At 60.2% G+C, this 56,809-nt stretch carries 53 protein-coding genes and 1 tRNA gene (2 of these 54 only partly in view); 22 read left to right on the top strand and 32 right to left on the bottom strand.

Features of this window, described 5'->3' with window-relative positions; genetic code table 11:
* On the top strand, positions 1 to 1,249 hold the 3' portion of the coding sequence (locus IOD40_RS10845; RefSeq protein WP_198476558.1) for a helix-turn-helix domain-containing protein. The gene continues 161 nt to the left of window position 1, outside the view; only the last 1,249 of its 1,410 coding nucleotides appear in the window; its start codon lies off the left edge, out of view; its stop codon occupies positions 1,247 to 1,249.
* Between the two features lie 9 nt (positions 1,250 to 1,258).
* Here IOD40_RS10845 and IOD40_RS10840 read toward each other — a convergent pair whose 3' ends face one another.
* Positions 1,259 to 3,310 carry a putative bifunctional diguanylate cyclase/phosphodiesterase gene (locus IOD40_RS10840; RefSeq protein ID WP_198476557.1) on the bottom strand — a complete coding sequence of 684 codons (2,052 nt, stop codon included), beginning with the start codon at positions 3,308 to 3,310 and terminating at the stop codon, positions 1,259 to 1,261.
* A gap of 249 nt (positions 3,311 to 3,559) precedes the next feature.
* On the opposite strand from IOD40_RS10840, the gene IOD40_RS10835 reads away from it, so the two are divergent.
* The 5 genes from IOD40_RS10835 (at position 3,560) to IOD40_RS10815 (ending at position 8,886) form a co-directional block, all read left to right on the top strand.
* The gene (locus tag IOD40_RS10835) at positions 3,560 to 4,738 is read left to right on the top strand and encodes an acyl-CoA dehydrogenase (RefSeq protein ID WP_198476595.1); all 1,179 of its coding nucleotides are present in this window, start codon (positions 3,560 to 3,562) and stop codon (positions 4,736 to 4,738) included.
* 110 nt (positions 4,739 to 4,848) lie between these two features.
* On the top strand, positions 4,849 to 5,670 hold the full coding sequence (locus tag IOD40_RS10830; RefSeq protein ID WP_198476556.1) for a transporter substrate-binding domain-containing protein: 822 nt from the start codon (positions 4,849 to 4,851) through the stop codon (positions 5,668 to 5,670).
* 1 nt (position 5,671) lies between these two features.
* Positions 5,672 to 6,721 (top strand): amino acid ABC transporter permease, encoded by a 1,050-nt coding sequence (locus tag IOD40_RS10825; protein WP_325099711.1) that lies wholly within the window; start codon positions 5,672 to 5,674, stop codon positions 6,719 to 6,721.
* 62 nt (positions 6,722 to 6,783) lie between these two features.
* Positions 6,784 to 8,574 carry a DNA mismatch repair endonuclease MutL gene (gene mutL / locus IOD40_RS10820; RefSeq protein ID WP_198476555.1) on the top strand — a complete coding sequence of 597 codons (1,791 nt, stop codon included), beginning with the start codon at positions 6,784 to 6,786 and terminating at the stop codon, positions 8,572 to 8,574.
* 75 nt (positions 8,575 to 8,649) lie between these two features.
* A complete protein-coding gene (locus IOD40_RS10815) occupies positions 8,650 to 8,886 on the top strand; it encodes a DUF2093 domain-containing protein (protein WP_198476554.1) in 237 nt (78 codons plus the stop codon).
* Positions 8,887 to 8,890: 4 nt separating this feature from the next.
* Here the strand turns inward: IOD40_RS10815 and lpxK are convergent, their stop codons facing one another.
* From lpxK to IOD40_RS10760, 11 genes are all read right to left on the bottom strand, one after another.
* Positions 8,891 to 9,922, bottom strand: coding sequence for a tetraacyldisaccharide 4'-kinase (gene lpxK, locus IOD40_RS10810; protein ID WP_198476553.1), 1,032 nt, complete (start codon positions 9,920 to 9,922; stop codon positions 8,891 to 8,893).
* Between the two features lie 6 nt (positions 9,923 to 9,928).
* Positions 9,929 to 11,248, bottom strand: coding sequence for a lipid IV(A) 3-deoxy-D-manno-octulosonic acid transferase (waaA, locus tag IOD40_RS10805; RefSeq protein WP_198476552.1), 1,320 nt, complete (start codon positions 11,246 to 11,248; stop codon positions 9,929 to 9,931).
* On the bottom strand, positions 11,245 to 12,036 hold the full coding sequence (locus tag IOD40_RS10800; protein WP_198476551.1) for a lysophospholipid acyltransferase family protein: 792 nt from the start codon (positions 12,034 to 12,036) through the stop codon (positions 11,245 to 11,247). The genes waaA and IOD40_RS10800 overlap by 4 nt, the downstream gene beginning before the upstream one ends.
* Positions 12,037 to 12,051: 15 nt before the next feature.
* Positions 12,052 to 12,288: a DUF4170 domain-containing protein gene (locus tag IOD40_RS10795; protein WP_198476550.1), complete on the bottom strand. Its 237-nt coding sequence runs from the start codon at positions 12,286 to 12,288 to the stop codon at positions 12,052 to 12,054.
* A 99-nt stretch (positions 12,289 to 12,387) separates the two neighbouring features.
* Entirely contained in the window at positions 12,388 to 13,188 is an 801-nt protein-coding gene (locus IOD40_RS10790; protein WP_198476549.1) for a 3'(2'),5'-bisphosphate nucleotidase CysQ, read from the bottom strand.
* Complete coding sequence (locus IOD40_RS10785; protein WP_198476548.1) at positions 13,175 to 14,518, bottom strand: TldD/PmbA family protein; 1,344 nt, start codon at positions 14,516 to 14,518, stop codon at positions 13,175 to 13,177. The genes IOD40_RS10790 and IOD40_RS10785 overlap by 14 nt, the downstream gene beginning before the upstream one ends.
* A 90-nt stretch (positions 14,519 to 14,608) precedes the next feature.
* Entirely contained in the window at positions 14,609 to 15,487 is an 879-nt protein-coding gene (locus IOD40_RS10780; RefSeq protein ID WP_198476547.1) for a patatin-like phospholipase family protein, read from the bottom strand.
* Complete coding sequence (locus IOD40_RS10775; protein ID WP_233713941.1) at positions 15,487 to 16,851, bottom strand: M16 family metallopeptidase; 1,365 nt, start codon at positions 16,849 to 16,851, stop codon at positions 15,487 to 15,489. The genes IOD40_RS10780 and IOD40_RS10775 overlap by 1 nt, the downstream gene beginning before the upstream one ends.
* Positions 16,851 to 18,152 carry a M16 family metallopeptidase gene (locus IOD40_RS10770; RefSeq protein ID WP_233713944.1) on the bottom strand — a complete coding sequence of 434 codons (1,302 nt, stop codon included), beginning with the start codon at positions 18,150 to 18,152 and terminating at the stop codon, positions 16,851 to 16,853. The genes IOD40_RS10775 and IOD40_RS10770 overlap by 1 nt, the downstream gene beginning before the upstream one ends.
* Positions 18,153 to 18,304: 152 nt before the next feature.
* On the bottom strand, positions 18,305 to 18,859 hold the full coding sequence (rsmD, locus tag IOD40_RS10765) for a 16S rRNA (guanine(966)-N(2))-methyltransferase RsmD (RefSeq protein WP_198476545.1): 555 nt from the start codon (positions 18,857 to 18,859) through the stop codon (positions 18,305 to 18,307).
* A 23-nt stretch (positions 18,860 to 18,882) separates the two neighbouring features.
* Positions 18,883 to 20,916 (bottom strand): pseudouridine synthase, encoded by a 2,034-nt coding sequence (locus IOD40_RS10760; protein WP_198476544.1) that lies wholly within the window; start codon positions 20,914 to 20,916, stop codon positions 18,883 to 18,885.
* Positions 20,917 to 20,995: 79 nt separating this feature from the next.
* Here IOD40_RS10760 and IOD40_RS10755 point away from each other — a divergent pair, with 79 nt between their 5' ends.
* Positions 20,996 to 21,442: a nucleoside deaminase gene (locus tag IOD40_RS10755; protein WP_233713940.1), complete on the top strand. Its 447-nt coding sequence runs from the start codon at positions 20,996 to 20,998 to the stop codon at positions 21,440 to 21,442.
* Positions 21,443 to 21,478: 36 nt separating this feature from the next.
* Here the strand turns inward: IOD40_RS10755 and IOD40_RS10750 are convergent, their stop codons facing one another.
* From IOD40_RS10750 to IOD40_RS10725, 6 genes are all read right to left on the bottom strand, one after another.
* Positions 21,479 to 21,979, bottom strand: coding sequence for a hypothetical protein (locus IOD40_RS10750; RefSeq protein WP_233713939.1), 501 nt, complete (start codon positions 21,977 to 21,979; stop codon positions 21,479 to 21,481).
* Between the two features lie 225 nt (positions 21,980 to 22,204).
* Complete coding sequence (gene ileS, locus IOD40_RS10745; RefSeq protein WP_198476542.1) at positions 22,205 to 25,114, bottom strand: isoleucine--tRNA ligase; 2,910 nt, start codon at positions 25,112 to 25,114, stop codon at positions 22,205 to 22,207.
* Positions 25,115 to 25,346: 232 nt separating this feature from the next.
* On the bottom strand, positions 25,347 to 26,144 hold the full coding sequence (locus IOD40_RS10740) for a MipA/OmpV family protein (RefSeq protein WP_198476541.1): 798 nt from the start codon (positions 26,142 to 26,144) through the stop codon (positions 25,347 to 25,349).
* A gap of 78 nt (positions 26,145 to 26,222) precedes the next feature.
* Positions 26,223 to 27,209, bottom strand: a complete 987-nt coding sequence (locus IOD40_RS10735; protein WP_198476540.1) for a bifunctional riboflavin kinase/FAD synthetase — start codon at positions 27,207 to 27,209, stop codon at positions 26,223 to 26,225.
* 3 nt (positions 27,210 to 27,212) lie between these two features.
* Entirely contained in the window at positions 27,213 to 28,064 is an 852-nt protein-coding gene (locus tag IOD40_RS10730) for a TIGR01459 family HAD-type hydrolase (RefSeq protein WP_198476539.1), read from the bottom strand.
* Positions 28,065 to 28,158: 94 nt separating this feature from the next.
* A complete protein-coding gene (locus IOD40_RS10725; protein WP_198476538.1) occupies positions 28,159 to 28,797 on the bottom strand; it encodes a DNA-3-methyladenine glycosylase I in 639 nt (212 codons plus the stop codon).
* A gap of 154 nt (positions 28,798 to 28,951) precedes the next feature.
* Between IOD40_RS10725 and IOD40_RS10720 the strand changes: the two genes are divergently transcribed.
* Positions 28,952 to 29,746, top strand: a complete 795-nt coding sequence (locus IOD40_RS10720) for a L,D-transpeptidase (RefSeq protein ID WP_198476537.1) — start codon at positions 28,952 to 28,954, stop codon at positions 29,744 to 29,746.
* A gap of 134 nt (positions 29,747 to 29,880) precedes the next feature.
* Here IOD40_RS10720 and glcF read toward each other — a convergent pair whose 3' ends face one another.
* The 3 genes from glcF to IOD40_RS10705 are packed head-to-tail and all read right to left on the bottom strand — an operon-like array spanning position 29,881 to position 33,892.
* Complete coding sequence (gene glcF / locus IOD40_RS10715) at positions 29,881 to 31,191, bottom strand: glycolate oxidase subunit GlcF (protein ID WP_198476536.1); 1,311 nt, start codon at positions 31,189 to 31,191, stop codon at positions 29,881 to 29,883.
* Positions 31,191 to 32,396, bottom strand: a complete 1,206-nt coding sequence (gene glcE, locus IOD40_RS10710) for a glycolate oxidase subunit GlcE (protein WP_198476535.1) — start codon at positions 32,394 to 32,396, stop codon at positions 31,191 to 31,193. The genes glcF and glcE overlap by 1 nt, the downstream gene beginning before the upstream one ends.
* Positions 32,396 to 33,892 (bottom strand): FAD-linked oxidase C-terminal domain-containing protein, encoded by a 1,497-nt coding sequence (locus tag IOD40_RS10705; RefSeq protein WP_198476534.1) that lies wholly within the window; start codon positions 33,890 to 33,892, stop codon positions 32,396 to 32,398. Before IOD40_RS10705 ends, glcE begins: the two co-directional genes overlap by 1 nt.
* A gap of 169 nt (positions 33,893 to 34,061) precedes the next feature.
* Here IOD40_RS10705 and IOD40_RS10700 point away from each other — a divergent pair, with 169 nt between their 5' ends.
* Genes IOD40_RS10700 through IOD40_RS10685 form a run of 4 tightly spaced genes read left to right on the top strand, consistent with a single transcriptional unit; the run spans position 34,062 to position 37,528 of the window.
* Positions 34,062 to 34,832 (top strand): FadR/GntR family transcriptional regulator, encoded by a 771-nt coding sequence (locus tag IOD40_RS10700; protein WP_198476533.1) that lies wholly within the window; start codon positions 34,062 to 34,064, stop codon positions 34,830 to 34,832.
* A gap of 33 nt (positions 34,833 to 34,865) precedes the next feature.
* Entirely contained in the window at positions 34,866 to 35,618 is a 753-nt protein-coding gene (locus IOD40_RS10695; protein ID WP_325099710.1) for a (Fe-S)-binding protein, read from the top strand.
* A complete protein-coding gene (locus IOD40_RS10690) occupies positions 35,615 to 36,766 on the top strand; it encodes an alpha-hydroxy acid oxidase (protein WP_198476531.1) in 1,152 nt (383 codons plus the stop codon). The genes IOD40_RS10695 and IOD40_RS10690 overlap by 4 nt, the downstream gene beginning before the upstream one ends.
* 60 nt (positions 36,767 to 36,826) lie before the next feature.
* Positions 36,827 to 37,528 carry a metallophosphoesterase gene (locus tag IOD40_RS10685; RefSeq protein ID WP_198476591.1) on the top strand — a complete coding sequence of 234 codons (702 nt, stop codon included), beginning with the start codon at positions 36,827 to 36,829 and terminating at the stop codon, positions 37,526 to 37,528.
* Positions 37,529 to 37,537: 9 nt separating this feature from the next.
* Here IOD40_RS10685 and IOD40_RS10680 read toward each other — a convergent pair whose 3' ends face one another.
* Positions 37,538 to 37,675, bottom strand: coding sequence for a hypothetical protein (locus IOD40_RS10680; RefSeq protein ID WP_198476530.1), 138 nt, complete (start codon positions 37,673 to 37,675; stop codon positions 37,538 to 37,540).
* A 246-nt stretch (positions 37,676 to 37,921) separates the two neighbouring features.
* Here IOD40_RS10680 and hisS point away from each other — a divergent pair, with 246 nt between their 5' ends.
* From hisS to hisG, 3 genes are read left to right on the top strand one after another with little or no spacing between them, the layout of a single operon-like run.
* Positions 37,922 to 39,379, top strand: a complete 1,458-nt coding sequence (gene hisS / locus IOD40_RS10675) for a histidine--tRNA ligase (RefSeq protein WP_198476529.1) — start codon at positions 37,922 to 37,924, stop codon at positions 39,377 to 39,379.
* The gene (locus IOD40_RS10670; RefSeq protein WP_198476528.1) at positions 39,376 to 40,494 is read left to right on the top strand and encodes an ATP phosphoribosyltransferase regulatory subunit; all 1,119 of its coding nucleotides are present in this window, start codon (positions 39,376 to 39,378) and stop codon (positions 40,492 to 40,494) included. Before hisS ends, IOD40_RS10670 begins: the two co-directional genes overlap by 4 nt.
* Positions 40,491 to 41,183 (top strand): ATP phosphoribosyltransferase, encoded by a 693-nt coding sequence (gene hisG, locus IOD40_RS10665; protein WP_198476527.1) that lies wholly within the window; start codon positions 40,491 to 40,493, stop codon positions 41,181 to 41,183. The genes IOD40_RS10670 and hisG overlap by 4 nt, the downstream gene beginning before the upstream one ends.
* Positions 41,184 to 41,300: 117 nt before the next feature.
* On the opposite strand, the gene IOD40_RS10660 is transcribed toward hisG, so the two are convergent.
* The 7 genes from IOD40_RS10660 to IOD40_RS10630 form a co-directional block, all read right to left on the bottom strand.
* On the bottom strand, positions 41,301 to 41,666 hold the full coding sequence (locus IOD40_RS10660; protein ID WP_198476526.1) for a DoxX family protein: 366 nt from the start codon (positions 41,664 to 41,666) through the stop codon (positions 41,301 to 41,303).
* A gap of 123 nt (positions 41,667 to 41,789) precedes the next feature.
* Positions 41,790 to 43,181, bottom strand: coding sequence for a class II fumarate hydratase (gene fumC, locus IOD40_RS10655; protein WP_198476525.1), 1,392 nt, complete (start codon positions 43,179 to 43,181; stop codon positions 41,790 to 41,792).
* A 73-nt stretch (positions 43,182 to 43,254) separates the two neighbouring features.
* The gene (locus tag IOD40_RS10650) at positions 43,255 to 43,629 is read right to left on the bottom strand and encodes a YqaA family protein (RefSeq protein WP_233713938.1); all 375 of its coding nucleotides are present in this window, start codon (positions 43,627 to 43,629) and stop codon (positions 43,255 to 43,257) included.
* Between the two features lie 587 nt (positions 43,630 to 44,216).
* Positions 44,217 to 44,396, bottom strand: coding sequence for a CsbD family protein (locus IOD40_RS10645; RefSeq protein ID WP_198476524.1), 180 nt, complete (start codon positions 44,394 to 44,396; stop codon positions 44,217 to 44,219).
* 208 nt (positions 44,397 to 44,604) lie between these two features.
* The gene (gene groL, locus IOD40_RS10640) at positions 44,605 to 46,245 is read right to left on the bottom strand and encodes a chaperonin GroEL (protein ID WP_198476523.1); all 1,641 of its coding nucleotides are present in this window, start codon (positions 46,243 to 46,245) and stop codon (positions 44,605 to 44,607) included.
* Positions 46,246 to 46,323: 78 nt separating this feature from the next.
* Positions 46,324 to 46,620 (bottom strand): co-chaperone GroES, encoded by a 297-nt coding sequence (gene groES, locus IOD40_RS10635; protein WP_198476522.1) that lies wholly within the window; start codon positions 46,618 to 46,620, stop codon positions 46,324 to 46,326.
* 147 nt (positions 46,621 to 46,767) lie between these two features.
* Entirely contained in the window at positions 46,768 to 47,484 is a 717-nt protein-coding gene (locus tag IOD40_RS10630) for a type 1 glutamine amidotransferase (RefSeq protein WP_198476521.1), read from the bottom strand.
* 45 nt (positions 47,485 to 47,529) lie between these two features.
* On the opposite strand from IOD40_RS10630, the gene IOD40_RS10625 reads away from it, so the two are divergent.
* The 4 genes from IOD40_RS10625 (at position 47,530) to IOD40_RS10610 (ending at position 51,427) form a co-directional block, all read left to right on the top strand.
* Entirely contained in the window at positions 47,530 to 48,186 is a 657-nt protein-coding gene (locus tag IOD40_RS10625) for a hypothetical protein (protein ID WP_210336861.1), read from the top strand.
* Positions 48,187 to 48,240: 54 nt separating this feature from the next.
* Complete coding sequence (locus IOD40_RS10620; RefSeq protein WP_198476520.1) at positions 48,241 to 48,978, top strand: 16S rRNA (uracil(1498)-N(3))-methyltransferase; 738 nt, start codon at positions 48,241 to 48,243, stop codon at positions 48,976 to 48,978.
* A gap of 116 nt (positions 48,979 to 49,094) precedes the next feature.
* Positions 49,095 to 50,468 (top strand): glutamate--cysteine ligase, encoded by a 1,374-nt coding sequence (locus tag IOD40_RS10615; RefSeq protein WP_198476519.1) that lies wholly within the window; start codon positions 49,095 to 49,097, stop codon positions 50,466 to 50,468.
* A 53-nt stretch (positions 50,469 to 50,521) separates the two neighbouring features.
* Complete coding sequence (locus IOD40_RS10610) at positions 50,522 to 51,427, top strand: DUF937 domain-containing protein (protein ID WP_198476518.1); 906 nt, start codon at positions 50,522 to 50,524, stop codon at positions 51,425 to 51,427.
* A 102-nt stretch (positions 51,428 to 51,529) separates the two neighbouring features.
* Here the strand turns inward: IOD40_RS10610 and IOD40_RS10605 are convergent, their stop codons facing one another.
* Positions 51,530 to 51,820, bottom strand: coding sequence for a DUF1127 domain-containing protein (locus IOD40_RS10605; protein WP_198476517.1), 291 nt, complete (start codon positions 51,818 to 51,820; stop codon positions 51,530 to 51,532).
* Positions 51,821 to 51,985: 165 nt separating this feature from the next.
* On the opposite strand from IOD40_RS10605, the gene IOD40_RS10600 reads away from it, so the two are divergent.
* Together IOD40_RS10600 and xseA are read left to right on the top strand one after the other, a co-directional pair.
* Positions 51,986 to 52,942 (top strand): LysR substrate-binding domain-containing protein, encoded by a 957-nt coding sequence (locus IOD40_RS10600; protein WP_198476516.1) that lies wholly within the window; start codon positions 51,986 to 51,988, stop codon positions 52,940 to 52,942.
* 36 nt (positions 52,943 to 52,978) lie between these two features.
* The gene (gene xseA / locus IOD40_RS10595; RefSeq protein ID WP_198476515.1) at positions 52,979 to 54,550 is read left to right on the top strand and encodes an exodeoxyribonuclease VII large subunit; all 1,572 of its coding nucleotides are present in this window, start codon (positions 52,979 to 52,981) and stop codon (positions 54,548 to 54,550) included.
* A gap of 122 nt (positions 54,551 to 54,672) precedes the next feature.
* On the opposite strand, the gene IOD40_RS10590 is transcribed toward xseA, so the two are convergent.
* Positions 54,673 to 54,749: transfer RNA gene (locus IOD40_RS10590), tRNA-His, on the bottom strand.
* A 214-nt stretch (positions 54,750 to 54,963) separates the two neighbouring features.
* Complete coding sequence (locus IOD40_RS10585) at positions 54,964 to 55,419, bottom strand: phasin (protein WP_198476514.1); 456 nt, start codon at positions 55,417 to 55,419, stop codon at positions 54,964 to 54,966.
* A 249-nt stretch (positions 55,420 to 55,668) separates the two neighbouring features.
* Here IOD40_RS10585 and IOD40_RS10580 point away from each other — a divergent pair, with 249 nt between their 5' ends.
* Positions 55,669 to 56,809: the 5' end (the start) of a histidine kinase dimerization/phospho-acceptor domain-containing protein gene (locus IOD40_RS10580; protein WP_198476513.1), read on the top strand. Its footprint extends 2,141 nt past the window's final position; 1,141 of the gene's 3,282 nt are visible here — the first part of the coding sequence; the start codon lies at positions 55,669 to 55,671; the stop codon falls past the right edge of the window.

Genomic DNA, 56,809 nt, shown 5'->3' with positions numbered 1-56,809 from the left:
GCTCGCGGAAAATTTCCGCGTCGACATTACAGAATTTTCCGCCGGTGAGAGCGAGCGGCTGCTTTCCGTGGTTTCTGAGGCCATCAGCGATCCGTTGTTTGATACGATGCGACCCTCGCTTCAGGAACTGAAACTGGTCGTCCAGAACGCGCCAGGTTTCGCTCACGCCCTGATCGCCGCACACGAAGCCTACCGCCGAAATTCGGAACAGCTTGCCAGTGTCGATGACACGCTGGGAAAGTCCGCTGCCGCTGAACCGACCCCATACGATGAAGTGCGCGACTTTTTCCATTTCGTCGACAACTACATTCACGAACTGGATGTTGCTGCGGAAGATCTGGCCGCCAAACTCGGGATACCCGAGCGCGATCCCTCGGTTGCGTTGCCTGACTATCTGGAGAAACGGCACGGCATACGCACCACACGCGCGAGCACCGACGAGCAGGCGCTGCGGCGCTACGATCCGCACCGGAAGCTGCTCCATCTCGATCCTTACTCCCTGGTCCCGACCCGAAGCTTCCAGACGGCGTTTCAGATCGGAGCTATCGAGCTGGCGCCCACCATTGAGACAATTGCCGATACGGCGGGATTTCGAACGCCCGAGGCGAGAGACATCTGCAAAATGGGGCTTGCGAACTATTTCGCGGGTGCATTGATGATGCCCTACGAGGCGCTGATGGGAGCAGCTAAAGACCTGCGCTACGATCTGGAATTGCTCGCCATGCGGTTCGGCGCCAGCATCGAGCAGATCTCCCATCGCCTCTCGACCTTGCAACGGCCCGGCCGCAAGGGAATTCCGATCTTCTTCGCGCGCATCGACCGGGCCGGCAACATCACCAAGCGCCATAGTGCCGCAAAGCTTCAATTTGCGCGCTTCGGCGCTGCCTGTCCGCTCTGGAACGTCCACCAGGCCTTCGAGCAACCGGGCCGCATTATCCGTCAGCTCGCCGAAACACCTGACGGCGTGCGCTATCTTTGTCTTGCCACTGAATTGAGCAAAGGCGGCGGCGGTTTTCGAGCGCCGCAGCGACGCTATGCGATCGCCGTTGGCTGCGAGGTCACCCATGCGCGGGACTTCGTCTATGCAGATGATCTCGACATCGACAACCGCGCGGCGTTCGATCCGATCGGCATCTCCTGCCGCATCTGCGAGCGCGTCAACTGCCCGCAACGCGCAGTGCCGCCGCTGAAACGCCGACTGGTCGTCGATCCTAACCTTCGTGGGCCTGTGCCGTACCGCCTGGACTGAGCGGGCGCTTTATCCGAGCAGGTGACGCTTCTTTCCGCCCTTGCGTTTCAGGCGCAACTGCAGCCATTCGGTCGCCTCTGCGGCGGGCATGGGGAACGAGATCGCGAAGCCCTGAACTTCATCGCAGCCAAGTGAAAGGAGCGCCGAAAGTTCGGCCTGCGTTTCCGCGCCTTCTGCAACGACCGAAATACCAAGCGAACGTGCAAGGTCTGTCAGCGCGCGGACGATCTTGGCGTGATCTGCGTCGACGTCGATCTTTTGAACAAAGCGCCTGTCGATCTTCAGACAGTCGATTTCCTTTGGATCAACATGCGTCAGTGATGCGTAGCCGGTCCCGAAGTCATCAAGCTCAAGCCTTACGCCCGCCATTCGGATCTCCCGCAGCTTCGCCCCCAGCCCGGTCTTGTCGTCGTCGAGTATCACCGACTCGACGATTTCGAGCGCCACGCGATTGGCAGGCAAGCCCGCGGCCTCAAGGGTCGAAAACAAGAACTTTGTGAAGCCTGCCTGGCGCAGTTCAGCCCCTGAAACGTTGATGGCGATGCGCCCGAATTCAACCCCGTCCCGATGCCAGGCCGCGGCCTGGAATATCGCCTTGCTCATGACTATCCGTCCGAGACTGGGCATCAGGCCGGCTTTTTCAGCAACAGGAATGAATTCTCCCGGCGAGACCCGGCCGCGCTTTGGGTGCTGCCAGCGCACCAGGGCCTCGACCCCGGTCGTGCGTCCCGTCGATAGCGAAACCTGCGGCTGGAAATAGACCTCAAACGCATCTTGCGCGACGGCATCAGCCAGATCGACCTCAAGGGCACGGCGGTGTTCAAGTTCACGACGCAGTTCGTCGGAGAAAAACTCGACCGAAGCCCCGTCATTCTTCTTCGCGGCATATAGCGCCAGATCTGCGTGGACGACGAGATCAGCCGAACTTGCACCGTGCGCCGGACAGATCGCGACACCTGCGCTTGCACGGCAAAGGATGGTCGAGCCATCAAATATGATCGGCTGGTTCACTCCCTCCAGTATCCGGCCAACCTGGCGCTCTATATCTTCCGCGCTCCCCGCGTCCGGCAGGGCAATCAGAAACTCATCGCCTCCCAGTCTGGCACACAGATCTTGTGGACGGCACCTCGCCTTGAGGCGACTGGCGGTCGTTGCAAGGACAAAGTCCCCGGCTGAATGCCCCAGCGTATCGTTGACCTGCTTGAAGCGGTCGAGGTCTATCTGGACGACAGCAAGGGTTCGCCCGCCCTTCAAAGTATCATCTATGAGCGACACCAGCTTTTCGCGCATGAAGCTGCGATTGTGCAGGCCCGTAAGCCCATCATGCACGGCAATATAAGCCATCGCATTCCGCGCTGCGACCAGTTCGGACGTTCGCTTGCGGATGAGCTCCGTCATCGGTTTGAAGATGAAAAGCGCAATCAGGCAGACAACGCCAAGGGTCGCGAGAAACAAGTAGCGATGCATCGCCAGCATCCGATCAAGCCCGGCCTGCGATTGCAGTTCCAGCTCGGACAACAAGGCCTCGAAACCATTCAGGGTGGCGCTGGCACCGGCTTCGTCCAATTGCGCTCTCTCAATGCCGCCATGGTAAATTGATGGCCCGGTCCGCAATCCCATCATCGTTTCGAGTGACGCGATGAACCTCTGGCTGTTCGAGACCAGATTTACCGAGAAGAATTCAAGAAAGTGCGGCCGATTGTAGAATATGTCTTCGATCGCACGAGACTTGTTCGTCTCCAGCCACTTGAGCAGCCAGCCATTGTTGCGATCAAACTGTGTGGTCGCTTCGCGCAGCAGGCCAACTACCGGACCTGCCCTTTGCGGCTCCCTCAACGAAGCCGAATTGGCGAGAAACACAATCCGCTGTGAAAGCGCCTTTTGTGTCCCGACAAGGGCGATGACCTCAGCCTGACGTCGATGGTCTGCCATCATGCCCTGCAGCATGAGATAGGTTGCCATCGCCATGGTCACAATGATGATCAGCGCGAGCCAGTAGGCGGCCTTGATCGACGTGATCAATTGATCGGAGCCGATCCGCTCACGTCTCTTCCCAGCCATTTCCTCGCCCCAGCTTCAACGCCCGCGAGAACAATGCCCGCTACTGGTTAATAGCCTGCACAAGACGAGCCCAACGAGCCGACCGGAATGAACTCTGGTTAATGGTTGGTTGAGACGCCTGGTCCAGCGGGTTCAAGACAGTCTGTGCCAAACAAGCAGGTTGCCAACGGCCTCAACCTCTTTAATCTGGCGGAAGTTATCTTTTCTGCTGGTGAGTATATGAACATGAATGCCGCGTTCCACGACAAGATGGGCTCTTTTGCGTGGGAAGATCCGTTCCTGCTGGACGACCAGCTGAACGAAGACGAGCGCATGATCCGTGATACGGCGGCAGCATTTGCGGCGGACAAGCTCGCCCCACGCGTCGAGGAAGCCTATCTTGAGGAACGGACCGACCCGGAAATCTTCCGCGAGATGGGCGAATCCGGACTGCTCGGCGTCACCATCCCGGAAGAGTATGGCGGCGTTGGCGCGGGATACGTTTCCTATGGCCTCGTTGCCCGTGAGGTCGAGCGTATCGATTCCGGCTATCGCTCAATGATGAGCGTGCAGTCATCGCTCGTGATGCACCCGATCTTCGCTTATGGCACCGAGGAGCAGCGTCAGAAATATCTGCCGAAGCTGGCGTCGGGTGAGTGGATCGGCTGCTTTGGCCTGACCGAACCGGATGCAGGCTCCGATCCTGGCGGGATGAAGACGCGCGCCGAGAAGATCGATGGCGGCTATCGCCTCCACGGATCGAAGATGTGGATCTCAAACGCGCCGATCGCGGATGTTTTCGTCGTCTGGGCAAAATCGGCGGCTCACGACAACCAGATCAAGGGCTTTGTCCTCGACAAGGGCTTGAAGGGACTTTCCGCGCCCAAGATCGGCGGCAAGCTCAGCCTGCGCGCTTCGATCACCGGCGAGATCGTGCTCGACAATGTCGAGGTTGGAGAAGACGCGCTCCTGCCGAACGTTTCCGGCCTCAAAGGTCCGTTCGGCTGCCTCAACCGGGCACGCTACGGCATATCTTGGGGCGTTATGGGCGCAGCCGAGGATTGCTGGTTCCGCGCGCGCCAGTACGGCCTTGACCGCAAGCAGTTCAATCGCCCGCTCGCGCAGACCCAGCTCTTCCAGAAGAAGCTGGCGGACATGCAGACGGAGATTGCACTGGGCCTGCAGGGTTCACTGCGTCTTGGCCGCCTCATGGACGAAGGCAAGTTCGCGCCGGAAATGATCTCCATCATGAAGCGCAACAATTGCGGCAAGGCGCTGGACATCGCCAGGATGGCCCGGGACATGCACGGCGGCAACGGCATCCAGATCGAGTACCAGGTCATGCGCCATGCGCAGAACCTTGAAACCGTGAACACCTACGAAGGCACGCATGACGTCCATGCGCTGATCCTCGGCCGGGCACAAACCGGCCTGCAGGCCTTCTTCTAAAATTTATCGAACAATCGGGCGTCTCTCGGGAGGCGCCCGCCATACATAAGAATCGCAGGGGAATATTAATCAACAAGGGCGGGAAGCCCGGGAAAATGGGAGCTAAACAGATGAAGACCAAACTGGCAGTCCTCGCTGCGGCCGTGGCAATGCTCGCCGCGCCTGCATTCGCGGGAGAGACGCTTGACCGGGTCATGAAGACCGGCAAGCTGACAATGTCCTCGGATCCCGAATATCCGCCACAGTCCTTCCTGAATGACTCCAATGAATTGGATGGTTTCGACGTCGATGTGGGCAAGGAAATCGCCAAACGCCTCGGCGTTGATTTCGGCATTGAGACGCCGGCTTGGGAAGTCATCATCGCCGGCGGCTGGTCTGGTCGCTGGGACATCTCCGTTGGCTCGGTAACCCCGACCAAGGCGCGCGCGCAGGTGCTCAGCTTTCCCGCAATCTACTATTACACCCCGGCCTCGTTTGCGGTTCACACCGATTCCAGCGTCACCTCGCTGGAAGAGTTGAACGGCAAAGTTATCGGCACCTGCGGTGGCTGCACCTACGACGCCTATCTCCTCAAGGATCTGGTGATCGATGCGGAAGGAACTCCTCCCTTCGAATATCAGGTCACGGCGGGCGAATTGAAGACCTATGAAACCGACACCAATGCGTTTGATGATCTGCGCTTGGGTGACGGCGTTCGCGTCGACGCGGTATTCTCGGCACTGCCTACCATTCAGGAAGCGATCAAGAACGGCTACCCGATGAAAGTCATCGGCGAACCGGCTTTCTACGAGCCGCTGGCGGTTGCCACCGACAAGGGTGATCCTGAATTCGACGCCAAGATCGCAGAGATCGTCGGCGAAATGCACAAGGACGGAACGCTGAAGGCGCTGTCTGAAAAGTGGTATGGCGTTGACCTGACCACGGTTCAGTAACGTGACATCTACAGCCGTCGAAGACGGGATGCGCGCGGACATTCCCGCGCGCCCCATTCTGGAGCGCATCAAGCCTTCCAGAACCGAAGTCATGGTCATCGCCTGCCTTGCCGCGTTGCTCATCTGGATGCAGCTTGCGGGTACACGCATTGGCGGACTTATCGCTCCGCTGACCGGAGGTGCGACCGGCCCAGGCACCGAGCCCGGATTTTTCCTTCATGCAGTAACCGGGCTGGCAATTGCAGGTGCGCTCTGGGTCAACCTCATTCTGCTTCGGCTGTTGCCGTTCAAGTTTCAGGTGCCGATCGTCTGGGTCGAATTGCTGGTCGCGTTCATCACCTTCGTCAGCAGCTTTGACCGCGACTTCGGCATATGGTTCGCCACCAGCCAGGATGGCACAACCAACTTCGTCTATCTGATCACAACCGGTGCGGTGACGACGCTTTACGTGTCGTTCATCTCCATCGCCTTTGCCTGCATTCTGGCAATGGCGGCAGCACTTGCCCGTCTTTCCGATAACGGGTTGGCCTATGCCGCATCCACCTTCTACACCTCGTTCTTCCGTGGCACGCCGCTGCTTTTGCAGGTCTATGTGATCTATCTCGGATTACCGCAGCTTGGGCCGCAATTTGCCCTGAACGCGGTGCCATCCGGTATTCTGGCATTGTCCCTGTGCTACGGCGCCTACCTCGCGGAGATCTTCCGTGCCGGGATCCTCGGCGTGCATCCGGGCCAGCATGACGCGGCGGCCGCTCTCGGCCTCAATCGCAAGCTCACCTTTCGCAAGATCATCTTCCCGCAGGCCATGCGCTTCATCGTGCCGCCAACGGGAAACCAGTTCATCGCCATGCTGAAGGACTCATCGCTCGTCTCGGTCATGGGCGTCTGGGAACTCACCCGCACAGCGCAAATCATTGGTCGCCGCGATTTCCGCGTATTCGAAATGCTGATTGCGGCTGCGATCATCTACTGGGCCCTCTCGATATGTTTCGAACTCATACAGGCGCGGATCGAACGGCACTATGGGAAGGGTTACACCAAGCGCGGCTAGGATGCGGTTGATGAGCTTTCGAGACGCCTGACGCGAACGGGCGAATCCCTTAGGATGGACGAATGCAAATTCGTCACCTTTCCGAAACCGTCATCAACCAGATCGCCGCTGGCGAGGTCATCGAGCGCCCCGCCAGCGTGGTCAAGGAACTCATGGAAAACGCACTTGATGCGGGGGCGACCCGTGTCGAGATCGCGACCGCGGGCGGTGGTCTCACCCTGCTGCGGGTCACCGATAATGGCGGCGGCATGGATGAGACCGATCTGGCAATGTCGGTTCAGCGCCACTGCACATCCAAGCTCGGCGACGACATCCACGATATCCGGTCGCTCGGTTTCCGGGGCGAAGCCCTCCCGTCGATCGGTTCGGTTGGCAAGCTGACGATTCGATCCCGCACGGCGGAAGCCGACAGCGGCCATGAAATCGTGATCGAGGGCGGCCGCGTATCGGCGATTCGCCCTGTGGCGGCAAATCGTGGAACCATGGTCGAAGTCAGGGACCTGTTTTACGCGACCCCCGCCCGGCTGAAGTTCATGAAGGGAGAACGGGCAGAAGCCGGTGCGATCACGGAACTCGTACGACGCATCGCTATCGCCTTTCCGCATGTCCGCTTCACGCTTTCGGGCACTGACAGGTCGACACTCGACCTGCCGGCTTGCGATACGATCGAGGATCGTGTCGCGCAAATCCTGGGCCGTGAATTCGTCGAGAACTCTCTGAGGATCGAGGCAATGCGAGAAGGTGCCGAACTAACGGGCCTCGCATCGATCCCCTCCTTCACCCGCGCCAATTCGTTGATGCAGTATCTTTACGTCAACGGACGCCCGGTGCGCGACCGGGCCCTGGCCGGAGCGATCCGCGGAGCCTACGCGGACGTTCTCCCCCGCGATCGCCATGCGGTCACCGCGCTTTTTCTGAATGTCGATCCGGTCTTCGTCGACGTTAACGTTCACCCTGCCAAAGCCGATGTCCGGTTTCGCGATCCGGGCTTAATTCGCGGCCTCTTCGTCGGGTCGATCCGCCAGGCTTTGGCACAGGCCGGCATACGGCCCTCGACCTCGGCAGCGAGCGCGATGGTCGACGCTTTCCGTCCAGGGGGAACAGCGAGCAGCTATGCCTGGAGGCCGCAGCCGTCGCCTGGCTTTGATCCTCAGACGTCGTTTCATCGCCCGATGGAGTTTTCGGAAGCAGCGCAAGCCGTCTTCGATGAGACGATGCGACCGACAGCTGACGCGCGTGCCGGAATGGCCGAGCCTGCAGCTGAGGTGAAGTCCTTGCCGCTGGGAGCAGCGAGGGCTCAGGTTCACGAGAATTACATCGTCGCCCAAACCGAAGATTCGCTCATCATCGTCGACCAGCATGCTGCACATGAGCGTCTCGTCTATGAGGCGCTGAAGGAAGCGCTTGCTTCCCGCCCGATGCCTGCGCAGATGCTCCTGCTCCCTGAGATCGTGGATCTGCCGGAGGAAGATGCCGACCGTCTGGCTGGCCATGCGGAGATGCTGCGTAAATTCGGCCTCGGCCTCGAGCGGTTCGGGCCCGGAGCGGTAGCCGTTCGCGAAACCCCATCCATGCTTGGCGAAGTCGACGTTCAGCAATTGGTGCGTGATCTGGCCGATGAGATCGCCGAGCACGATACAGTCGAGACACTTAGCGAGCGCCTCAACGCCATCGCTGCCACCATGGCCTGCCATGGATCGGTCCGGTCCGGACGGCGGTTGCGCCCCGAGGAGATGAACGCTCTTTTGCGTCAGATGGAGGCGACACCGGGATCGGCCACGTGCAATCACGGAAGGCCGACCTATGTTGAACTCAAGCTGACCGACATCGAACGGCTGTTCGGCAGGCGGTAACACGGAGACGTTTGCTGCCGAAGCTTGACCAGGCGACGCTTTGATGATGGAAGGCTCTCAGAAAGGTGAGCAGCTATGAACCGTTTTGAAGGCCCCGGCGGCAAAGAAGCACGAATCCGCTATCTGGACGGCGACTTTCAGGTCCTCTCGCCCGGTTCGTTCGTGCGCTGTGCGGTATCGGGCGAGATCATCCCGCTTGATGAGTTGAAATATTGGAGCGTCGCCCGGCAGGAGCCCTACGCCACGCCAGAAATTTCGCTCGACCGCGAGCTCGAAATGAACCCCGAGCTTCGTCAGCGCCGCAAGGGCTGAGAGCTTATCCGGCCAACCTGCGGCGACGCCATGCATCGAGCGTCGCCTGAATGATCGCCTGCGGCGTTCTCTCCAGCTCGAAATCTGCCTCGATCTCGATCACTTTGGTTCGCTCGCGAAGTGCCTGCATTGCCGGACTGGATTGGTCGAGACGGACGTAGTCCTTCGCTGTCGTAACCAGCTGCAGCCCTTTTTCATCGGCGGTCGACAGCAGATCCTGAGCGTCGAATTCGCTGAAGAAATGATGGTCGCCGAACGGCTTTTCGACCACCAGTTCTGCGCCTGACGCACGAACGGTGTCGAAGAATTTTGACGGGTCACCGATCCCTGCAAAGGCAAGGCAAGGCGTTCCCGACAACCCTTCGGGATAATGCGGGCGTACCGATGCCTGGAAGAACGGACGCCCTGCCCGGGCTGCCTTGCGAACCACCGTATCAGCTGCACTGCCCGTGCCCATCTTCAACAGGCCGTCAGCAAAGCGCATCTGATCAATCAGCGGTGCGCGCATCGGGCCTCCCGGAATGGTGTGCCCATTACCAATGCCGCGCCGTGCATCGATCACGATCAATGCATAGTCGATGTGGATCCGCGCGCTCTGGAAGCCGTCATCCATGATCAGGAAATTGCAGCCATGGTTGATCAGCAGGCGAGCTCCCGCCGCGCGATCGGGGGTGACAGCTACGGGCGCGGCGCGCGCCAGCAGCAACGGCTCATCGCCCACATACCGGGCGCTGTCCTGGTCGGGATCGACCAGATGGGGGTGCTGCCCCACCGACCCGCCATGTCCACGCGACAAGATTCCAGGTTCAAGGCCCATGTTCCGCGCGGCAAGCGCCAGCGCGACTGCAACCGGCGTCTTACCCGACCCGCCGACAGTCAGATTGCCAACGCAAAGAACCGGGGCGGCAACCTTCTCCCGCTTGGCATTGAGCAGGCGCTTACGGGCAACCGCACCATAGATCGCCGACAACGGCCATAGCGCCCATGCGCGCCAATCGGCCTTGGTCCACCAGAAGGGCGGCGCTTCGCTCACCATCGCCAGCTAGCGTCCATTCGAGCCAGATCCCAGACGGGACTGGACGATCAGGGGATCAATGTAAGGCTGCAGTGCCTGCAGCGTCTTCGCTAACGCGCCGCGCATGCCATCCACTGCCTGTATGCCGGCGGCCATCATCTTCTGGCGCTCGGCATCATTCATGAGGAGGTAGTTTACCGCTCCGGCCAGAACATCCTGGTCGCGGACAAACCGCGCAGCACCGGCCACTGCCAGCTTCTGATAGGCCCCGCGGAAATTTTGGACATTCCGGCCAGCCAGAACTGCGGTGCCCAACATCGCCGGTTCAAGCGGGTTCTGCCCGCCCTGCCCCGTCAGCGAACGACCGACGAAAGCGATCTCCGTCAGGCGCAGATAAAGCCCCATCTCGCCAATCGTGTCGCCAAGGAAGATGTCGGTGTCAGCGGTAATCTCGTCACCCTTGCTGCGGCGGGCAACAGTCAGCCCCCCGGCCGCCCAAGCCTCCGCAAGCGCGTTTGCGCGATCCGGATGCCGTGGCACCACGATTGTCAACAGGTCGGGATGACGCGAGCGGACCCGCTGGTGAACCTCAGCCGCTGCATCTTCTTCGCCATCGTGGGTCGAGACAGCGGCCCAGACGCGGCGCGCGCCAATGGCCCGGCGGAAACGCTGCAATTCAACCTCGTCTACCGGCGGAGGCACAGTATCAACCTTGAGGTTTCCGGACACCGAAACCGGCCGCGCACCAAGGGCGCGGAAGCGTTCCGCATCCGTGTCCGATTGCGCAATCACATGCGCAAAGTTTTCGAAAAGTGCTTCGGCCAGATAAGCGCGGCGGCTCCAGCTGGCGAATGACCTGTCGGACATGCGTCCATTCACAAGAACCTGGGGAACGCGACGGCGTCCCAGTTCCATGATCGTCATCGGCCAGATCTCGGATTCGGCAATGATCGCCAGATCCGGCGCCCAATGATCGAGGAAGCGGCTGATAGCCGGCTTGAGGTCAAGCGGAACGTATTGATGGATGACCGTATCGCCGAGCCGTTCGGCTACGACCTGCGCCGAGGTCACGGTCCCTGTCGTCAGCACGATGTTGATGCCGAAACTGCGGATTTCGCGGATCAGCGGTGTCACCGCAATCGTTTCGCCAACGCTTGCCGCGTGGACCCAGATCAACGGTCCTTCCGGGCGCTCAACACCTGCCCGGCCATAGCGCTCACGGCGGCGGCTGCGATCTTCCTTCCCTTTGGAAGCACGCCAGGCCACATAGCCGCCGATCATCGGATAGGCTGCGGCGCCCGCGAGCCGGTAGGCGGAGAGAATGAAACGTGCCCAGCGTTCGCTCATCGTGGATCATCTACCAGTTGATAGGCACGCGTCGTGGCCGCATTCAGTGCAGCTGTCACCTCGAGGCGCTTAGCTTCCATCATCGCCTCATCGGCCTCTGCCGGCACATATATCGGATCGCCAAGTGCAAGCGCCTGCTTGCCGAATGGTAGATTGATCGTCGTTTTGTCCCAGCTCTTCTCAAGGACCGTGCGGCGACTGGTTGCGATGGCGACCGGGACGATTGGCCTGCCCGAGTGCTTGGCCAGCGTGACAATGCCAAGCCCTGCAGAACGAGGCGTGCCATGCGGAATGTCAGCGATCATCGCGACATTCATCCCGGAATCGAGCGTCCTCTTCAACGCGATCAGCGCTCGTGCTCCGCCTTTACCTGCCGACGCAGCGTCGGGACGACCGCCAGATCCGCGCACAACGCCAAATCCCAGCTTCTCTGCGACCCGTGCATTCAATTCAGCATCGGCACTGCGCGAGAAGAGCGCCACCATCTTGTTCTCGCGAGGGTTGAATGCAGGCGCAAGAAGGTGCTGCCCATGCCATAATGCCGCAATCGCAGGCGTGTGCGCCGCAATCACCGGCTCGACATTGTCAGAGCCGGGGGCAACACGGTTGGTCTTGTAGACCAATTTGACGGCGAAGATGATGAGATAAGTCAGCACATTTCGTGCGAACTTGGATTTGGTCAGCGGATGCCGCACCTTCTTCCAGAAGCGTTTCAAAAGGCGCGGCTTGCTGCTGCGCTCCTTTTGCGAAAGCGCGGCCGCATCCGTTGACGGTTTCGTCTCATCCATCCGAAGGTGCTTGCCTCAGTCCGTCTGCGGGTCGAGCAGACGATGCAAGTGCACGATGAAGTAGCGCATATGCGCGTTGTCCACAGTGGCTTGCGCTTTCGCCTTCCAGGCAATTTCCGCAGACTTGTAGTCCGGGAAGATGCCAACAATATCGAGGTCCTTCAGATCGCGAAAATTCACGCCTGCAAGCGACGTAAGTTCGCCGCCAAAAACCAGATGCAGAAGTTGTTTGTTACCAGTCTCATCGGCCATGATGAATCGTGCCCGTCAGGTGGTTAAAGTTGTCCGACCATACAGGCGGTGCCTGTAGGCTGGAAGCCAGTTAGAAGAAATAGCCCTAATTTGAAACCATTAAGGCGTTTTGGTGGAAATAACGTTCGCCATGTCCGCCAGGAGCTTGCCACTTCCGGCAACCAGCGCGCCGTGCCGTGGATTTTCCCGCGCATAAGCCGGAGCCACACCAGCCGCATCGAGAACAAGCCCGCCCGCGCGGCGCAAGATGACATCCGCCGCCGCAAGATCCCAATCATGCGAATTGGGCTTTACGAAGGTCGCATCGAGCTCGCCGCTCGCCACCATGGCGATACGGTAGGCGAGCGATGGAACATAGGGCATGGTCGGGCCGGTGCGGATATAGCCAGGGGCATTCGAAATCATCGGCTTCGGCCCCGCTACACGCGGCGCTGGCCCCGGGACCGAGACGCTTATCTTCTTCCCGTTGCACAAGGCGTCGCCAGCCTTCGACGCTTCGTAGATCTCCTGCTTGGCAGGACAATCGAGAACACCAACGAGCGACACCCCGTTCTCAACTACGGCAATCGACACGCACCAGGTCATCTTGCCCTCGATAAACGCGCGGGTTCCGTCGATGGGGTCAACCACAAATGTGCGGCGCGCCTGGAGGCGCTCGCGATTGTCAGCGGTTTCTTCCGAAAGCCAGCCATAGTCGGGACGCGCTTCAAGCAGCGTGCGCCGCAGAAAATCATCGACCGCAATGTCCGCCTCGCTGACCGGCGACGCCCCCTCCTTCAGCCAGGTCTCGGGATCGTTGCGGAAATGGCGAAGCGCAATCTCGCCGCCTTCGCGCGCAGCGTCACGTATAAGGCACAGATCTGCTTCCAGATCAGCTGTCAGTGCGTCATTCGCCGGCAAGCGTCATGCCCTCAATCAGGAGTGTGGGAGCGGCGGTGCCAAAGTTCCGATCGAGATCGCTGGCCGGAACCATGTTCAGGAACATGTCCTTGAGATTGGCCGCGATGGTGACTTCCGCAACCGGATAGGCAAGCTCGCCATTCTCGATCCAGAAACCCGATGCGCCGCGGGAATAGTCGCCAGTGACCATGTCGACACCCTGGCCGAAAACCTCGGTGACATAAAAGCCCGTCTTCAGGGATTTGATCATGTCCTCAGGCGACTGATCGCCAGGCTCGATCGTAAAGTTGGTCGAGGATGGCGACACCGATGAGGCTGAGCGTGAACCGCGACCATTGGTAACAAGCCCGAGTTCGCGCGCGGCGGACGAGGACAGGAACCAGTGGTTTAGCACCCCACGGTCGATCATCGTCAGCTTCTGACCCTCGACGCCCTCGCCGTCAAATGGCCGGGAGGACTGGCCGCGAACCTTGAGCGGCTCATCCGTGACGGTGATTGCCGATGATGTAACTTGCTGCCCCATGCGATCGCGCAGGAAGCTCGTCTTGCGCGCGACGGAAGCGCCGTTGATCGCACCAGCCAGATGTCCCGCAATGCCTCGGGCAACACGTGGATCATAGATGACGTTTACGGGGCCAGTCTTGACCTTGCGAGCGCCAAGCCGGCGGACCGCCCGCTCGCCTGCCCGCTTGCCAATGTCCGCGCCCTGATCCAGATCGGCAAAATGCAGGCGCGATGAATAATCGTAATCGCGCTCCATGCCTGTCCCCTCACCTGCAAGGACGCTGACGGAACGCGTAAAGCGCGTGGCCATGTACTGGCCGAGAAAACCGTGAGATGTCGCGAGCACCAGGCCGCCCATTCCTGCGGACGCACCGGCACCAACGGAATTGGTAACGCCGGAAACAGAAAGCGCTGCGTCTTCCATTTCGAGCGCGTCCTCGCGCAGTCGCTCTGCCGAAACTTCCGTTGAATCGAACAGGTCGAGGTCCTTCGGTGCGCGGCTCAGCAATGCTTCATCCGCCAGCCCCTGGAAAGGATCCTCGGGTGAGGCACCTGCCATTGCCACAGCGCGCTCAGCGAGCCGGTCGACATCGGCAGATGCGTTTGCAGAAACGCTCGCGACACGGCGGCCAACAAATACGCGCAGAGCTACGTCATCGCTTTCCGACGATTCGGTGCCTTCCACCTTGCCGAGGCGAACAGAGACACTGGTCGAGCGGGATCGTATGGCAACTGCATCACAGGCGTCGGCACCTGCCTTGCGGCCAGCTTCGACCAGACGCGCCACGAGATCAACGAGGCTGCTTGAATTCATAGGTCCGCTCATGGTCACTCTCATTTGCGCCCGAAAAGGGCCAGGCAGGACATGCCCTCCATCTATGACCCTGTCCCTCGGGATGCAATGGCTAGCTTGTTTCTAGCTCCGCGACAAAGGCTCTGCCTCTTCTCCCCCAGCGAACCGAGCGACCGCTTTCTCGACTGCGAATTTAAGCTCATCCCTGAGCTCTCGCGTTTCTTCGAGGACCTGACGCACCTTCAGGAAATCCATGACCCTGAACTTTGAAACCGGCGGTCGAAGCATGATCTGCGGACGCGACTGCCGCAATTTCAGCGCGGTGATCGATTGCATCATGATCTGGCTTGCACCAAGCAGAAGATCGATGGAGCCAGGCGTTCCGTTCTTTCCTCGACAAGGCGTTCCGACCACATCGATGGCGATGACAATGTCCGCCTTCTCTGTCAGCAGGTCGAACGGCACGGGGTTTGAAATGCCGCCGTCGATCAAAAGCTGATCGCCGCAAATTACCGGGCTGAAGATACCCGGCACCGCCGCGGAAGCAGCTATTGCTGGTAGCAATTCGCCGCTTTCAAACACTGTCTCCTGATACTCGTAAAAATCCGTCGCGGTCACCGCGAGCGGGATCAACAAATCTTCAAAGCGTTCTGGCAAGGTCTCGGGCAGAAACGCCTTCAGGATGCGCCCGACATCGAACTGCCCGAACCGACCGCCGTTCGTGACCATTTCAGACATTCGCTCAGGTCGCGAGCGCCACATCCGGGCCGCAACCTCGGTCGGATGGCCGAGCGTTTCCAGCGTGTGCTCGCGGATGGCGACGCCGCTCATACCAGAAGCTACCGCTGCTCCGATGATGGCACCGATGGACGAGCCTGCAACGGCGACTGGACGTATCCCAAGTTCGTCCAGCGCCTCAACGATGTGAATATGCGCAAGACCACGCGCGCCGCCCCCGCCAAAAGCAACCGCGAAGGTCGGATCGTGCGCCTGCGCACTCATCATTCCGCCTTCGGCATTTCGGGGCCGACGACGAGGATTGCCGGGTCGGCGGTCAGGAGCCGCTGTGCTGCGTCCTTGACCTGCTGCTTCGTCACCCCCTCGATGTAACCGACGCGGCGGTCGATATAGTCGATGCCAAGCTTGTCCCGTTGCAATTCAAGCAAGGTGCTGGCGACAGCAGTTGAGGAGTCGAGATTGTTGATCGGATACGCGCCGATCAGATAGGTCTTTGCCGTGGCAAGTTCCTCATCAGTAATGCCCTCGTCTGCCACCTTCGCGATCGTTTCGCGCAGGACATCAAGGGCCTCCTGAGCCCTGTCCGCCCTCGTGGAAGTCCCGATGATCAGCGCGTCGGCGTAGTCGGAAGTCTGCAGTCCGGAACCGACGCCATAAGCCAGCCCGCGCTTTTCACGAACCTCATTGAACAGCCGGGACGAGAATGTGCCGCCGCCAAGAACATGGTTCATGATAAATGCCGGGAAGAATTCCGGATCTTCACGCTCCAGTCCCGGATAGACGAATTGAAGCGTCGCCTGCGGCAGATCGTAGGGATAGTTCACCAGCTGACCGAGCTTTGGCTGGATCCGATCGATCTTCGTAAGGTCCGGGTCCTGGGGCAGCGAACCGAACACACGATCAAGCTCGTTCTTAAGCGTCTCCGCGTCGATCGCACCCACAACCGCAACGTTCAGCTTTCCGCGGGCGAAGATGCGCTTGTGGAACGCATGAAGATCATCGGTCGTGATCGAACCGAGGGACTCGATGGTTCCGTCGGAGCGCCGGGCATAGGGGTGATCGCCATAGATCGCCTGAGCGAACTTCTCCATCCCGAGAGAGTTCGGGTCGCGCATGTCACGCTGGATCCGGGTGTTGATCTGCCCGCGAATGCGATCCACCGGCTCCTGATCAAAACGTGGTGAGGTCACTGCCAATTGCAGAAGCTCGAACGCGTTTTCACGTTCTTCCGCCAGCATCCGCATCTCCCCGTAGATGGAGTCGCGAGTAGCGCTGAAACGCATCTCGGCCCCGACCTCGTCGAGACGCTCTTGAAACGCGTCAGAATCAAGATCGCCCGCGCCCTCATCGAACAGGCCGGTCATCAGATTGGCGAGCCCCTCTTTCCCGGCAGGGTCCTGCGTGCTGCCTCCTTTGAAGGAAAAGCGGACGGTGACGATCGGCACCGTGTAATCCTCGACCAGCCAGGCGGTGACGCCGCTGTCCGATTTCACTTCCTGAATGTCGACTGCAGCGCGCGCCGACAGAATTGCGGGCATAGTGACGAAAGCCACTGCCAGTAGCACCGTCGCCAGAAACTGGGAGAGGCGCGAGAGGCCGGAGTTCATCTGCATCTTCGTGCTAGCCATCATTTCGACTCCTGTGGCAGGAGATACCCGGCAACAGAACGTCGCTCGTCGAGATATTTCTTTGCTGCCTGCTGAACGGCTGCCGGTGTGACCTCACGGATCTTGTCAGTCCAGTTGGCAACGTCTTCCACCGTGCTTCCGGTGGTGAGTGCCGCGCCGTAAATCCTAGCCATGCCTGACTGGTCGTCGCGCGCAAAAATCATCGAGCGCAGATAGCGTTTCTTCGCCTTTTCGACTTCTTCTTCAGTCACGCCATCCGCCACAATCTTGGCGATCTCGGCATCGATGGCTGTCTCGACCTGTTCGAGGGTGGCGTCACCGCGTGGTGAACCCCACACGCCAAAGCTCGTGTCGTCGAGCGACGTGCCCTGATAATAGGCCCCCGCCGAGGAGGCGATGCCCTGCTTGACGATCAGCTCCTGATAGATCCGGCTGCGGATGCCGCCGCCCAGCACTTCGGACAGAATGTCGAGAGCTTCGGCTTCGCCCGGCTCGGCGGTCCGATAGGAAGGCACCACCCAGCGCTTCGAAAAGCTCGGCACGGCCACCCGTGCATCGGTGAGTTCGACAGTGCGCTTGGTGTTCTGCTCAGGCTCTGTCGGGCGGATGCGCTCTTCAAGGTCAGGCCCGCGAGGGATCGCGCCGTAAATGTCGGTCGCCATCTCACGCACTTCGGCGGTATCGACATCGCCTGCCACCACCAGCACGGCATTGTTCGGCGCGTAATAGCGCTTGTAGAAATCAATCGCGTCTTCGCGATTGAGCTGTTTGATCTCGTGCATCCAGCCAATAACGGGGATGCGATAAGGATGGTTCTGATAGAGCGTCGCGCTGACTTCTTCGCTTAGCAGCGAGGAGGGATCGCTTTCGACGCGAGAGTTCCGCTCCTCGATGATGACATCCCGCTCCGGTCCGATGACCTCCTCGGTCAGGACAAGATTGGTCATGCGGTCAGCTTCGAACTCCATCATGGTGCGGAGTTCGCTCGGCGCCACTTGCTGGAAATAAGCGGTGTAATCATAGGAGGTGAAGGCGTTCTCTCTACCGCCGACATCGGCGATGCGGGCGGAGAATTCACCCGGGCCGTGATTGGCCGTACCCTTGAACATCAGGTGCTCAAAGAAATGCGCGATGCCCGACTTGCCGGGATCTTCATCCGCGCTGCCGACCTTGTACCACAACATGTGCGTGACAACTGGCGCGCGCCGGTCGGGGATAACGACAACCTCGAGCCCATTGTCGAGGCTGAAATGATCTATCGTAGGTGCCTGCTCGGAAAATGCAGTGACGGGCACTGTCATGAAAACCGCTGCGATAGCGGATCGCCGCACCGCGCCGGAAATGAATTTCATCTGATCTTCCTTCTGCTGACGCCATAAGAGACATAGCGCCTCCATTGCCGCGCGCCTATCCCCACACGACAGTCCCTCATCGCTAGGAAGAGTGACGAAACTCAGGCGTAGCGGCAGAATGCGACGGTGGTATCACCGTAATCGCGACGATCGAGAAGGGTCAGGCCCGCGACCGGCTGGAAGGGTGTCGATGCCGCTTCTTCCACAACGATCAGGGCATCGGGCGCAAGCCACCCGCCCTTGATCGCTTCAGAAATCGCAAGTTCTGCAAGCCCCTTGCCATAGGGCGGGTCAGCGAAGACCAGCTTGAACGGCTGCAGCGTCCCTGCATTGCCAAGAGTTGTTGCGTCGCGCCGGAATATCTTGGTGCGGCCCTGCAGACCGAACGCTTCAACATTCGTGCGGATCAGGCCGCGCCCTTCGGCAGTTTCCTCGATGAAAATCGCGTAGGACGCCCCGCGTGACAGTGCTTCGAGGCCCAGCGCGCCCGTGCCTGCAAACAGGTCGAGGACACGCTGGCCTTGAAGGTGCTCGGGGTGGCTGTGGGCGATGACATTGAACACCGCCTCACGCGTACGATCGCTTGTCGGCCTGATCGCGCCTGAACGTGGTGTTTCAAGCGCGCGGCCTCGTAGATCGCCACCGACAATTCGCATTCGCCTGCCCCGCTAACGATCGTCTATCTGTCGCCGCGCGGCTTGCGCGGTCCGGCGCCCGGCTTGAATGGCCGTCCACCGCTCGGCTTCCCTGGTTTGCCCTGAGGCCGTGGTTTGCCGGCAAAGCGGCGCTCTGAAAGCTCGGCAGCCTTCTTCTCGCCAACTGGACGGGCACCAGGTGCCATCCACACATTGGTCGTACGCGCACGCGGCGTCTCGACACGTTCTTCGCGGTCTCGACCGGGCTTGCCTGAGCCGCCAAATCCACCGCGAGAGGGCTTGCGCGTATCGAGACGTCCAAGCGCGTCCTCGCGCTTCTTCTCGCGCTCACGCTTGCGGTTCGGGCGCACGAAATTTTCCGCGACCTCTTCACGCTGCTGGGTCTTTGCCGACACAGGCTGGTTCGAGAAGGCGTTGATGATCGGGGCATCGAAATCTGCTCCGGACTCTTCGATCAGACGATCGCCGAGCTGATCGCGCAGCATCTTGCCCTTCAGCTCCCGGACCTCACCTTCGACCAGTTCTCCGAGCTGGAACGGGCCGTAGGACACGCGGATCAAGCGATTAACGTCAAGGCCCAATGCGCCGAGGACGTTCTTCACCTCCCGGTTCTTTCCTTCACGGAAACCGACCGTCAGCCAGGCATTGGAACCCTGCTCGCGGTCAAAAGTTGCCTCGATCGAACCATAGAAGACGCCATCGACGGCGATGCCGTCCTTCAGGCCTTCCAGCGCCTTGGGATCGACCTTGCCATGTACGCGCACACGGTAGCGACGGAGCCAGCCGGTGGTCGGCAATTCGAGAACGCGCGCCAGACCGCCATCATTGGTCAGCAGAAGCAGCCCTTCGGTGTTAATGTCGAGCCGGCCGACCGTCATCAAGCGCGGCAGGCCTGCCGGCAACACGTCGAATACGGTTTTGCGGCCTTCAGGGTCACGGCTCGTCGTGACAACACCCGCAGGCTTGTGGAACAGGAAGAGACGCGTGCGTTCGATCGCGGGAATTTCCTTGCCGTCGAGCTCGATTTTGTCAGTGGACTTTACGTTCACTGCCGGAGTCGTAAGAACCTTGCCGTTGAGCCTGATGCGGCCGTCGGCAATCAGCGACTCAGCATCGCGGCGCGACGCAACACCGGCACGTGCCAGGCGCTTTGCGATCCGCTCGCCCTCGGCGTCAACTGCTGCATCATCGCCGTCACGCTTGAAGGGGCGAGGTTTGTCACCATCGCGGCCCCGGAACGGGCGCTTCTCATCGTCCCTTGCGCGGAACGGGCGCTTGTCGCCATCGCGCTTCTCGAAGCGGGAACGATCGCCTTGCGGCCGGTCACCACGCGGTGCGCGCGGCGCGTCGCCGTCACGCGCTGCATAAGGACGCTTCTCGCCGTCGCGTTCACGGAACGGACGATCTTCGCGCGGCCTGTCAAAGCGTGGACGATCACCCTGCGGGCGGTCTCCGCGCGGCGGGCGCGGTGCATCGCCACCACGTGCCGCATAAGGACGCTTCTCGCCGTCGCGTTCACGGAACGGGCGATCTTCGCGCGGCCTGTCGAAGCGCGGACGATCACCCTGCGGGCGGTCTCCACGCGGCGGGCGCGGCGCGTCGCCGTCACGTGCCGCATAAGGTCGCTTCTCGCCGTCGCGTTCACGGAACGGGCCCTTATCGCCGTCGCGCTTCTCGAAACGCGGACGATCACCCTGCGGGCGGTCTCCACGCGGCGGGCGCGGTGCATCGCCATCACGTGCCGCATAAGGACGCTTCTCGCCGTCGCGTTCACGGAACGGGCGATCTTCGCGCGGCCTGTCGAAGCGCGGACGATCGCCGCCACCAGCCGAAGCCCCTTCCTCGCGGCGCTCCCATTTACCTGGACGCGCCTGTCGCGGTGCGCTGCCGTCCTTGCTGCCAAAAGCGCGCTTGGCGCCATCCTGGCGCTGGAACGGCTTCTTCTCGCCGCTGCGCGCGCCGGCAGGCCTGTCGCCTCCGTCGCGTCCGGCAAACGGCTTGTTTGGGCCACGCCCTCTTCCGCCTGAGCCGGCGGGCTTCTTTTTGTCATCAACCATGGTGGCAATCGCCTTTCAGCGCGGGTAACTATCAGAGCACTGTGGCCCTTGCGAGTGAAATGTCATCGACAATTTGTCTATGAAACCTGTGTCCTTCATGGATGCCGCCTTTGCGGAGGCGGAAACTGCAGCCATGCGGGGAGAAGTACCCATCGGCGCGGTCGTCGTGCGTGATGGCATCATTATCGGTAGCGGCGGCAATCGCACCCGTGAGTTGAACGATCCGACCGCTCATGCAGAAGTTCTGGCGATCCGTGAGGCCTGTTCCAGGGAAATGAGTGAGCGCCTGCCCGGCGCTGACCTCTATGTAACTCTCGAACCATGCCCGATGTGCGCTGCTGCAATATCCTTTGCGAGGATAAGACGGCTCTATTTCGGCGCGGCTGACGAGAAAGGCGGAGCGGTCGTCAGTGGCGCGCGGCTTTACAACTTGCCGACCTGCCATCACGCGCCCGAAGTCTATTCGGGCTTTGGCGAGGTCAGATCAGCAGAAATGCTGAAGGCCTTTTTCAAGGAAAAACGCTGAGCCGGTGGGGCTCAGCCTACTGTCTATGCGACGCGTCTAGAGCCACGGAACATAGTCGCGCCACGACGACTTGCCCGCTCCACGCTTGGCCGCGCGCTCCTTTTTCCACTCTTCCTCACCAAGATCGCCTGCAACCGCACCAGCTTCCGGCTGGCGATAGGTCAGCGGCGGCTCGCTGAGGTAACGGCGGTTCGTTGCGACACCCTGCTGGTTCTCACGAATGCGGCGCTGCAGCTCAAGGCGCTGATCCTGTGGAGCCGTGGCTACCACCGAACGGCTTACCCCATGTTCGTCAGCCTCGGCGCGGATGCGACGGCGGCGCTCTTCAGGTGATTCCGGCCAGGCAGAATTGCTTGCGGATGCAATCTCTTCCTGCGGCTCGGGCAGCACCGTTGTCGTGGACGGACGCACCAGTTCACCGCGCGGCGTGTAGCTGATCTGCGGCTTATCCTGCGGACCAAGAGCCAAAATGCCGGTCATGTCTTCGACAAGCTGCTGATTGGCAGTCTTTCCAGTTCCGTAGGTCGGCGTCGACATGCACGACGCAAGGAAAACTGCTGCACAAGAAGCGGAAAGGCCTGCGAACAGCGGGATGCGCCCGCGCGATTCAATGCGATCGATCTTCACTTCACCCAGCCTCTCATACCGGCTTCATCGCCAAACTGACCCGTTTTCACCGGACATTCCGGCGACAACAAGGCGGCACTCTTGCGCCGCCTTTTACCTCATCATGCGTTAGCGAGCAATGCGCCGAGACGTTGTTTAGAGACGTCCCAGTGCCTTGAGCTCGCGCAGCGCCGCTGCATCACGTGCAGAGACGTCCGGGAATTCCGGATCGGACCCGACATCGTTGGTGTAGCGCCAGGAGCGCGCACACTTGGTACCCTGCGCCATGGCCGGCACCACACCGACGCCCTTCACGTCCTCAAGAACGAACGCACCGGCAGGAGCTTCGCTGTCCAGAATCGTGATGTCGCTCGTGATCGAGATCTCGGCCATGTCGACATCGGCAATCGCAGCACGCAATTCTGCATCGGCAACATGAACGATCGGCGCGGCTTCCAGCGAGGAGCCGATCCGCTTTTCACGACGTTCGATTTCGAGCGCGCCGGTGACGACCCTGCGAACCTGACGAACCTTGCGCCACTTGGCAGCAAGCTCGTCATTCTTCCACTCAGCCGGAATTTCGCAGAACTGCTCAAGATGGACGGACACGGCATCGGGGTAGCGCGCCAGCCATGCCTCTTCCGTTGTGAACGGCAGAATGGGTGCGAGCCACTTCACGAGATTGTCGAACAAGTGACGCACGACAACGAGCGATGCCTTGCGCTTCTGGCTCGACAGCGCATCGCAGTAAAGCGCGTCCTTGCGAACGTCGAAGTAGAATGCCGACAGCTCGACCACCATGAAGTCGATCAGAGCGCGGGTGACGCGCTTGAAGTCAAAGGCGTCGTAGCCCTTGCGCACCACCTCATCGAGCTCGGCGATACGGTGCAGCATCAGGCGCTCGAGTTCTGGCATGTCGGCCAGCGCGACGTCCTCGCCATCGTCATGCGCGAGCGTGCCCAGCATCCAGCGGATGGTGTTGCGCATCTTGCGATAGGCGTCGACATTGGTCTGGATGACGTTCTTGCCGAGGCGTTGATCTTCCCAGTAATCGGTCGTCATGACCCACAGGCGCAGGATGTCTGCACCTGACTGCTTGATGATTTCCTGCGGGACCACGACGTTGCCGAGCGACTTCGACATCTTGCGACCGTCTTCATCCATGGTGAAGCCATGAGTGATGACAGCGTCGTACGGCGCGCGGCCACGCGTGCCGCAGCTTTCGAGGAGCGACGAGTGGAACCAGCCGCGATGCTGGTCGGACCCTTCGAGATAGACGTCAGCCGGCCACTTCAGGTCCGGACGGTCTTCCAGAGTGAAGGTGTGGGTCGATCCCGAGTCGAACCAGACGTCGAGAATGTCGGTGACCATCTGCCACGGCTCGCCGGCGCGGTCGCCAAGGAAACGCTCGCGTGCGCCTTCAGCGAACCATGCGTCTGCACCTTCTGCCTCAAAGGCTTCGAGAATGCGGGCGTTGACGGCCTCGTCCTTCAGCACTTCGCCATCAGCGTCAGCGAAGACGCAAATCGGCACGCCCCAGGCGCGCTGGCGCGACAGAACCCAGTCCGGACGATCTTCGATCATGGCGCGCAAGCGCGTCTGGCCGGCACCCGGCACGAAACGGGTGTCATCAATCGCCTTCAGCGCGCGCGAACGCAACGTTGTGCCATCGCCGAGGTCCTCGTCCATGTAGACGAACCACTGCGGCGTGTTGCGGAAGATGACGGGCTTCTTTGAGCGCCAGGAATGCGGGTACTGGTGCTTGAGGCGACCACGCGCAAACAGCGCATTCGCACCGATCAGCGCTTCGATGACGACCTTGTTGGCGTCGCCCTTCTTGCCGTTGTCATCGATGACGCGCGCGGCACCGCCTTCGCGATCCGGACCAAAGCCGGGCGCGTCCTTGGTGAAGTAGCCAGCATCATCGACGGTGAACGGGATGCGGGTGTCGATGCCCTTGGCAGCGACGTCCTTGGCAGCGTCCATCCAGGCGTCAAAGTCTTCGCGGCCGTGACCCGGTGCCGTATGCACGAAGCCGGTACCGGCATCGTCGGTGACGTGATCGCCGGCCAGCATCGGCACGGCAAATTCATAGCCGCCGCCAAAGCCCTTGAGCGGGTGTGCGAGCGTCATAGCCGCAAGGTCGTCGGACGAGACATCGCACAGACGCTTGTATTGCAGCTTCGCCTTGGTGAAGGACTCTTCCGCAAGCGCGTCAGCGAAGATCAGTTTTTCCCCGGCCTGGGGACCAAAGTCGTTCTCGGCGGCAGTTACTTCGTAAAGGCCGTAGGAGATGCGCGGCGAATAGGCGACAGCGCGGTTGCCCGGGATGGTCCACGGCGTCGTCGTCCAGATAACGACATGGGCATCGGAAAGATCTTCTGCACCCGATGCGATGGGGAACTTCACCCAGATCGTATCGCTCTCGTAGTCGTGGTATTCGACTTCGGCTTCGGCCAGTGCGGTGCGCTCGACGACGGACCACATCACCGGCTTCGAGCCACGATAGAGCTGGCCCGACATGGCGAACTTCAAAAGCTCACCTGCAATACGCGCTTCCGCGTGGAAGTTCATCGTCGTGTAGGGCTTTTCGAAGTCACCCTCGATGCCGAGACGCTTGAACTCCGCCGTCTGAACGTCAATCCAGTGCTGTGCGAATTCGCGGCACTCCTGGCGGAACTCGTTGACCGGAACCTCGTCCTTGTTCTTGCCCTCGGCGCGATATTTTTCCTCGATCTTCCACTCGATCGGAAGGCCGTGGCAGTCCCAGCCCGGCACGTAGTTGGAGTTGAAGCCGCGCATCTGGAACGAGCGCGTGATGACGTCCTTCAACACCTTGTTCAGCGCGTGGCCAATATGAATGTTGCCGTTGGCGTAGGGAGGGCCGTCATGCAGCACATAGAGCGGACGGCCAGCCGCACTTTCGCGCAGCTTCTTATAGAGGTTCATGTTCTGCCAGCGCTCAACGAGCTTGGGCTCGTTCTGCGGCAGACCAGCGCGCATCGGAAAATCCGTCTGCGGCAGATTGAGGGTCTTGGAGTAGTCGATCTTTTCGGCGGTGGTCATGGTCTCGTCGCATCGTCAGCCCGGGCTATGGCTCTCGGGCAAGGCTTCGGTCAAACGGCAGGGCGCGTTAAGCACGCGCAAAAATCCCGGACCTTCCGGCGGCGTTCAGGCCGCCCAGAAAGCCGGGCCGGTAATTCGTATCGACGCGAGAATAAAAGCGCGCTGGGTCATGGCCCGCGCTTTTAGCCGAGCCTGACCCGGGAATAAAGAGGCGATTCGTCGGCAGCAGGACCTAGCGGAACGAAAAATCAAAGCGGTAGGTCGCTGAAGCTCCGACCGTGACCTGGTTTTTCGAGCCGCGCTCGCGCACCAGGCTCGACTTTGCAGCCGGTCCCATCAACCGTTCATACTCTGCAAAAACACTGGTCGTGAGCTCGTTCGTCGTTTTCCAGGTAATAGCGCCGCCCGCCCCTACGGACTTCATGCCGCCGCCTGGCGCGTATTCTGAAAGTCCTGACGCAGCCGATTCGGCAGCGTTCACACCGTAGTAGGTCTCAAAATAATCCTTCGTCGCAAATGACACGCGCGGGCCAGCTGACAGCTGAACCGTCTCTGTCATGTCAAAGAAGGCATCGGCAGCAACGTCGAACACCACCGCATCGTGGGTGCGAATCCCGTGCCTGACTTCACCGCGTATGCGCGCGAAATCGGTGGGGTAAAATTCGGCAAAGCCGCCAAGCTCACCACCAAAGCGGACGGGCGACAGTCCACGCAGATCGTAATGGTCTCCCTCATCGCGCTTGAAGATGAGCTTGCCGGCCGCACCAGCGCGGATCATCCCATTGTCGATCAGCGCGAACGAGATGTTGTCATTGCGTGACGAGAACTTGGCCGACGGACCTGCCTTGCCCAGCGAGATCATCGGCTGGAAAGCGAACTTGTTCTTGGATGCACCGTCGAACTTTGGCTTTGAAAGGACCGCTCCGCCCACCTTCAGGTACCAGTCACCCGAAAACCAGCTTTCAGCCGAGGCGTGAGCTGTGCCAAGCGCCAGAACTGCCGCGGTGCAGATTAGCTTTCCGAATTTCATGTGTAACCGCCTACGCAATACATTGGAGACGTTTAGAACTGCGTGTTTTAGGTAAAGTTTGAATGAATCAAACTACCGTCAGAATGCGATTTTGAAGTCAAGCTCGGAAAGCGGGCGAACGCCAGAAAGAAGAGCACGCGCCTCTTCCTCGTCTTTTTTCATCTGAACGATGAGGGGGTCGAGACCGTCAAACTTCACCTCCCCCCGCAGGTACCCGAAAAAGGAAACCGAGCAGCACTCGCCATAGAGACCGTCGGAGAAATCAAAGACGAAGGTTTCAAGCAGAGGCGCGCCGTCGCTATCCACTGTCGGTCGCCGGCCGAAGCTGGCAACACCATCATGCAGAGACCCGTCTTGTCGGCGCAGCCGCACCGCGTAGATGCCGTGAAGAAGACCGGTGCTCGCAGGCAGGGACATGTTGGCGGTTGGAAATCCGAGCTGACGTCCGAGCTTCTTGCCATGGGTGATTTCGGCCATGACCGTATAGCGATACCCAAGCAGACCAGCAGATTGCGCGACATCCCCCTCGCTCAGCAATCCGCGGATCCGGCTTGAGGAGATGACCCCCGCCCCTTCATCGCAGAAAGCATCAACCAGTGTGACGCCAAAATGCCTGGCGCGCCCCTGCTCGACCAGAAACTCAGGCGAGCCCTGGCGCCCGCTGCCAAAGTGGAAATCATAACCTGTGACGACGTGGCTGATGCCAAGTTCGCTCAACAGAACCCGTTCAACGAACTCGGATGAACTGCACGTCGAAAAATCCTGATCGAAGCGCTGCTCAATGACGGCGTCAAACCCCAGCGCGTCGAGCAAACGCGCCCTAACCGCAGCAGTCGTCAGCCGAAACAACGGCAAATCAGGACGAAACGTCTCCCGCGGGTGCGGCTCGAACGTCAGGACCAGCGCCGGAACATTCTTCCTGCGCGCCTCTTCCAAGGCGCGCTCAAGGACCGCCTGGTGTCCGCGATGGACACCGTCGAAGTTGCCAATTGCCACCACGCCACCGCGAAGCTCCGCGGGAAGCGCAGTCGTGGAAGGGATGCGCTTGATGCGTGAGGCTGTCATTGATTACCTCAACCGCGGAATGACAGCCACTGGTGCGAAGCCGTGTTTGTCCAGGAAGCTGGCAAGACGCTCCGGATCGGGCGACAGCGCGTCGCCATAGTCGGCCGCGTGAATGCCACCTGAAACATACAGCACGTCGATGCCGTTGTTCACGCCACCCTTAACGTCCGTGAGAACGCCGTCGCCGATCGCGAGAAAGTCACCCAGCTCGAGCTTCCGGCCAAGCAGGTCATTGGCGGCTGCCATAGCTGCCTCGTAAATCGGGCGATGCGGCTTGCCCGCAATTTCAGTGCGGCCGCCAAGCTGGCCGTAGTCACGCGCCAGCGCTCCCGCACACCACAGAAGACGGTCGCCGCGCTCAACCACGATGTCCGGGTTCGCGCAGATAAATGGCAAGTTGCGCATACGCAGGCGCTGCAGCATCTCGGCGTAATCTTCCGGCGTCTCGGTGTCGTCGTCCACCAGACCGGTGCATACGACTGCGTTGGCCTCGAACTCCTCAACGAGCTCAACATCAAGACCATCGTAGAGCGTCAAGTCGCGGTCCGGGCCAATGTGGAAGATCTTGTTCGGAGCGGAGCGGATCAGTTCGCGCGTCACGTCGCCCGAGGTGACGATCCGGTCCCAGGCATCATCCGGAACACCGAGAGACGCGATCTGCTCGCGCACATCCGGGCTCGGACGAGGCGCGTTGGTGATGAGCACGACCGGCAGACCCGCATCGCGGGCGCGCTGAAGCGCTGCTACCGCAGTCGGAAATGCCGCTACACCGTTATGGATGACACCCCAGACGTCACACAAAATGGCCGAATAGTTCTTGGCGACCTCGTCCAAGCTCTCGATCAAATTCGCCATGAACCTGCTTACACTCCATTCCGCACCGGCCTCGTCGCCGGCGTCACGGAATTAGCCCAACCGGCCGCAGGTGTCACCCGCTTTCATTTCGAGCCTATCGAGGACGTTCAAATGCAAGTCGTGCCGCGTCAATGCGCGATCGGCACACACAGCCGTCAACGTGATCGTTGACGAGCCCCATCGCCTGCATGAATGCATAAACCGTTGTCGGGCCGACAAATGACCAGCCGCGCTTCTTCAGGTCCTTCGATATCCGGGCTGACGTTGGCGTGCTCGCCATCGCACGCAGCGAAGCCCAGTCCATGATCTTTGGTCGCTCATCTTCGCCTGGCTCATGCGACCAGAAATATCTCGCGAGCGAGCCCTGTTCTTCGACAAGCTCAACTGCTCGGCGGGCATTGTTGTAGACTGACGCGATCTTGCCGCGATGACGAACAATGCCTGCGTCCTGCAGATGGATTTCGAGGGCCTTCTCCCCATCCTCAAGGGCCAGCTTGCGGAAGTCGAACCCCTGGAACGCGGCGCGGAAATTCTCGCGCTTGCGCAGGATCGTCAGCCACGAGAGGCCGGATTGAAAGCCTTCCAGACAGATCTTTTCGAAGAGGCGGATATCGTTGTCGACGGGGTGACCCCACTCCTCATCGTGGTAGCGCAGATATTCAGGCAGATTGCCATGCCAGGCGCAGCGCACCTGCCCATCTTCCCCGACAACAAGCCCCTCCGAAATGCTCATGCAGGCAACCCCTTTTTAACCAGATCCCGCAACCAGACGGTAACCATAGGGAAAGGTTTACGCCATCGACCGCGCTTGCGGGAAGGTTGTTCACACTTTTTGCGCTGCCTCTCATGACAATTTGCGTGACGACGAAGGGTCGAGGGTACGTCGCATGAGATTGATTACATCTACAATATTGGCAGCCGTGCTCATCGGACTTGCGATGCAGCCGGCCTCAGCAAGCGACCGCTATCGGGAAGCCCCGCCGCTTCTCGTCAGCCCGGATCTGTCCGCGCCGTGGGTCATGCAGCTGCAGCGTGCGCCTCAGGGGCGACAGGTCCGGCAGGCGCAGCCGCGCGCATCAGCTCCCATGCGTGTGCGCGTGTCGCCCGATCCCGTCCTGCGCCAACGTGCAACGCCAGCGCCGAGCATTACCTACCGCGAGCGCAAGCGTGACAGCGTGCAGACGGCTGCTGTGCCGAGCGCTCCGCGCGCCATTGCTCCGCGGTTCGACCCGAAATATCTGCCGCAGGTCGTTGACTACACCGGGCCGCACAAGCCGGGCACCATCGTCATCGATACACGCGAGCATTTCCTTTATCTGGTTGAGGAAGATGGAAAGGCCCGGCGCTACGGCGTTGGTACGGGCAAGCCCGGCTTTGAGTGGGCAGGCACCCATAAAGTGACACGCAAGGCCGAATGGCCCGATTGGCGACCGCCAGCAGAAATGATCACGAGAGAGAAGAAGAAAGGCCGCATTCTCCCCGTCCACATGAAGGGCGGGCCCGAGAATCCGATGGGCGCGCGCGCCCTCTATCTCGGCTCGACACTTTATCGCATCCATGGCACCAATCAGCCTCACACAATCGGTGGCGCGGTCTCGTCCGGATGCATCCGGATGCGCAATGAAGACGTCATTGATCTTTACGACCGGGTCCCGGTTGGGGCAAAAGTCATCGTCATCTGATCCCGGAGAGGGGATGATCCGGTCTGGCCAGGGGACAGGTCGGACCGGATCGCAGCTTCAGCTGCAACGAAAAGGGACGGCGGTATCAACCAGCCGTCCCCTCTCGTTTCTAGCACTGGCCGATGCGTCGTTGCCTAATGCAGCGAGGGAACGCCTTCGGGCTGTTCACCGCCATATGCCCAGTTCAGCAGCTTCACAGTATGAACGACGGGCATGCTCGCTGCCGACGCGATCTGCGTGATGCAACCAATATTACCAGTAGCGACCAGTGCCGCGCCCGTTGCCTCGATGTTGCGAACCTTTCGCGCCTTGAGCTGCTGCGAAATCTCCGGTTGCATGATGTTGTAGGTGCCAGCCGAACCGCAGCAAAGGTGACCTTCCGCCGGCTCCTTCACCACAAAACCCGCCTTTTGCAGCAGTTCCTTCGGCTGCCTGATGATCTTCTGACCGTGCTGCATCGAGCAGGCGGAATGGTATGCAACCGTCAGGCCCGGGCGGTTGACCGGCTCCGGCAATTCGATCGAGGCCAGATATTCGGTGATGTCCTTGGCGAGGGCAGAGACCCGCGCGGCCTTTTCAGCATATTGCGGATCAAGGCGCAGCATAAAGCCGTAATCTTTGATCGTCGTGCCACAACCGGACGCCGTGATGATGATCGCGTCGAGGCCGCCTGCCTCAATCTCTCGCGTCCAGACATCGATGTTTCGACGTGCCGAGGCAAGTGATTCTTCCTCACGCCCCATATGATGAACCAGAGCGCCACAACAGCCTTCCCCCTGTGGCACAACCACCTCAACGCCGACACGGTTCAAGAGCGAGACCGTTGCCTCGTTGATGCCAGGCTCCAGCACCGACTGCGCGCAACCCGTCAGGATCGCCACACGCCCGCGCTTTGCCCCGGCGGCCGGGTGGGTTGCGGGGGCAGAGATGGCGGAAGTCGCTGGAACAGTTGTCGGAGCAAGACGCAGCATCGCCCCAAGCGGTCGCAATGGCTTGATGCCGTCGAAGATTTTCGCAAAGGGACGGCCGAGCGCAGCCATCTTCAGCGCCGTGCGAAAGCGGTTCGGATAGGGCAAAATCGACGCAAGCATGCTGCGGATTACCCGGTCCATCAGCGGACGCTTGTAGGTCTTCTCGATGTGGACGCGGGCATGATCCACCAGGTGCATGTAATTCACGCCGGACGGGCAGGTCGTCATGCAGGACAGGCAGGACAGGCAGCGATCAATGTGCGTGACCGTGTCCTTGTCGGCTGGCCTGTCATTCTCCAGCATGTCCTTGATGAGGTAGATTCGGCCTCGTGGGCTGTCGAGTTCGTTGCCGAGCGTCACAAATGTTGGGCAGGTCGCGGTGCAAAAGCCGCAATGCACGCATTTGCGCAGGATCGATTCCGCTTCCGCGACATGGGGGTCGGCCAGTTGAGCCAGCGAAAAATTGGTCTGCATCAGAAACCCATCCTGCCCGGATTGAGGATGCCCTTGGGGTCGAATTGATCCTTGAGACGCACAGACAGGGCCGTAAGCGCCGGAGATTGCGGCTGGAATATCTGCGCCGAAGCGCGGACAGACGGGTGCGCGCGCACCAGCGTTGCGTGGCCGCCACCATACTGCGCGACGAGCCGACGCACAGCCTCAACCTCCGGATCGCCTTCCATTCGCAGCCATATCAGTCCGCCTTGCCAGTCGTAGAACGCATCGACCGCCGCTTCCATACGAAGCGCCATGACCATGCGGTGCCCCTTGGAAGGGGGCATCGACACGCGCCAGATCGGGCGCTGTGAACCATCCGCATATGGCCGGCAATCACGGATTTCGCGCCAAAGCGCGCGAGATTGATCGCCGTCGACCCGCTCCTGCACCGCCTTGCCATCCAGAAGGGCCGCGAGACGTTCGAAACGGTAATCTGCCGATGGACCGAAACCTTCAAGACGCAGCAAAGTGGAGCCCCTGCCCCGCAATGCGCCGTCGAGCACCCTTCCCGTCACGCTCTCGGGCAGATGCGCGGCACTGGCGACCTCGCCGCTCGATCCCATCGCGATCGACATGGCCTCAGCGGCCTGTTCTTCGGTTAGCCCGCGCAGCACGAGGGTCGTCTCGGTTTCAGGGCGAGGCATCACCTTGAACGTCACATCTGTCAGGACCGCGAGCGTGCCCCACGAACCGGCCATTGCCTTGGAAAGGTCGTAGCCGGTAACATTCTTCACCACGCGTCCGCCCGATTTGAATGCCTCGCCGCGACCGGAAACCGCGTGAATGCCGAGAATGTGGTCCCGAGCGGCGCCGACTTTCAGCCGTCGCGGCCCTGCAAGGTTCGAGGCCAGGACTCCGCCAATCGTGCCCCGTCCTTCAGGCCCTCCCAGAAGTGGCCCGTAGTCGATCGGCTCGAATTGCAGCTCCTGATTATGCGACACCAGCAGCGCCTCGATTTCCTGAACCGGAGTGCCGGCGCGCGCGGACAGCACCAGTTCCTCGGGCTCATAGAGCGTCACCCCGGTCAGCTTGGACAGGTTGATCTCATGTTCGGTGGGCGCCAGATGGCCGATAGCCCGCTTGGAGCCGTGGCCAACGATCTCGACCGGCGTTTCCTCGGCAGCAGCCCAGCGAACGGCCTCAAGCGCCTCTTCAGGCGTAGTGGGGGTAAAACTTGTCATCAGAATCTCGGAATATCCGGAAATGCGACCTGTCCGCGATGGACATGCATGCGACCTAGCTCGGCGCAACGGTGCAGCTGCGGGAACACCTTGCCAGGGTTGAGCAAATGATTTGGATCGAACGCACATTTGACCCGGATCTGTTGGTTGAGATCCTCCTCGGAGAACATTTCCGGCATCAGATCCCGCTTTTCAACGCCGACGCCATGTTCACCGGTCAACACCCCACCCACCTTGACGCACAGCCGCAAGATATCGGCCCCAAACGCTTCGGCGCGTGCAAGCTCGTCATCCTTGTTTGCGTCATAAAGGATCAGCGGGTGCAAATTGCCGTCCCCTGCGTGGAAGACGTTGGCAACACGCAGGCGATGCTTTTCAGACAACTCCCGCATGCCCGCCAGAACCTTTGGCAATTCCTTGCGGGGGATCGTGCCATCCATGCACAGATAGTCGGGTGAGATACGGCCTACCGCCGGAAATGCAGCCTTTCGGCCCGCCCAGAAGGTCATACGCTCTGCCTCGGAGGTCGAGACAAGACAAGTGGTCGAATTGTTCGCCTTCGCGATGCTTTCGACCTGCTGGATCAGGTGATCCACCTCTGCGGCGGGACCATCGAGTTCGACAATCAGCAGCGCTTCGACGTCGAGCGGATAGCCGGCATGGACGAAGTCCTCTGCCGCCTGGATCGCCAGCTTGTCCATCATCTCCATTCCGCCCGGGATGATCCCTGCCCCGATGATGTCTGCGACACACTGGCCCGCTTCTTCGCTGGACGGGAAGCCGAGTAGCACTGCGCGTGCTGTTTCGGGCTTTTTGAGGATGCGAACCGTCACCTCCGTGACGACCCCCAGCAGACCTTCCGACCCCGTCATGAGGCCAAGAAGGTCATATCCTTCCGCATCCAGATGCTTTCCGCCGATCCGGACGATTTCGCCGTCCATCATCACCATCTCGATGCCGAGAACATTGCTGGCGGTCAGACCGTATTTGAGCGAATGCACCCCGCCGGAGTTCTCCGCGACATTTCCACCGATGGAGCACGCGATCTGCGACGAAGGGTCCGGCGCGTAATAGAAATCTTCGTGCTGCACCGCATTGGTAATGCCGAGATTGGTAACCCCAGGCTGCGCGATGACCGTGCGGTTCGCATAATCGATGTCGAGGATGCGATTGAACCGGGTCATGACCAGAAGAACCGCATCTCCGAGAGGCAATGCGCCACCGGACAATGACGTACCGGCTCCGCGTGGCACGACGCGAATGTTGCGGTCCGAACAATATTTCAGGATACGCGAGACCTGCGCCACGGTCTCGGGCAGCACGACCACCATGGGCATCTGCCGATAGGCCGTCAGGGCGTCCGTCTCGAACGGTCGCATACCGTTTTCGGAATGGACGACTCCTTCGCCAGGCACAATGATTTTCATGTCCGCGATGATCTCATCACGGCGCGCGAGTATTTCCGCATTGAGCGCGGGCATGACAAGACCCGACATAGCAGCCTCCCTAACTGGTAAAATTTCTTTACCAGCCGTAGCCCGGATCAGCAATCTTTCGCATTCAATTTTCTCAATTTGGCTACTTTCAGCACTCAAGCGGATAATAAAATTGACCAGAGTGACTCTCTGAGGTTACTCTTAAGCGAAAGGCTGACCGCTCAGAATCGTGAACGAGATTTTCTCCCGCATAGACCCGTCCCGCACTGCCGATGACGTCATCGACCAGGTGGAGATGCTGATCCTTGAGGGTGTGGTGCGCCCGGGCGACCGGCTGCCGGGAGAGCGAGAGCTTGCACGCCAGTTTGATATCTCACGACCTATCGTTCGCGATGCGCTGAAAGAGCTTGAAAGTCGGGGGTTGGTCATCACGCGCCCGGGTGGCGGCACGCATGTTGCCGACGTGATTGGCGAGGTGTTCACGCCGCCAGTCATGGACCTCATCAGCCAGAACCGGAAAGCAGCGGCAGATTACCTGGAATATCGCCGTGAAATCGAGGGCGTAGCTGCGGAGTTTGCCGCGCGGCGGGCGACCGAGGACGACCTTGCACTGCTCGCGGGCATCATGCAGCGGATGGAAGACGCGAATGCCAGTGGCAATTTCGATGACGAAGTTGCCATGGATGTCGAGTTCCACAACGCTGTCGGCGAATGCGCCCACAACATCGTGCTGCTTCACACCTTGCGCTCCTGCTACCGACTGCTGGCAGACGGTGTCTTTCTGAGCCGGACACTGATTTACAAGACGCCAGCGACGCAGGAAGTGCTGCTTGCCCAGCACCGGGCGATCTATGATGCGATTGCCGCCGGCAATCCGCAGGCAGCGCGCGAAGCGGCACGAGCCCATATCGACTATGTCGAGAAGGCGATGAATGAAGCCGAGCGAAATGGTGAATGGCAACGCGTTTCACGTCTTCGCCTGCGTCAACGCAGCGGCTGACCCATGCAACAATACAGCCCGTTTCGGCCTCGCGTGGGCCTCTTTACAACTTGTCTGATCGAGACGTTTCGCCCAGCCATTGGCTATGCAGCGATCATGCTGCTGGAGGATGCCGGTTGTCGCGTCGAAATTCCCGAGGGCCAACAATGCTGCGGACAGCCTTCGCTGGATGACAGCGACGATCCCGACCATCTGGACCAGGCATCGCGGATAATCGAGGCATTTGAGAGCTTCGACTTCGTTGTCGCTCCTTCCGCCTCTTGCGCCGCCTCGCTCAAGGATTACGCGGCGCTGTTTGCTTCAAATCCCGCATGGGAGGCTCGCGCCCGGGCTTTCTCCCAGAAAGTCCATGAACTCACCAGCTTCCTGGTCGATATCATGAATGTCGGGCCGATTGCCGTGCGTCTTGATGCAAATGTCACTTTCTTCGACAGCTGCGCAGGTGGTGCTGAGCCTCGTTTTCAGCCGCAGCCGCGCGTACTTCTATCTGCGATCGCTGGCCTTTCCCTCAAAGAGATGGCGCAGACAGCTGGCTGCTGCGGCTTCGGCTCGAATCGGTGCGCGAAAACTTCGCCCGCTATGACCGAGGATATTCGAGCCGCCGGCTCCAGCATTCTTGTATCCGGCGACCTCTCATGCCTGATGGGGCTCGCCCGCAAGCTCAAGCGCGACGGTTCCGCGATTGAGGTTCGCCATATCGCCGAGCTTCTCGCCGGCATGCACGACACCCCGCCGATTGGCGGCACAACCAGATCCACTCATCGACCCCTGGAGAGGCAACCATGAACACGGCTCTCACCATCGCCGACCTGAAAGAACGCGCCCGCCGCCGCGTGCCGAAGATGTTCTTCGATTATGCCGATTCGGGCGCGTGGACCGAAGGCACCTATCGGGCCAACGAGGAAGACTTTCAGAAGATCAAGCTGCGCCAGCGGGTGCTGGTCGACATGACCAACCGCTCGCTGGCCTCGACCATGGTTGGCCAGAACGTATCGATGCCGGTTGCGCTGGCGCCCACGGGCCTCACTGGCATGCAGCACGCCGATGGCGAAATGCTGGCCGCGCAGGCCGCCGAAGAGTTCGGCGTGCCTTTTACTCTTTCAACAATGAGCATCTGCTCGATCGAGGACGTCGCGTCGGTCACGAAGAAGCCGTTCTGGTTTCAGCTTTACGTTATGAAGGATCGCGACTTTGTCGCCAGCCTCATCGACCGCGCCAAGGCAGCGAATTGTTCGGCACTGGTGCTGACCGCTGACCTCCAGATCCTCGGCCAGCGCCACAAGGATCTGCGCAACGGCCTGTCGACCCCGCCGAAGTTCACGCCAAAGCACATCTGGCAGATGGCAACGCGCCCATCCTGGTGCATGGGCATGCTCGGCACACAGCGTCGGACCTTCCGCAACATCGCCGGGCACGCCAAGAACGTGACCGATTTGTCCTCCCTGTCCTCATGGACCGCCGAGCAGTTTGACCCGCAATTGTCGTGGAAGGACGTCGAGTGGATCAAGGAGCGCTGGGGCGGCAAGCTGATCATCAAGGGCATCCTCGACGTCGAAGATGCAAAGATGGCTGCCAAGACGGGCGCGGATGCAATCGTGGTCTCCAATCATGGTGGACGCCAGCTTGATGGTGCCCCGTCCTCCATCGCCGTCTTGCCGGAAATTGCGGATGCCGTGGGAGATTTGATCGAAGTCCATATCGACGGAGGAATCCGCTCGGGACAGGACGTGTTGAAAGCGCTCTGCCTTGGCGCGAAGGGCACCTATATCGGTCGCCCGTTCCTCTACGGTCTTGGCGCGGGCGGCAAGCAGGGGGTCACACGCGCGCTCGAGATCATCCGTCGCGAGCTCGACGTCACACTTGCCCTGTGCGGCAAGCGCGATGTTCAGGACGCCGGGCCAGACCTTCTCTACAAGCCGCGCGATCGCGGCTAGTGTAACGGGATGAGGATCAGGTCAGGCGTCAACTTTTCCGAATCGGCAGCTCCCGATGGCATGCGCCTTTATGCTATCGGCGACGTACATGGCCGCTTCGACTGCCTGACCACCCTGCACAAAATGATCGCGGACGAGATCGCCCGTGATCGTCCGGCTGACTGGCGCATCATTCACCTTGGAGATTATGTCGATCGCGGGCCGCAGTCGCGCGAGGTTCTCGACTTTCTCGCCCGCGCCCAGACAGCGGACGAGCGAAACATAACGCTGCTCGGCAACCACGACGAAGGGATGTTGAAGTTCCTGGCGGATCCGCTTGACGCCGATGTATTCATCGACTTTGGCGGTTTCGACACCGCCGCCTCCTACGGCGTGGAATTGCGCACGATGCCGCGACGCGAGCTCTTTGAAAGTCACCGCCAGCTGATCGAGGCAGTGCCAGAGCACCATTTTGCCTTGTTGCGCGATATGCCGCGCTCAGTTTCGTTCGGGGATTTCTTTTTCTGCCATGCGGGGATACGCCCCGGCACCGCGCTCGATGCGCAGTCCGCGCATGACCTTTGCTGGATCAGGCGCGAATTTCTTGATCATCAGCAGCTCTATGACAAGGTCATCGTGCATGGTCATACGCCATGCCGCGAGCCCGAAACCTGCCCGAACCGCATTAATGTCGACACAAAGGCATTCGCGACCGGTCGCCTGACTGCCTTGGTGATGGAAGATACAGAGAAGCGCTTTATCTCAACCGATCTCGGCACCTAGCAACGCAGATCAGCGCGCGTGCGCGACGCCGTAGCCATCGACAACGGGATGACCGTTGGCTGCGTCGGCAGAATAGATCGCTGCGCCCCACATCAGAATGCCGGACAACATAAACAGGGAAAGGAATACGGCTTTCACGGGGGTCATCTCGATTGATACTCGGCGAAATCTAGTGCGCCTTCGTTACGATCCGGTTAGGGACGGCGCGGTGGCTTGGGCATTAATCTTGCTTTGGGTCAAACGCCAGACCGCCGCCGATAGTTGCACATGGATAATTTCCAAAGTTGCGGAAATGCAACGACGTCCTCGCCTTGCCGCTGTTCTTCATATCGGTTAGGAAACCGGCGCCCCCTGCGGCACAAGATCTCCAACATAGCACGGATGGAAAAAGCGATGGCTGACAAGGCGGAAAAGATGAAGGCGCGGCTCCCGCGGGGCTTCGTCGATCGCCATTCGGCCGACATTCGTGCCGTCGATGCGATGACCCGCAAGATTCGCGAGGTCTACGAGCTCTACGGCTTCGAGCCTGTCGAGCAGCCGATGATCGAATATACCGACGCACTCGGAAAATTCCTGCCGGACCAGGATCGCCCGAATGAAGGCGTGTTCTCATTCCAGGACGATGACGAGCAGTGGCTGTCGCTGCGCTACGACCTGACCGCGCCGCTGGCGCGCTTCGTGGCTGAAAACTTTGAGGCGATCCCCAAGCCGTTCCGCTCGTACCGCTCAGGCTGGGTATTCCGTAATGAAAAGCCGGGACCGGGCCGCTTCCGCCAGTTCATGCAGTTCGACGCCGATATCGTCGGAACGCCGGGCGTCGCTGCCGACGCCGAAATGGCGATGATGATGGCCGACACGCTCGAAGCCGTTGGCATCAAGCGCGGCGACTACGTCATCCGCGTCAACAACCGCAAGGTTCTCGACGGTGTGCTCGAAGCCATCGGCCTTGGCGGTGCAGAAAATGCTGGCCGCCGCCTCACCGTGCTGCGGGCTATCGACAAGCTCGACAAGTTTGGTCCGGAAGGCGTTCGCCTCCTGCTCGGCAAGGGGCGTCTCGACGAAAGCGGCGACTTCACCAAAGGCGCTGGCCTTGAAGAGGCTGCGATCGAGACCGTGCTTCGCTACATTGAGACCGGCGAAGTCGAAGGCAATGAGGGCGTCGAGGAACTCGCGCAGATCCGCGCGCTTGTCGCTGCTGCCGGATACGACGATGGTCGCATCAAGATCGACCCGTCGGTCGTGCGTGGCCTCGAATATTACACCGGCCCGGTCTACGAAGCAGAACTGCTGTTTGAAGTCCCGAACGATCAGGGCGAAATCGTTCGCTTCGGTTCGGTAGCTGGCGGTGGGCGCTATGATGGCCTCGTTTCGCGCTTCCGTGGCGAGCCGGTTCCGGCAACGGGCTTCTCGATCGGCGTCTCGCGTCTGACTGCAGCGCTGAAAAACCTCGGCAAGCTCGAAAACACCAGCGTGACGGCTCCCGTCGTTGTGCTCGTCATGGACAGGGACACCGAGTCGCTCGGCCGATACCAGAAGATGGTGTCGGACCTGCGGAAGGCCGGCATCCGCGCCGAAATGTATCTCGGTGGTTCGGGCATGAAGGCACAGATGAAGTATGCCGACCGTCGCGGTGCGCCGTGCGTCATCATTCAGGGCGGTGACGAGCGCGCCAATGGCGAAGTCCAGATCAAGGACCTCATTGAAGGCGCAAAGGCTGCAGCCGAGATCACCGACAACACCGAATGGCGCGCCAGCCGCCCGGCCCAGTTCTCCGTCAAGGAAGAAGAACTCGTCTCGGCCGTACAGGGCGTTCTCGACGCGCAGAAGGCAGAGCAAAGCGAGGCGCAATGAACTCGCGTCTGCCTCCCTTTGCATCGGAAATCCTGGCTGTTTTCGCAGAGCGTGAAGCGCCCACCACGGAAGTTGCGGTGCTCCAGCCGGCCGATCCATTTCTCGACATGGCCGGCGAAGACCTGCGCCGCCGGATCTTTCTGACCGAAAGCGAAACCGGCCAGACGCTGTGCCTGCGCCCGGAATTCACGATCCCCGTCTGCCTCGACCACATCGCGTCGCAGGCAGGCACGCCGCGCCGCTATGCTTATCTCGGCAATGTCTTCCGCCAGCGCCGCGATGGCGAGGCGGAATTCTTGCAGGCCGGCATCGAGGATCTCGGGGAGAACGACATCGCGAAGGCCGATGCTCGATCGGTCGCCGATGCGCATGCGCTCCTGACACGGACGCTGCCAGGTGTTCCGCTTCAGGTGACGCTCGGTGATCAACGCATCTTCGAGGCCGTTCTCGCAGCCCTTGGACTTCCGCGCGGATGGCAAAAGCGCCTCGCCCGCGCGTTCGGCTCCGCGTCACAACTTGCCAGCGCCCTTGAGGATCTTGCGAACCCGTCTCACGCTGCGACGTCAGATCAGCGTGCCGCTGAGTTGATTGCCGCTGATGATCAGGCAGGGCTCGTCGACTATGTCGCCGCGCAGATGAACGAGGCAGGACTGCCGGCGACCGCCGGGCGCACCGCCCAGGAAATTGCCCAGCGCCTCACCGAGAAGCAACAGCTTCGCAGCGTTCGTCTTTCCGAAGACACACTGACCGCGCTGAAAACATTTCTTGCAATCGACGCGCCGCTCGAGGGCGCTTCCGAAGCGCTCGAAAGCTTTGCGAAGCAATCCGGCATTTCTCTTGGTTCCGCGATGGAGCTCTTTTGCGCACGCGCGAAGGCTATAGCCGAGCACGACCTGCCTGAAGGCGGCGTCATCTATGACGCAGCATTTGGCCGGCCACTCGATTATTACACGGGTCTAGTTTTCGAGATCTCGTCTGGTGACGGCCGTCCGCTGATCGGTGGCGGTCGATATGACCGCCTCTTGACGATGCTCGGAGCGGAGGAACCTATTCCGGGCGTTGGCTTCTCGCTTTGGCTCGACCGGATCGCAGCCCTCAGAGGAGACGCGGCATGACGATCACCATCGCCCTTCCCTCGAAGGGGCGCCTCAAGGAAGATTCGATCGCCGCACTCGAGCGTGCTGGCCTCAAGATCATCGCTCCGTCCGATGCGCGCAGCTATCGCGCGAGGGTCGAAAATCGCGACGAGATTGAGATTGCCTATATGTCGGCTTCCGAAATCGCTCGCGAGTTGGGCGAAGGAACGCTTGATCTTGGCGTCACCGGCGAAGATCTCGTGCAGGAAACGATCGCCGATTGGGAAAACCGCGTCGCGATTGGCGCGCGTCTCGGCTTTGGCCGTGCGGATGTCATCGTCGCAGTGCCGGAAGCCTGGCTGGATGTCGACACGATGGCCGACCTTGATGATGTTGCCGCGGAGTTCCGCCAGCGTCATGGCCGCCGCCTGCGTATTGCCACCAAATACTGGCGTCTGACGCAGAAATTCTTTTCCAGCCAGCACGGCATCCAAGTCTACCGCATAGTCGAAAGCCTTGGCGCGACCGAAGGTGCACCAGCGGCCGGATCTGCGGACGTCATCGTAGACATCACCTCGACCGGTTCCACCCTGCGGGCAAACAAGCTGAAGATTCTTGATGACGGCATCATCCTGCGCTCGGAAGCCTGCCTCGTGCAGTCGCTCAAGCCGCGCAGTTCGCAAGACGAGGCCGCAATCGCGTCTGTGTTTGCGGCACTGAACGCCTAGCAATCCCTTATGGATCGGGTTTAACCGCTCCTCTTAAATCCCCTGTCGCTCCAATAAGGCGACGGCACAAAAAAGCCCGGATCGCTTCCGGGCTTTTTCGGTTTGTCGTTGCTGTGCTTAGCGCTTGTCGACCGACAGCGCACCGGGGCCAGCCGCGATCAGGGCGAGGAAGCCGCCAACGAGCGCGATGTTCTTCCAGAAGCCGGTCATGTCGGCAGGGAAGTGACCGATAAAGGCGGTCGCGACACAGAATGCGATGAACGCCCAGGCGACAAGACGCGTTTGGAAGCCGATGACGAGCGCGATACCGCCGAGCACCTTGAGGATGATCACCAGCCAGGTGAGGACCATCGGCATCGGCAGACCGAGGCTACCAAGGTAACCAGCAAATCCTGCCGAACCCGTGATCATCGGAACGCCCGAGACGAGGAACATGAGTGCCAGCAAGATGCGGGCAACGAGGAGAAGAAAATCGTTGGACATAGGAAGCCTCTCAGTTGGTGGGCTTGAAATATAGATTTCTCTCAACGCAACAAGTCACTCAACACCGAACTCATTGTTCACCATTATCGAACGACATTTATACCATCGTTCATAAAGGAGTCATCACCCCGGCCGGGTCATCGCCTCCGGACGTACGAGCTGCTCATACTCTTCCTCGCTCACCAGGCCCGTTGCCAGCGCTTCTTCCCGCAGCGTCGTGCCGTTCCGATGCGCATTCTTGGCGATCATCGCCGCATTATCGTACCCAATTCGCGGTGCCAGAGCTGTCACCAGCATGAGCGATCGCTCAACCGCTGCGCGAATGTTGTCTTCACGCGGCTCGATACCGACAACGCAATTTTCCGTGAAGGAGACTCCGGCATCCGCCATCAGGCGCACTGACTGGAGGAAGTTGTAAGCCATCACCGGGTTGTAGACATTGAGCTCGAAATGGCCCTGACTGCCGGCAAAGCTGATTGCCGCGTTGTTGCCGAAGATCTGAACGCAGACCTGGGTCAGCGCCTCGCATTGCGTCGGGTTCACCTTGCCTGGCATGATGGAGGAACCCGGTTCGTTTTCCGGCAGAGCCAATTCCCCCAGCCCCGCGCGCGGGCCGGAGCCGAGGAACCGAATATCGTTCGCGATCTTGAACAGCGAGGCCGCAAGCGAATTTATCGCGCCATGCGAGAACACCATCGCATCATGCGCGGCCAGTGCTTCAAATTTGTTGGGTGCCGTGGTGAAGGGCAGCCCGGTAATGTCAGCGATCTTTTCTGCAACTTTCTCCGCAAAGCCGATTGGCGCGTTGAGGCCGGTACCAACTGCAGTGCCGCCCTGCGCCAGTTCCATCAGACCGGGCAGTGTCGCCTCCAGCCGGGCGATCCCGTTCGCAACCTGCATCGCGTAGCCAGAAAACTCCTGACCAAGTGTAAGCGGGGTCGCATCCTGCGTATGGGTGCGGCCAATCTTGATGATGTGATCCCACGCTCTCGCCTTTTCATCCAGCGCCGCATGCAATTGCCTCAGCGCGGGCATCAGCCTGTGAACGATTTCTTCCGCGCATGCGACGTGCATCGCAGTAGGATAGGTGTCGTTCGACGATTGGCTCATATTGACGTGGTCGTTTGGATGGACCGGCTTCTTTGAGCCCATTGCTCCGCCGAGCATTTCGATCGCACGGTTCGAGATCACCTCATTTGCATTCATGTTCGACTGCGTGCCTGATCCGGTCTGCCAGACAACGAGGGGAAAATGTTGATCCAGGCGACCATCGATCACCTCCTGGGCCGCGGCAATGATCGTATCGGCCAGTCCCGGATCAAGTTTGCCAAGCTCATGATTCGCTTCTGCAGCTGCTCGCTTGACGATCCCGAGCGCCCGGATAATCGGCTGTGGCTGCTTTTCCCAGCCAATCTTGAAATTGCCCAACGAACGCTGCGCCTGTGCGCCCCAATAGCGGTCAGAGGCAACTTCGATGGGGCCAAACGTGTCGGTTTCTGTGCGGGTACTGCTCATGTCGGTCTCCAGTTCAGAGCCGTCCGTGGCTTGCTCGTCCGTTGGCTGGCGAGGCCGGCAGATTCATTTTTGGTCAGATCAGGTCGATCAACCATAGAATAGCTGCATAACGCGCCGTCTTCGCCATGGCTACCACGATCACGAAGACGACAAATCGCGTGCGCAGCAACCCGGCCACGACCGTCAGCGGATCGCCGACGACCGGCACCCAGGAAAAAAGCAGGCTCGGCCAGCCGAACCGCGCGTACCACGCGCTCGCCTTTTCCATCTGCTGCGGCGAGATCGGAAACCATTTGCGGTCCGCAAAATGAGAAAGGTACCGCCCCAACGCCCAGTTGACGCAGGAGCCAATGACATTGGCGATGCTGGCAACAGCCAACAGCGTCAGTGGTGTGGCAACACCCGCCACCTGCATCGCAGCCAGAACGGCTTCCGACGTTCCCGGCAACAAAGTTGCTGACGTGAAAGCCGAGATCGCCAAGCCAATTAGGGTCGAGTCAAAAATCGTAGATACCTAACGGACATGCCCGACGCCCGTACGGCTCATCGAATGTGCACGGCGCGAAATCCACCGGTGCCTTCATTCAGATCAAGAATCCGCATGTTCCAGTTCGGCTGCGGATAGCATTGCACAATGCGGCGAGGCTGAGCTTTAATGTTCTCCGCAACGACCACAACCGCCCGGAAAAATCCATCACAATTGTCGCGAGCCCAACACAGGTTCTCCAATCGCTCGCGATTGCCAGGGCGGTGGACCCACGCCGACGTATCAACGTCGACGTCATTGTAAATCACGTTGCCATCTACGACGGAGACCCGATCTTTCCATAGGGTGATCACAATCACACGACCGTCTTCGCTTCGGGCAGACCAACTCCACCTTGCGTTACGCCCCTTAGCCCCGAAGTGTCGGAAACAATCTGACAAGTTCAAAGCGCGCCCTCCCCCTAGGTGCCGCATCTCCCAACGATACCACGGAATCGAAAAAGGAGCAGCCGAGGCTGCTCCTTGAGTGTGTGTTGCCTGATAGTGCGCTTAGAGCGCCTTCTTGACCTTATCCTTTGCGTCGCCGAAGCTCTTCTGGACCTTGCCGCCGGCTTTTTCGATTTTGCCCTCGGCTTCCATCTTTTCTGACCCGGTGACCTTGCCTGCCGCTTCCTTGACAGCGCCCTTGGCCTGCTTGGCTACCCCCTTGACCTGATCCTTATTCACCATCTCGCTGGTTCCTTTTCGCATGACCGCGCGTGATTTACGTCAGTAAACGAGCAGCCTTGGCATTGGTTGCGCGAGACAAAAAGAAAGGGCGGCATCGCTGCCGCCCTTCATTGAAAGCCTGGTAGCCGGACTTCTTGGAAGTCCATGCCGCCACTCAAGCCCGCAAAGGGCCTGAGCATCAAGGTGATGGGCGAGCTTTATGGACTTCTTAGAAGTCCATGCCGCCCATACCGCCCATGCCGCCCGGCATTGCCGGAGCAGCCGACTCCTTCTTCGGAGCCTCAGCGATCATGGCCTCGGTGGTCACCAGCAGACCAGCAACCGAAGCTGCGTCCTGCAGAGCGGTGCGGACGACCTTGGTCGGGTCGACGATACCGTTGGCGATCATGTCGCCGAACTCACCGGTCTGCGCGTTATAGCCGTAGGTGGTCGAAGCGTTTTCGAGGATCTTGCCAACAACGACCGAAGCTTCGTCGCCAGCGTTCGTTGCGATCTGGCGAGCCGGAGCCTGCAGAGCGCGACGGACGATGTTGACGCCAGCGTCCTGGTCAGCGTTGACGCCCTTGACGGTGAGGTTGGCCGAAGCGCGCAGCAGCGCGGTGCCACCGCCAGGAACGATACCCTCTTCAACAGCAGCGCGAGTTGCGTTGAGAGCGTCGTCGACGCGGTCCTTCTTCTCCTTGACTTCAACCTCAGTCGCACCGCCAACGCGGATGACGGCAACGCCGCCTGCGAGCTTGGCAAGACGCTCCTGGAGCTTCTCACGGTCGTAGTCCGAAGTGGTCTCTTCGATCTGCTGCTTGATCTGGGCGACGCGGCCTTCGATCTCTGCCTTCTGGCCAGCACCGTCGACGATGGTGGTGGTCTCCTTGGAGATCTGCACCTTCTTCGCGCGGCCGAGCATCTCGAGGCCAACGTTCTCGAGCTTGATGCCGAGGTCTTCCGAGATGACCTGACCGCCGGTCAGGATCGCGATGTCCTCAAGCATTGCCTTGCGGCGGTCGCCGAAGCCCGGAGCCTTGACGGCAGCGATCTTGAGGCCGCCACGCAGCTTGTTGACGACGAGCGTAGCAAGAGCTTCGCCTTCGACGTCCTCAGCGATGATGACGAGCGGCTTCGAGGTCTGAACGACAGCTTCGAGGACCGGCAGCATCGCCTGAAGGTTCGAGAGCTTCTTCTCGTGGAGCAGGATGTAGGCGTCTTCCAGCTCGGCAATCATCTTGTCCGGGTTGGTGACGAAGTACGGCGACAGGTAGCCGCGGTCGAACTGCATGCCTTCGACGACTTCCAGCTCGGTCTCAGCAGTCTTGGCCTCCTCGACGGTGATGACACCCTCGTTGCCGACCTTCTGCATGGCGTGGGCGATCATCTCGCCGATTTCCTTCTCGCCGTTAGCCGAGATGGTGCCGACCTGAGCAACCTCTTCCGAGGTGTTGATCTTCTTCGTGGCAGCAGCGAGCTGCTTGACGACGTCAGCAACTGCGAGGTCGATACCGCGCTTCAGGTCCATCGGGTTCATGCCAGCGGCAACAGCCTTGTGGCCTTCCTGAACGATTGCCTGGGCCAGAACGGTAGCGGTGGTGGTGCCGTCACCAGCAAGGTCGTTGGTCTTCGAAGCAACTTCGCGGACCAGCTGGGCACCCATGTTCTCGAACTTGTCCTCAAGCTCGATTTCCTTGGCGACGGAAACACCGTCCTTGGTGATGCGCGGAGCGCCGAAGGACTTGTCGATGACGACGTTGCGACCCTTCGGGCCGAGCGTTACCTTGACAGCGTCTGCAAGGATGTTGACGCCACGCAGCATACGCTCGCGGGCATCACGGGAGAAACGTACTTCTTTAGCAGCCATGTTCAGCTCCTGTTTTCACGGCCGTTCAAAGGTCGAACTGCCGGAAGTGGAAATTGAAAGTTCCGGGTCGGCCTGAAATCAGCCGATGATGCCCATGATGTCGGATTCCTTCATAATCAGAAGGTCCTGACCATTGAGCTTGACTTCCGTGCCCGACCACTTGCCGAACAGGACGCGATCGCCAGCCTTGACATCCAGCGCAACCAGCTTGCCGCTCTCGTCACGAGCGCCCGAACCGACAGCGACGACTTCGCCTTCCTGCGGCTTTTCCTTGGCAGTGTCCGGAATGATGATGCCGCCGGAAGTCTTTTCCTCGGACTCAACCCGACGAACAACCACGCGGTCGTGGAGCGGGCGGAAATTAAGCTGTGCCATCTCTCTTGTGTCCCTAAATAGGATTGAAAGGGTTCCATGCCATCGGCGTTGACCGATGGTTATTAGCACTCTCCCTCGGTGAGTGCTAACATGCCTCAAGAGATAGTAACCCGTCGAATGTGAGTCAATATCGCGGAGGCTTTTTGGTTACCGGGATTGTGCCCGCCTAATGGTGGAGACCCAGTTCCGTGCGATCTTGAGCCCGATCGCGTCGGCAACGGCGCCGTAACGTTCCGCTTCCCTTGGATGGCGGGTGGTCCAATCCGGCTGCCGCTCCGCAATCCAGTCGGCAAACTCGGTGTTCCACCGCTCCACGACCTTGCGGTCCGCTTCGAAGTGAAACTGGACGCCGTATGTGGCGCGACCAAGACGGAATGCCTGGTTATGAACCTTTATGCTGCCCGCCAGACGCACCGCACCGCGCGGCAGGATGAATGTGTCGTCATGCCACTGGAAGATCGGGAACGATGGATCAACGCCCTTGAAGAACGGATCGGCCTCACCGTCATCGTTCAACTCAACGTTTTGCCAGCCGAACTCGGTCGCGCCGCCGATGATATTCTCTGCTCCCTGCGCACGCGCCAGCAACTGACAGCCAAGGCAAATTCCCAACACCGAACGCCCTGCAGCCGTGAAGGAGCGCATCAGCGCCATCAGCTCGGGAAAATAGGGATGCGTGTCATCAGCGAGTGCATTCTGGCCCCCGCCAAGCACGATCAGCGCATCGTGCGAAGACGCACCTTTCGGGAGTGCCTCGCCCAGATACGGACGCACCGTTTCAATAGTGGCATTCGCTTCATCCAGGGCGGTCCCGAGAAGACCAAGTTCGGTTCCGTCAAAGTTCTGGATAACAAGGACACGCATCATAGCCTCGTTCATAAGGTGGCCAAAAGCGCGCTGAGCGATAGCATGGCCCGTGCGGGACAGAAAGGGAGATGGCCTGTGCCACTGCAAAATCGCGTCGATCCGTTCGGGGAAATCCACGCGACCCCGGAACGTGGTCTGTTCACCGGCAATCGCGGTGTGATCCACAGCCCGACCAGCAAGACTTTATTGAAACGCAGATGGACTACGAAAGCCTGGATCATTTGCTCCCTGCAACATCCGCGCGGTCTTTTACGCGAACCAATGGGCCGCAATGGCAAAAACTCCCGCGCCGGTTGGACCGAGTTGTTCTTCCTTGATGAAATTACCGCGCTCGCAGCCGGCCACCGTCCCTGCTTCTATTGTCGCCGCGATGACGCCATCGCTTTTGCCTGCGCGTTCTCTAGCGAGTTCGACGAAGTCGCCACTGCTCCGCAGATGGACGCGATGCTTCACCGTCAACGCATGATTCCCGAAGCAGCTCATTTGAAGCTGGACGCCACTTCCATAGCTGCGCTGCCTGACGGGGCGATGATTTGCGCGGACGGACAACCTTATGCGCTACGTTCCGGTCGTGCTTTACCGTGGAGTTTTTCAGGTTATGGCGCACCAGTTGCCTTGCCAGAAACCGCGTCCTTGATCACACCGATCGCCACTATCGGCGCGCTTTGCTCGGGCTACTTGCCAAGGTGGATTGCCTGAGCGGCACCTTTGGACGACTTGACCGCCGCTTCGCGATCACCCATCACGCGAAATATGCGTGCAAATTATCGTCTACAGCGGCTCTTCGTACCGCATGATCTGGCAGCCGGTACCCTGTTCGAGACGGACAGGGGCCAGAGCCATTATCTCGCCCATGTCCTGCGCATGGCGGAAGGCGCGCAACTGCTTGTATTTAACGGCCGCGACGGCGAGTGGACCGCCAGTGTGAAATCCATTGGCAAAAAAGCCGTCCAGCTTGAGATCGTGGAGCAGACCCGCGAACAACCCGCGACGCCAGACATGGTATACGCCTTCGCGCCGCTAAAGGTCGGACGCCTCGACTACCTTGTGCAAAAGGCTGTCGAAATGGGGGCCGGAATTTTGCAACCAACCCTCACGCAGCACACGCAAGCGCCTAAGGTAGCTGTTGAAAAATACCAGGCCAACGTGATCGAGGCGGCTGAACAATGCGGCGTCCTGGCCGTGCCTTCAGTCCGGCAACCCGTCAAACTCGAACGCCTCCTTTCGGAGTGGGACAAGGAGCGGCGGCTGATTTTCTGCGATGAAAGCGCCGCCGGCGACAACCCGCTCCCGATCCTGCAGACGATTACGGAAACGAAGCTCGGACTGCTCGTAGGACCGGAAGGCGGCTTTTCTGATGAAGAGCGCCGGATGCTCTCAGGGCTGCCCTTCGTGACTGCGATCCCGCTCGGTCCTCGCATCCTTCGCGCCGATACGGCCGCTGTTGCCGCGATGGCTGTCGTTCAGGCAACGTTGGGAGACTGGCGCTAATGCTCACCATCCTGTCATCTAACAGTCAGGATTTTTCACTTGATCGCGGGGCACTCTTGCGATCAACACTCGCCCCGCTGCCACAGACGTCGGCAGGAAGAAGTTGAGGGAACGGAATGGCGCGTGACACGACCGACTTTCGGCCGATTGAAAGCAAGGACGAACTCGTGTCCTACATTTCGCTCGGCTGCAAACCGAAAGACGAATGGCGCATCGGGACCGAGCACGAGAAGTTTCCCTTCTACGTCGACGGCAACAGCCCGGTTCCCTATGGCGGGGACAAGGGCATTCGCGCACTCCTTGAAGGAATGCAGCGCGTCCTTGGCTGGGAGCCCATCATCGACGCCGGTCACATCATTGGCCTGGTAGAGCCGACGGGTCAGGGCGCGATCAGCCTTGAGCCGGGTGGCCAGTTCGAGCTTTCCGGTGCGCCGGTCGAGACGCTGCACCAGACCTGCCGCGAGAGCAATGCGCATCTGGCGCAGCTGCGCGAGATTGCGGATCCGCTCGGCATCCGCTTCCTTGGCCTTGGCGGCAGCCCGAAATGGACACTTGCCGAAACGCCGCGCATGCCAAAATCGCGTTATGACATCATGACAGCCTATATGCCGAAAGTCGGCACGCAGGGTCTCGACATGATGTATCGCACCTGCACCATTCAGGTGAATCTCGACTTCTCGTCTGAGACGGACATGCGCCGCAAAATGCAGACATCGCTAAAGCTGCAGCCGCTCGCCACCGCATTGTTCGCCAGCTCGCCTTTCACCGAGGGCAAGCCCAACGGCCTTCAGAGCTGGCGCGGCGACATCTGGCGCGACACCGACAATGCACGTTCGGGCATCAAGCAGTTTTTCCTGTCGCCTGATTTCGGCTTCGCCGATTATGTCGAGTGGGCTCTCGACGTGCCGATGTATTTTCTTATCCGCGACGATCGCTATTTCGACGCAACGCACGTCACGTTCCGCCAGTTCATGAACGGCGCGCTCAAGGACGAAATTCCGGACGGGCTGCCGACCATGGGCGATTGGGCAAACCATCTGTCGACGCTGTTCCCGGATGTGCGTCTCAAACGCTTCCTCGAAATGCGTGGTGCAGATGGAGGACCATGGCGTCGCATCTGCGCGCTACCCGCATTCTGGGTCGGCCTCCTTTATGACGACGCAGCACTGGATGCTGCGGAAGAGCTCACCCGCGACTGGACCTTTGAAGAAATCATCCAGATGCGCGATGCGGTACCCACTGAGGGACTTTCCACCACGCTTCGCAACGGAACACTGCGCGAAGTGGCACGCGAGGTGCTGGAGATTTCGAGGGCGGGACTTGTCGCGCGAGGCCGCAAGAACCGCGAAGGCTATGACGAGACCGGCTTTCTTGCTCCGCTCGAAGAGGTCGTCGCCCGCGGCACCACCAGCGCCGAGGAGATGATCAACGCCTACAACACACGCTGGGGCGGATCTATCGAGCCTGCATTCCTGGAATATGCCTATTGACGCACTGCTGAATGCGCTAGTTTCTCCTTCATCAACAACTGAGGGAGAACGCCATGTCGTCTTTATTCGACATGCTGACCAGCGCGCAGAACGGCAAGGCCATCGAACAGATGGCACGTCAGTTCGGCCTGTCGCAACAGCAGACGCAGGATGCGCTGGAAGCATTGCTGCCCGCCTTTAGTCAGGGACTGAAGCGGAACGCGTCGGATCCGGGCGGGCTTGGCTCCTTCCTCCAGGCGCTTTCATCCGGTCAGCATGCCAAATATTTTGAGGACGCCGCGAATGCGTTCTCACCTCAGGGCGTGGCTGAGGGCAATGGTATCCTTGGCCACCTGTTCGGTTCCAAAGACCTGTCTCGCGCCGTGGCGGCTCAAGCCTCACAGGCTACCGGCATCGGCCAGGAGATCCTGAAACAGATGCTGCCGGCCGTCGCGTCGATGATCATGGGTGGCCTCTTCAAGCAGAGCACGGGGCAGACCCAGGCTGCGGCCGGTTTCGGTGGCCAAGGGAACCCGTTGCAGGAAATCATCGAGCAGATGATGCGACAGACGGGTGGCGGCGGTGCGGCCCAGCCCCAAGGTCGGGCGTCAGACTCAAGCGCTCAACAGCAATCCCCGTTCGACAATCCGCTTGGCAAGATCCTGGAAGGGATGTTTGGCGGTGGCGGCGCGGCCAGCCAGCCGCAATCGCGCCAGCAGCCGCAATCCGGGCAGAATCCGTTCGGTGAAAACCCGCTCGGCAAGATTTTTGAAGGGATGCTTGGAGGCGGTGGCCAGCAAACAGGCGAAGCCACCCAGAGAACCCAGACACGCGAGCCGAACCCAAGCGGTCGCGCCCGCTCGCCTTATGACGATCTTTTCGGCGACATGTTCGAAAGCGGTCGCAAGAATCGAGACGATTACGAAAAGAATGTCGGATCGATCTTTGACCAGTTCCTTCAGGGAATGAAGCGCCGATAAGGCGGCAAAAAAGCCCGGCAGTCCTTTTTGGACGGCCGGGCAGGTCGCAGGCGACCGACGGGGATTGGCGGGCTTGGGAGCAATGCCTGCGTTAGTTCTTCGTCAGCAGACGTGCCTTGCTGCCGACATGATCTGGCTGCGCTCCTGCGCAAGCTTGCCCAGCTGTGTTGTCGGGTCGACGTGAAGCGGCATGTGCATCACCGTGGTCAGGTCACCCCTGACCAACCCAATGTCGAGCAATTCACGGTCGGTCATGTCATTCAGCTCGGCCAGATGACGACGATTGAACAGCGCGCGAACCATGGCGCGCAGGCCTTTGATCACCTGCTCCACGGTCGTAACCGAGCGCGCAGGGGCGACGGCCACCTTCGGGGCGGTTTCCAGGGCAATCATCGTCTTTCTCCTTAAAAGTGGCCAGGCTGGCCCGCTGCGTCCTCACGCAGTCATCAAGAGCCCTCAATGCCTGAAGTTGTGCGACGTAGGCATCCCACGCCGCCATTGATTAATCCAACGAATGTTTTTAATAATTAGGATCAGCGTTCATGATGGATCACCCTGATGCCCGCGCCGCTCGATCTCGACCAGTTGCAGACCTTCATCGCGATTGCCGATTCAGGCAGCTTTACGAAAGCAGCCGACGAGGTTCATCGAACACAATCTGCCGTCTCCATGCAGATGCGCCGTCTCGAGGAGCGGATTGGCAAGGAGCTATTCGTCAAGGAAGGCCGCACCAACCGACTTACCGAAAATGGTGAGCGGCTGCTGACCTATGCACGTCGCTTGATCCGCCTTAACCGGGAAGTGCTTGCCGCCTTTGATGATGCAAGCCTTGAAGGCAGCATCCGGATCGGGACCCCGGACGATTACGCAGATCGCTTCCTTCCTGAAATCATGGCACGATTTGCGCGTTCCAATCCCCGAGTGGAACTTTCCGTCACCTGCGAGCCGACGATCAATCTTCAGGAGCAGATCAAACGAGGACAGCTGGATATCGCGATTGTCACGCATGACAGCGATCGCGGCACGTCTGAAGTGGTGCGGCGCGAACCACTTCTGTGGGTGACGTCCGCAAATCATTCCATCTACAAGGAAGAGGTGCTGCCGATCGCGGTGGGGCGTACCACCTGCATGTGGCGGCGGGCAGCCTGCGACATGCTCGATTCCATGGGGCGTGACTATCGCATCCTCTTCACGAGCTGGTCCGCAACCGTCATCATCGCCGCCGTACTTTCTGGCCAGGCGGTGTCGATCCTGCCGGAATGCGCCCTGCGCCCGGGAATGCGGGTCCTGGGTGAAGCGGACGGATTTGGCCTCCTCCCTGACGTTCGCATCGGGATCATGCGCGGACATTCCAGCCATCCGGAGCTCGTCGATGCGCTTGCCCGGCACATCAGCGAAAGCCTCGACAACATATCGTTGCCGCAGGCGGACGAGACCGGCCAGATCGACTTCCACGGATCAGGCTATGGCCGCTCCAAACGTGTGCGTTCCGCCCAGCTATTGCCGGGATGGTGACTTGACCTCGCCAGCCACCCTCTGCCCAATCGCGGCATGAGCGATTTCTTTCCGGGCACCGATTCGTCGCCGACCAACGCGGCGGAATATACCGTCACCGAGATTTCTGGCGCGCTCAAGCGCACGGTCGAGGATACTTTCGGCAATGTGCGCGTGCGCGGCGAGATCTCCGGCTATCGCGGTCCCCACTCATCAGGCCATGCTTATTTCGCGCTGAAAGACGAACGCTCCCGGCTGGAAGCCGTCATCTGGAAAGGCAGCTTCTCACGGCTGAAGTTCAAGCCCGAAGAAGGGATGGAAGTCATTGCCCACGGCAAGCTGACCACCTATCCGGGCTCTTCCAAATACCAGATCGTCATAGACAATCTCGAGCCGGCAGGCGCAGGCGCGTTGATGGCTCTTCTGGAGGAGCGTCGGCGCAAGCTCGCCTCCGAGGGGCTCTTTGATGATGCCCGCAAGCAGCTGCTGCCATTCATGCCTATGGTCGTAGGGGTCGTGACTTCGCCGACGGGTGCCGTCATCCGCGACATCATCCACCGCATCTCCGACCGATTCCCGCTGCACGTGCTCGTCTGGCCGGTGCGCGTACAGGGCGACACCACCGGCGCGGAGGTTTCCAACGCAATTGCCGGGTTCAATGCCTTCGATCCCCACGGTCAGATCCCGCGCCCGGACGTCCTAATCGTTGCGCGCGGCGGCGGTAGCCTCGAAGATCTGTGGGGCTTCAATGACGAGGCCGTGGTGCGTGCCGTCGCCGCCTCCAGCATCCCGGTCATCTCCGCCGTCGGACACGAGACCGACTGGACGTTGATCGACCATGCCGCCGATGTGCGTGCGCCAACACCAACCGGCGCTGCTGAACTTGCGGTGCCAGTCAAGGCCGAGCTGGAAGCAACGCTCGCCAGCCTTTCAGCCCGGCTCAAGGGCGCGGTATCGCGTTGTATCGACCGCAAGCGGCAACTGGTCCGCGCCGCCGCGCGCGCTCTCCCCTCACCCGACCAGCTTCTCGCTCTGCCACGCAGGCGCTTTGATGAAGCTGGCAGCCGCCTTGAACGTGCGCTTGTTGCGAGCACGGAGGCAAAACGCCTGCAATTGCGTGGCCTTCGCCTTTCGCCAGCAATGCTGGAACGCCGCGTCAGCGAGGCACGCCGACGCTTTGCACGCGACGCTGCACGTATTTCGCCGGAGGCCCTGTCACGCCGGGTGCTCCAGCATGAGCAAGCTTTGGCAACCCTGCTTCGCCAGGGAGATGCGTGCCTCGACCGGCGCCTTGAACGCACGCAGGAGCGCCTGCACCGGGCTGTGCTCCGTCTGCGGATCGAGCCGATCGAGACACAACTGCGCGAACGCCAACGCCGGCTCGAACAGGCGACGCGATTGCTGAGGAGCGTCTCTTATCAATCAATTCTCGACCGTGGCTTCGCTCTGGTGACAACGACGGACGGCGACATCATCCGCCGCGCCCACAACGTCGCGCGCGGCCAGGAGCTTTCCCTCGAATTCAGCGATGGAAAATTGCCCGTCATAGCCAGCGGCGGCCAGGCACCCAAGCCGAAGGCAAAACCGACCACAAAGCCGCAATCAGGCGGACAGGGCAGCCTGTTTTAAGCACGGCTCACCTGGCACCCCGAATCACCTGACACGAAGCATGCAATGAGTGCGGGCCTGCACGTCCGCGGACATTGTCCGGGGCTCAGTATGTTCTGAACTAAATTGGGGGAAGTAAATGGTGGTACGGTTGGCTGGGTTCGAACCAGCGACCTCCGGATCCACAATCCGGCGCTCTAACCAACTGAGCTACAACCGCACAAGGCAGCCTCATGGCTGGGTGGGCTAATACGGTCTATCGGATCAGATATCAAGCCCGTTCCGCGATAAGATTGTTGAGAAATGAAAAAAGGCCGGGGGGAGGAGGACCCGGCCTTTTTCCTATGGCAGACCGACGGGAGGGATTGTCGGTCTTTTACTGCGATTTGGAGGGAGGAGGATCCGCCTCGCACGAGAACCTACGCATGAACGTGTCAGGCCAACTTTAGTTCCGACAAGCTGCTCTCAAAAGCATCCTTGATCGGCTTGGAGACGTCGGTCGCAGCTTTCGAGGTCAGCGACTGGAATTCCTTCGCCTGCACAGCAGCCTGCTCCGCAGCCTTGCGGACGAACGAAGTCTGAAGCTCGATCACTTCGGAAAAGGTGCGCGCGCCAAACAGCGCCTCAAGATGAGCGAAGCCCGCCTCGGCATTGGCACGAGCCGCAGCGAGAGACTTCAGCGAGAGTTCGGTGCTGGCCTCACGCGCGGTTTCGAAGGTCGATTCGATCGCCTTCTGCGCGGTCTCTGCACCGGACTTGAACTTGGCGTAGGCCTGCTTGGACTGCTCGGCGCTATGCTCAGCAAAAACGCGGAACTGATCGGTGGTCTTGGCCGCGTCGAAAGTCGGGAATTCGATAGTCTCGGCGGTATGGGCACTGGCTTGATTCATAGCTCTGTCCTTCTGGAGATCTCTATCAACAGCATGATAGGCGCCGCAGATTGGTTGAACCGTATATAGGGAAGTTTTTGCTGCGTTGCAATAATATTGTTGCATTGCAGCAAACTCAATTTCGTGACGTTAACCAAGCTGCCAGAATTGAAGGGGCAGAAGGGGTGAATACATGGACGCAAGGCCTCTGTGGCTTTATTAACAATCGGTTAAATCGTTGGGCCGTGTCCCGCGCAGTTCAGGTTTGTAATGGCGTCAGCTGCAGTCTCGTTTATCGACATCGCCGTCCTGGAGGATGTACGGACGCGGTTCGCCGCGGGCGATGCGCTGGCGATTCTCAGCACCGATTTGAGCGAAGTCATTTGGGCGAACGGTGCCGGAGCCGCCCTGTTGGGCTATCCCGACATCGAGACGGTGATGGGCGCCGCGCCAAATCTGCCGCATGCTGCCCGCCGCCAGATCGAAGCCACTCCCGGCTTCCCACGGATCGGGCGCGATCGTCCCGTTGCCGTCAGGCTGGCCAGCGGCACCCGCAGCCGGATGGTTCCCTTTATCGCCAGCGAACTAACGCTCGTGGGCGGCCTTCAGGCAATTCTCCTGGCCGAGCCCGCAAAGGCGAGCACGGCATCGGACATCAGCGAGGCAGCTGCACGCGCCATTCAAGGCTTCAGCGAAGCTGGCTATTTTGCCGCCATGCTCGATGAGGCTGCCTACGTTGCCGCATCGTCACCCGGCTTCGAAAATCTCGGCATCTCTGCAGAAACACTGGGTGCGCTGGTCTCCGACGTTGCGAGCGAGAGCGACCGGCTCATCAAGCGTCTCATCCCTGCTCGTGCCGGACAGATCCCTGCGGGCTTGGCTCGGCTCACAGACGATCCGGCCATTCATCTTCTGATCACGGCCCACGATCCGGTTGAGGTCCTGGCAGAAGCGGAAACCGGACCAGAGCCGGATGATCTCCTGCCAATCCCATCCGACGCCGACCTGCCTGACCTCGTCAGCGAGGTAACGCTCGAACCGGTCGAGCCGCCTTCTGAGAATCACCAGGAGGGCGATGCTGATCATTGGTATTTTTCTGACGACAAGCGCTCGTCGGACGCCACGATGCCGGCGGACGTACTGGAAGTTGCCAACACCAACTCCAAGCCGGATCCGGTGCGCTTTGTCTGGCGCACCGACGCGAGCGACGCGTTCAGCTCGATCTCTGACGAATTTGTTCAGGCCGTTGGTGTTGAAGCCGCCGACGTGATCGGCCGATCCTTCAGGGATGTAGCCGAAACGCTCAAGCTTGATCCGTCAGGCGAGATTGCGGCGCTGCTTGAAAGGCGTGATACTTGGTCCGGTCGCACCGTTCTGTGGCCAATTGCCGGCAGCAACCGGTCGGCCCCGG

Origin of the sequence: Aquamicrobium zhengzhouense (assembly GCF_016124105.1) — a bacterium.
GTDB lineage: Bacteria > Pseudomonadota > Alphaproteobacteria > Rhizobiales > Rhizobiaceae > Aerobium > Aerobium zhengzhouense.
Note: the sequence above shows the minus strand (reverse complement) of the source record. Positions and strands in the feature narration are given on the sequence as shown.

Bases quoted from the DNA above. Each gene is read 5' to 3' on its own strand.
- IOD40_RS10680 (WP_198476530.1), bottom strand. From the start codon at position 37,675: ATGACCCCCGTGAAAGCCGTATTCCTTTCCCTGTTTATGTTGTCCGGC.
- IOD40_RS10725 (WP_198476538.1), bottom strand. From the start codon at position 28,797: ATGAGCATTTCGGAGGGGCTTGTTGTCGGGGAAGATGGGCAGGTGCGC.
- fumC (WP_198476525.1), bottom strand. From the start codon at position 43,181: ATGAGCAGTACCCGCACAGAAACCGACACGTTTGGCCCCATCGAAGTT.
- hisG (WP_198476527.1), top strand. From the start codon at position 40,491: ATGACGATCACCATCGCCCTTCCCTCGAAGGGGCGCCTCAAGGAAGAT.
- IOD40_RS10760 (WP_198476544.1), bottom strand. From the start codon at position 20,916: ATGGTTGATGACAAAAAGAAGCCCGCCGGCTCAGGCGGAAGAGGGCGT.
- IOD40_RS10755 (WP_233713940.1), top strand. From the start codon at position 20,996: ATGAAACCTGTGTCCTTCATGGATGCCGCCTTTGCGGAGGCGGAAACT.
- groES (WP_198476522.1), bottom strand. From the start codon at position 46,620: ATGGCACAGCTTAATTTCCGCCCGCTCCACGACCGCGTGGTTGTTCGT.
- IOD40_RS10740 (WP_198476541.1), bottom strand. From the start codon at position 26,144: ATGAAATTCGGAAAGCTAATCTGCACCGCGGCAGTTCTGGCGCTTGGC.
- IOD40_RS10600 (WP_198476516.1), top strand. From the start codon at position 51,986: ATGCCCGCGCCGCTCGATCTCGACCAGTTGCAGACCTTCATCGCGATT.
- IOD40_RS10720 (WP_198476537.1), top strand. From the start codon at position 28,952: ATGAGATTGATTACATCTACAATATTGGCAGCCGTGCTCATCGGACTT.
- IOD40_RS10800 (WP_198476551.1), bottom strand. From the start codon at position 12,036: ATGGATGAGACGAAACCGTCAACGGATGCGGCCGCGCTTTCGCAAAAG.
- xseA (WP_198476515.1), top strand. From the start codon at position 52,979: ATGAGCGATTTCTTTCCGGGCACCGATTCGTCGCCGACCAACGCGGCG.
- IOD40_RS10585 (WP_198476514.1), bottom strand. From the start codon at position 55,419: ATGAATCAAGCCAGTGCCCATACCGCCGAGACTATCGAATTCCCGACT.
- IOD40_RS10815 (WP_198476554.1), top strand. From the start codon at position 8,650: ATGAACCGTTTTGAAGGCCCCGGCGGCAAAGAAGCACGAATCCGCTAT.
- IOD40_RS10730 (WP_198476539.1), bottom strand. From the start codon at position 28,064: ATGGCGAATTTGATCGAGAGCTTGGACGAGGTCGCCAAGAACTATTCG.
- IOD40_RS10780 (WP_198476547.1), bottom strand. From the start codon at position 15,487: ATGAGTGCGCAGGCGCACGATCCGACCTTCGCGGTTGCTTTTGGCGGG.
- ileS (WP_198476542.1), bottom strand. From the start codon at position 25,114: ATGACCACCGCCGAAAAGATCGACTACTCCAAGACCCTCAATCTGCCG.
- IOD40_RS10735 (WP_198476540.1), bottom strand. From the start codon at position 27,209: ATGACAGCCTCACGCATCAAGCGCATCCCTTCCACGACTGCGCTTCCC.
- glcF (WP_198476536.1), bottom strand. From the start codon at position 31,191: ATGCAGACCAATTTTTCGCTGGCTCAACTGGCCGACCCCCATGTCGCG.
- IOD40_RS10605 (WP_198476517.1), bottom strand. From the start codon at position 51,820: ATGATTGCCCTGGAAACCGCCCCGAAGGTGGCCGTCGCCCCTGCGCGC.
- IOD40_RS10785 (WP_198476548.1), bottom strand. From the start codon at position 14,518: ATGAGCGGACCTATGAATTCAAGCAGCCTCGTTGATCTCGTGGCGCGT.
- lpxK (WP_198476553.1), bottom strand. From the start codon at position 9,922: ATGGTGAGCGAAGCGCCGCCCTTCTGGTGGACCAAGGCCGATTGGCGC.
- IOD40_RS10690 (WP_198476531.1), top strand. From the start codon at position 35,615: ATGAACACGGCTCTCACCATCGCCGACCTGAAAGAACGCGCCCGCCGC.
- waaA (WP_198476552.1), bottom strand. From the start codon at position 11,248: ATGAGCGAACGCTGGGCACGTTTCATTCTCTCCGCCTACCGGCTCGCG.
- IOD40_RS10835 (WP_198476595.1), top strand. From the start codon at position 3,560: ATGGGCTCTTTTGCGTGGGAAGATCCGTTCCTGCTGGACGACCAGCTG.
- groL (WP_198476523.1), bottom strand. From the start codon at position 46,245: ATGGCTGCTAAAGAAGTACGTTTCTCCCGTGATGCCCGCGAGCGTATG.
- IOD40_RS10840 (WP_198476557.1), bottom strand. From the start codon at position 3,310: ATGGCTGGGAAGAGACGTGAGCGGATCGGCTCCGATCAATTGATCACG.
- rsmD (WP_198476545.1), bottom strand. From the start codon at position 18,859: ATGCGAATTGTCGGTGGCGATCTACGAGGCCGCGCGCTTGAAACACCA.
- IOD40_RS10830 (WP_198476556.1), top strand. From the start codon at position 4,849: ATGAAGACCAAACTGGCAGTCCTCGCTGCGGCCGTGGCAATGCTCGCC.
- IOD40_RS10660 (WP_198476526.1), bottom strand. From the start codon at position 41,666: ATGTCCAACGATTTTCTTCTCCTCGTTGCCCGCATCTTGCTGGCACTC.
- IOD40_RS10770 (WP_233713944.1), bottom strand. From the start codon at position 18,152: ATGACAGTGCCCGTCACTGCATTTTCCGAGCAGGCACCTACGATAGAT.
- IOD40_RS10615 (WP_198476519.1), top strand. From the start codon at position 49,095: ATGGCGCGTGACACGACCGACTTTCGGCCGATTGAAAGCAAGGACGAA.
- IOD40_RS10795 (WP_198476550.1), bottom strand. From the start codon at position 12,288: ATGGCCGATGAGACTGGTAACAAACAACTTCTGCATCTGGTTTTTGGC.
- IOD40_RS10670 (WP_198476528.1), top strand. From the start codon at position 39,376: ATGAACTCGCGTCTGCCTCCCTTTGCATCGGAAATCCTGGCTGTTTTC.
- IOD40_RS10685 (WP_198476591.1), top strand. From the start codon at position 36,827: ATGCGCCTTTATGCTATCGGCGACGTACATGGCCGCTTCGACTGCCTG.
- IOD40_RS10705 (WP_198476534.1), bottom strand. From the start codon at position 33,892: ATGTCGGGTCTTGTCATGCCCGCGCTCAATGCGGAAATACTCGCGCGC.
- IOD40_RS10630 (WP_198476521.1), bottom strand. From the start codon at position 47,484: ATGCGTGTCCTTGTTATCCAGAACTTTGACGGAACCGAACTTGGTCTT.
- IOD40_RS10625 (WP_210336861.1), top strand. From the start codon at position 47,530: ATGGCCCGTGCGGGACAGAAAGGGAGATGGCCTGTGCCACTGCAAAAT.
- IOD40_RS10750 (WP_233713939.1), bottom strand. From the start codon at position 21,979: ATGTCGACGCCGACCTACGGAACTGGAAAGACTGCCAATCAGCAGCTT.
- IOD40_RS10610 (WP_198476518.1), top strand. From the start codon at position 50,522: ATGTCGTCTTTATTCGACATGCTGACCAGCGCGCAGAACGGCAAGGCC.
- IOD40_RS10620 (WP_198476520.1), top strand. From the start codon at position 48,241: ATGCGTGCAAATTATCGTCTACAGCGGCTCTTCGTACCGCATGATCTG.
- hisS (WP_198476529.1), top strand. From the start codon at position 37,922: ATGGCTGACAAGGCGGAAAAGATGAAGGCGCGGCTCCCGCGGGGCTTC.
- IOD40_RS10645 (WP_198476524.1), bottom strand. From the start codon at position 44,396: ATGGTGAATAAGGATCAGGTCAAGGGGGTAGCCAAGCAGGCCAAGGGC.
- mutL (WP_198476555.1), top strand. From the start codon at position 6,784: ATGCAAATTCGTCACCTTTCCGAAACCGTCATCAACCAGATCGCCGCT.
- IOD40_RS10775 (WP_233713941.1), bottom strand. From the start codon at position 16,851: ATGGCTAGCACGAAGATGCAGATGAACTCCGGCCTCTCGCGCCTCTCC.
- glcE (WP_198476535.1), bottom strand. From the start codon at position 32,396: ATGACAAGTTTTACCCCCACTACGCCTGAAGAGGCGCTTGAGGCCGTT.